Origin of the sequence: Coleofasciculus sp. FACHB-1120 (genome assembly GCF_014698845.1) — a bacterium.
GTDB lineage: Bacteria > Cyanobacteriota > Cyanobacteriia > Cyanobacteriales > FACHB-T130 > FACHB-T130.
Genome location: NZ_JACJTV010000023.1, coordinates 1 through 57,671 on the forward strand (window position 1 = coordinate 1; position 57,671 = coordinate 57,671).

The window sequence follows — 57,671 nt, forward strand, 5'->3', positions numbered from 1 at the left end:
CCGTATTTGATAATTTGAGCAGATTGGCACTTGGGGCAGTTCATTAAGTTGTCTGCAATGATTGAGGTTCTTGGTTGACCAGCCTACCATTACTATGCGGGACTACCTATTTTTGCTGGGTTTACAAATATCGCTGAAGGACTTGGGCAGTTGCTTGTCCAGTTTTTGTCCAGCTAAATTGACTGGCTCTAGCGAGACTAGCTTGACGAAGACGCGATCGCAACCCTGAATCCGTGGCTACTGCTTGCATGGCTTCGGCAATTTCCCCCACGTTGTAGGGATTGACTAAAAGGGCAGCGTCACCCGCGACTTCTGGCAGCGAGGAGAGATTGGAAGTAATTACAGGGGTGCCGCACGCCATTGCTTCTAAAACGGGCAGCCCAAAGCCCTCCCAGAGGCTAGGGAAGACGAGAGCGATCGCTTGATTAATTAGCGTCGGCAATTCCTCGTAAGGAACGTAATCTAAAAATTTTACTTGATTCTTTATACCTAGCTGTTCCGCTTGCGCCATCAACACAGGCGTATAACGTTTATCGCCAGATCCAGCTATCCATAGTTCATTGTCACAACAACTCGGTAAAGTAGCGAAAGCGTCAATCAAGCGAGCAATATTTTTGTAGGGATCGTGACGACCGATGTAGAGGAAATAATTGCGGGTAAGAATATCTAGGAAGCGAAAATGATTCGCGTCATAAGCCAAATGAATTGGCGTAATTCTGTCTTCTGGGATGCCGAAGAAGTCAATAATATCCTGAGCAGTGGCGCTAGAGTTACAGATAATATGCTCAGCTTGCGCTAAAACTTGGGGAATGTAGTAGCGGAAGTAGGGCGTTAGGGGAGAAAAACGTTTGGGAAACCGCAGCGGGATGAGGTCGTGAACCATTACCACCGAACGGCAATCCGTATATAACGGCGCTTCTGGAACTGGGGAAAATATTAAACTAGAATTCAATTTTTTGTAAATTTCGGGCAACCGCCGCTGCGTCCACAGCAGGCGGAAAAAATGTCCTTTTGACCCTTGTGCAGGGGTTAGATTAGGCGAAACTGGGTAGCAGCGATAGTTGGGAAAAGTTTGGGCTGTCAGCAAGGTCGGATTGAGAGACTGGAGATGCGGAAAAAGATTGACGGCATAGGTGCTGATGCCAGTAGGTTTGGAAAAAATGAAGGAAAGATTGACTAGCAGTGGAGACAACAAAGTTAGTATCTCTTTTTTAAATAGAGGAAGACGCCGTAAAGTTTACCCAATGCGACAGACGGTTTTACTACAAGTAGGATGAGCGCATAGAAAACAAGGCGGATAAACCGTAGCGATCGCATAGTTTATCCCATATTATATAAATCAAAATTTTGACTCAAGACAGGAGCCAGTAGTTGAGTTAATAGCAAACGCTTCCAACCTTCTCGTGGAGATAGCTTACCAAGAATTTTTGATTTTAGTTACAATAATAATTAGAAAATAAAAATACTGAAGTTGAAGCTATACCTATGTAAAATATTACTAATAGTATAGGGGCTCTTCTTAGATATTTTTCTAAGTATAATTTGCTGCATATTTATTTAAAAATCGGGTTATTTTTATTTATAGATAAATCCTTTACTTATATAAATTAGATAGTAATTCTTGAGCCGATTCTTGCCAAGAGAAAGGCTTATATTCCGTCTTAAGTCGATTTACTAACTGATTATAATATGCGTCTGAGCTAAGCAGATGTGTTAAGGCTTTATACAGTTCTTGTGGTTGATTAGGATCGAAGTAAATACAGAAGTCTCCCCCTACCTCCGGTAGAGAGCCACCAGTGCTTGCAATTACAGGTTTGTAGTGTTGTAATGCTTCTACAACTGGTAATCCAAATCCTTCATAGAAGGATGCTTGAACTAGGCAGTAGCAGTTTTCATATAGAAGTTGTAGCTGAGAATCAGTAATTGAACCGAATATGTGCATGAACCTTCCATACTTCTTATTTAATTCAATTAGCCTGTCTGTCTCTAGATCCCATCCCCGATTTCCTGCAAAGACTAAATGAACGTTTTCATTTGAGTCTCCTAATAAGTCAAAAGCTGCAACGATAGTTTTAATATTTTTATGAGGAACTAAGCTACCTACTACCAAAATATATTGCTCATTCAAAACAGACTTAAATTCTGTATCCTCACTACCGTTATCATCAGTAACTTGGAATTCTTGAGATTTAATAGAATCGCATCCTAGACGAAAACTTGTTACTACTTGATTAGGATTTGTATTCGGCAATATGCCTTTTTCCTTTGCCTCAAGGTAATCTTTAGCACTTTGTCTGGATATCCCTATAACTCTATCGACTAAGGAAGAATACTGAATAAAAAACTCAGAGAAAGCTTTACAAAAATCCTTCGAGCAAAATTCTGGAAATTTTAGCGGGATTAAATCGTAACATACTAACACAATAGTTACACCGTGATTTTTCAATCTTTTTAAAAAGTTGTAGTACGAATTAGGTAAATCCCAATTTGAATCAACAATTAAGTAAACATCTTCTGGTGAAAGCTTAACTCCTTCAAAGGCATCAGATTCTTTCAATGTAGTAATTGAAGGTTTATAAAACAAATATTTAAAAAACGACGCTTTTCTAATTTTATTATTAGCTTTGTAAACAAACAAGTTAAATTTATTAATTATTTTAGTAATAACTGGGTTACTAACTAGATTGCTTTTACTAGCCTGGGTTTCATTCTCCGGGTATAGAGAAGTGACTTTACTAATAAAGTTTCCATCAAATTTAACTGGAATTGCTTTTATATTAGCGTTAGTCAAACTGAGCTTGGTTAACTCTAATGTAAGCTGGCGAACTACTCGATGGATACCTGTATTCTTGTATGTATGATTAGCTGTATGGGTGCAGTCTATAAAAATTCTCATTTGAATACCAACTTATAAGTAAATAGAATTTTTAAATTTCGGACAAGTTTGTTTAATCTAAATTCTCTGAGATTTTCTGTTTTATTAATTTTTTTTCTTGAACCATGCATTTCTTAGTTTGAACCATGCATTTCTTAACTTCCAGAATTTGCTAGCTTCCATTCCTGCTATTTTACCTTCTAATTCAGCATTTTTTATTTCTATTGCTGTAATCTGGCTTTCCATCGCAGAAATTAAGACCCTCCGTTCCTCAGAAAGTTTTTGAATTACATGAATAAATTCTTGTAATTCTATAATCCCCTCTTGTAATTTTGATATTCTCTTTCTAACCCAATAATCGGTTTGAAATAATGGAATTTGATTTTGAATCTTAAACATTTCACTAAGCGTTGCTTTTATATCGCCAGATAACCCTCCTTGATAATAAGAGAAAATGGTTCTAGGATAGTAAAATACATTTATTTCTTTATGCTCTATAAGCCTAGCAAACCATTCATAATCTGCTGAAATCCTGTAATTTTCGTTAAACAAGCCTAATTTGGTAAACAAACATGCATTAAAAAAAATAGCCCCTTGAAGAAATAAAGCGCCGTATATCATTGCTTCAGGAATATCGTTTGGAAGTGGAGACTTCCAAACGCTTGTCTCTTTATGTAATAGAGGATTAGGTCGGAGATGTGTATCCCCATAAAGAAATTCACAGTTAGGATGTGCTGAGATAAAATCTACTACATCACTAACTACATGGGTATCATATAAATAATCATCTGAATTTAGAAAGTTTATAAAACAACCTGTGGCTAAATGGATTCCTTTATTCATAGCTTCATACAATCCATTATCAGGTTCGCTGATAATTTTTGTAATGCTGCTATCATAACGAGCAATGATTTCTTTAGTTTTATCTTTAGAATTGCCATCAATAACAATATATTCAATATCTTTATAAGTTTGATATATTACACTTTGAATAGTTTTTTCTATCGATTTTTCAGAGTTTTTGCAGACTGTAATAATCGAGATTTTCATAGTATTTCTATTGGATTCATAAGTTATCTAACTCCTAAATTACTTGGTAGCCATCAATTAAGAGTTGAATTTATAGTATGGATTTTGACGAAATAATATTAGAATTTATTCACCTTAATTACTAATCCTCCCCCTATGTAGTTAATTTTAACAGTATATTCTACTCGTCCTTTCAAATCTTCATTTAAAAACTTCTCTACTGCCAGTCTTACTTCGTCTCCTTCCACATCATCAACAAAAATAAATTCTGGTGTAGCTGTAAGAGCCAGCTTTAAATCTGCATACTGGTTTTCAAAATCATGAGCAGCATCAACTACTACAAAATCCGACAAGCTAGGCAGATGATCTAGGGTTCGCAAATTTACCTTGATTAGCTCATATTTATTAAATTCTCGCTCTTGAAATAACTGCTTGGCGACCTCCTGAGGCTGCCAAGGTAAGCCGTTATCGTGGCGTATGTTTTCCCCAAACATATCAAGTCCAATATACGATGCACCAGGAGTAGCGCTTATATAAGCATCAGCACTAGAACCAGCATGAGTTCCTATCTCTAAAATTTTTTTAGGGGATATTGTTTTGGAAACAGCAAAAAAGCAACGATATTTATGCTTAAAAGCTTCTTCTTGTTTTAAGTAATATTCTTGATCGTACTGCGTGAAAACACTATATTTGGAATTGGGCAGCCAATCACAAATAAAATAGTTTTCGTAGAATCTCCTTAGAAAAACTTCCGAGCTTGTAGGGTTTCTTATTAGGGCTAAATCTTTAATTTTCTTGCCTATCTTTTTAATGCTTGAGATCATGATTTAAACTCTGATAATTGGAATTGGGTTAAATAGAGTAGCTCAGCTTGCTAAAATCTTCGTTCTTTTTACAAATTAGGGTGTTCATCATTTTCCGAAAATTATTTTACTTTTTATTGTCTTAATCAAATTTAGCAAAAGATTCCTTGCTTGCTGGGTTCTTTTGCGGCAACGCCTAATACATCAGTTTTCTCAAATTGTACTACACGTTTCAGGTAATCTATCCAACGCTCACCCTGAGCTTTAAGCGTAAACTCTTGTTCTACTATCGCTCTTCCTGCCCTACCGAATTCTTGGCATTTAGCTGGACTTTTCATAAAAAAATCAATTTCATTAAGCAATGCTTGGGCGCTAATCTCATTTGCTAATCGTGCATTGACATCATGCCGTGCTATTTCAGGTATGCCCCCAATATTGAAGGCCACTACAGGTAAGGAGCAGGCTGCGGCTTCGCAGAAAGTTTGACCAAATGCTTCTTCCAAAGAAGTTCCCACAAAAATATCAGCAGCGCTGTAAACTAAGACCATTTTTCGGTAATCTCGCAATAGCCCCGTTCCCTGGACACCTTTAATTTGATGAGATTCAGCACCAAAAACGACAAAATGTGCTTTCTGTTGAAGTTGTGATACTATTTCACAAAAGATATGTCCACCTTTACGATAGTCACTCATATTGACTGCTCCACCCAAAATAACAAAGCAGTCTTGGGGAATCCCTAGTAACTGACGAGCTAATGACTTATCTATTTTTCTAAACAGCTGCTCATCCAATCCATAGTAAACACAATCAGCATAGTGAAGTCCTGTCAGAGCTTGTCGTGCCATCTTGAGAGTCCACTGGCTATTGGCTGCTAAAGGAACTCCCTGAGAACCGCAAAATATTTCTCGACGCAAAACCCATTCATCAAAAATTTTGTCTGGAGCAAGAGACGGGTACTGATCCCAGGTAGGGCAGCTGTCATTACAACCAATTTCGTAGCGATGGCACTCCCCAGGGTAGGCACATCGACCCGTTATTAAATAAAAGTCGTGCAAAAATGCAATTGCTACGCACCCAAGTGATTGTAGTGCGGGAAGTAGCTTAAGCGACCACCCAGCACCGTGAAGGTTACCTAAAATTATCACATCAGGATATCTAAGACTTGCTTCCAGTACAATACTATCGATAATAGATGACTGACTTACACCGTAATGGGAGTGTAGGTAAGGTAAACCACTCATGCCTAGCCAAGAACCAGTTGCTTTAGCTGGGATAAAAGGCACATTTTCTTCTTCAGCACCAGGTGTCCAGCAGAGAGCTGCAACATCATGACCCATTAGAAGAAACGATTGAATTTGACGTAAGAGAGCCAACCCCGCTCCATACTGAAAACCTAAATCATTAATGAATAGTATACGCAAACTCTGACCACTCGAAAGTTTATTTCTAATACTCTGTAGGCTCATCATCAGTTAAATATCCTGCTTTTTTAAAGAAAAATAATTAATCTTGATAAACAGCTCAGTTTGTTCATATTAATATTGGTTGAGGAAGCTCCCTGGTAATTCAATCAATTGACGAACAAACTGAGCTATCACTCCTATTAATATAGCCTTCTGTACAAGGTTCTTCAAGAAGTAATATTCCTCATATGGATAATGCCACACTAGAATCGAATATTTTTCTTACATTCAGTTACAATGATGTAAAATTGAGCGCCTAATTGCACCTTGATTAGCATTTAGGTAGGGTAAGCCAGCCATACCTAGTTAAGAACCAGTTGCTTTAGCTGAGAAAAAAGGCACATTTTCTTCTTCAGCGCCTTTGATCTTTTATCGGAGGTTTGTAGGCGTTTTAAATTTTAATTCAATTGTTTGTTTGAGATATTCTGGATAGCTAAGTTGTTGACGATTCTGTTCGACCTCTGTCGTGTCAATTGCGTAAAGAATATGATAATGATCAGATGGAGCTTTATAGCGTTTGACTTTGTAAGGAGGTATTCCTACCAAATTGAGAAAATCCATTATCAGCCCATCTGTCATCTGAAAGCTGTGATAAATCAGGTTACCACTTTGGCTTTTCCAACCCGAGTGGAGATCCAAACGATGCTCGTTGATGTCTACAGCACCTGTATCAAAAATGACCATTTCTTTGGCTAAGTTAATAACTCGGAGCAATCCGAAAAAGGGAAACAAAAAATGGTTATGTACTTCTGATAAAAAAACAATATCGTGCTGGGGAACAGTCAAGTCTAGTAAAGCATCCGTATTAACGAATGAAACGTTTTTATGTCCCAGTATATCGGCTGACCATACGGCACTTTCATACTGACGCTGAATAATTTCTACTCCGGTTACGTGAGATGCACCCAGCTCAGCAAATCGAAAACTAAAAAATCCATTTGAGCTACCTAGTTCTAGTACCGATTTTCCGACAACATTGGGCAATATATCTTTGATGTAGAACCACTTAGGCCAAGGACGCAAAATAGAAGCTTCCTGACCAGTGAGTCTTTTTCCTAGAGTATTAACACCCCCTTCATCTATGAAAGCCCAATTATGATTAGAAGTAGACGTTATTTTGTGATGTGGATAATCGATTCTTTGAAACCAATGAGGACAAAAAGATTGAATGCGCGTTGCTATTTCTCCTTTTAGAGACTCCTTGGTTTGAGGAGAATCATCTTTTTCCAGGATTTTCCTAAGGGTTACTACAGCCTCTTCTAATTTCTCTTCGGAGAATAGAGGTATTACTGGACTATCTTCAAAAGGTTCCCTTTGGTTACTTGTATTAACTGCTCCAGTACGATGGATGTAATTCCCAAGGTCTAACTCTTCTCTAGTCATATTTTTTTACTTTTGCAAGATTTTGTTTAAATTTAGCATTGAATTCTTTTAGCTCATCTATAAAAGGTAGATTATCACCATATGTTTTCTGCTGCTCGTGGCGTCTAAAAAGTGATAGGGAATCTGGAATGTGAACTATATTAGCTCCATGATAGGCCATTCGCACCCAAAGTTCATAGTCCATGCTGTAAAACAGGCTTTCATCAACTTGGGCCCCGGAGCGTTCCCAAATTTCTCGTGTAAAAAAAACTTCTGGTTGATAGAAAAAGTCTGCTTTTTGCCAAGAACCATCAATGTCTAGTAGTCGCTCAAGAGGCAGAGAAACTACCTTGCCAACTGGCATAACGTTATGATGCGTTTTGAAGGGTCTTTGGTTATTTCCTAGAGTAAGCAGACAGCCTCCAGCTACTAGGTCTGTAGTATAGGTGTCAAAAGCCATAGCTACTCGGAAAAGCGTCCCCGGTAAATATCGATCATCACTATTAAGCCATGCCAAGATATTACCAGTGGCATGACTAAAACCTTTATTAAGAGCATGAGATTGCCCTCGATCGGGTTCGCTTACACAATAAGCTAGTTCACAACGGTATCGCTCTAGAATAGTCGGAGTGTTATCGCTAGATCCACCATCAATCACTATGTATTCAAGGTTGGGATATCCTTGCAAAAGTACAGAGCGCAAGGTTTCTTCCAGATAAGCTCCTTGATTGAGGCTGACTGTAACAACGGATATTTTGGGCCAAGGTTTTCCAGACGGCAAGGTTGAAGGAACTTGAGGGACAGAGTAATTCCACGGCCACTGTAACAGTGGATCATCTGTTGATTTTTGCCAAAATGCATCTAACCAAGTTTGAGGCGGAGTTTTATAAAATAGTAAATCTTTAAGTATCCTCTCTGGAGAATCCCATCCCTGTTTAAGTAAGCGCTCGTTTGAAGTAACACCAAAAAACATAACTTTATTTTTGGGCGACAAACGGCCTTTCAGCAGCAGGAGAGTTTCTTCTGGAATCTTTGTATTTAGCAACAAGCAGTCATAATCACCAAAATTTATTCTGTCTGTTGCAATCATCCACTCACTTAGTTCTATAGGAAGGGTTTCAAAACCATAGGCGAGAAAATTGTTTTGATAACTTTTAGAATTTATACACGTTACCTTCGTATTGGTTTTTGAAAGTAGATTTAGAAAATGTAAATTATCTTTTGATGGATTGATACAAAGAACTTTATTAATTTCCGCTAAGCAGCTAGATAAAAACTCAGATGTCTCTAAATTAACATCTTCTCCAAGACTCCTGGCATTTATAAAAGCTTCAATACTGGGTGAGTCAATCTCAATGTTAGCATTCACTATCTCTTGTCCCTCTTGTCCGGAAGTTTGAACTTCGGAAGAGGGAGGAATACTGATTGAAGCGTTGGAACGAAAAATTGTAGATGGCTTCCAGCGATCGCGGAATAACAGGTTATAAACAGGAACAAATAAGTTATAATTTCGGTAAATAAAATTATATAGACCAGTTTTATTCAAGAATGTTTTAATCAGTTTCCTAATAGCTGCTTTATTAGTTGTTAGAAAAGCAAGTTCTTCTAGTAAGTGGTTGTTAGAAGCTTGCAATCCATGAACTGTATTATGTAAGTGGTTGTTAGAAGCTTGTAGCTGCTCAATTGTATATTTTAAGTAGTTGTTCGACTGATATAGTTCATCGATTAGGCGCGAACGCACCACATTAAGTGAGTGCAGCTGTTCTTTTAGGTGACTAACTAAGTGCTTTTGCTCGGCTAAGGATACTTCTAAAGTAGAGTTTTTATCCTGTAACTCTTGTACAGTAGACTTTTCCTGTGCTAAAGCTACGTCTAAACGTTGTAGCTCCTGACCACGGTACTCTATATCTACTTGAGATTGGTGCCACTGAGATTGAAAATTCCCTAAATCTGTCTGAGTCTGTTCCAGTTGTGATTGAGTCTGTTCCAGTTGTGATTGAGTCTGTTCCAGTTGTGATTGAGTCTGTTCCAGTTGTGATTGAGTCTGCTGCCATTGTTCCTCAATCTGGTGCCGTAAATCAGTTGCTTGGCTAAGCGATTTGTCACGGAACTCAATGATTTTCCAAAGAGCATCGACTTTTTGTTCAACTTCCATATTTTCATAACCTAATAACTTATCTGCTTGCTGGCAGTTTGCATCTAAACTAGCTGCAAGATAGGCTTCACACTCATGGTTGCTTTTCATGACAGTTATCTTCTCCAGTTTATTTCCTCTACTAGAAGTGAGAAGAGTGTTATCTCCCGTGCAATACTCAAATTTACTAAATTCGGTAGTAAAAGAATCATTATAGTTAATACCAAGAGTATCACATATTTGTTTCAGCTCTTTTTCCGGTTCTTGGCAAAAAATTTCGTAGTGAAAGACTGGATACATCGATACTGCTTGTGCATAAGCTAAGTAATAAGTCCCAAATTCTTGAACGGATAAGTTTCGGAACTGTTCAAAGGTGCGTGTTATAGATTCATAAACATCAGCAGAACGACGTGTTAACACTATAGGACGATAGCTAAAACCATAATGTGAGAGATACAGTTCTTGCTCTAAAAATACGCTAGGAACGTATATGTCATTGCTGGCCTTAGCCAAAAAGTTCAAAGTTACCCAATCTCGAATAATTAAATGGCTGCCCTGCTGTTGCACAGATGTTGCTAGCCACTGTATTTTTTCTGCATAGCTTTTCTTAGCAAACCCAGGAAAATCTGTAGGTGACAGCAACTTGAACCAGTCTCGTGCCTGAACTTCAATGGGGACAACTGAGGCATGAGGATTCACTTCTGAGAGAACAATGTTACCTGGTATACAGCCCAAACAACGGTTGATTAAGGTGCCGCCAGAGCGAGCAAAAGCATATATTATGGGGAAAGTTGTAGTTGTTAGCATGAGTTTTGAAAAAATTAATAATTAGATTATGCAAGCCTGTAATTTGTTGTGTTTTTCTCATAGCTCGCTCAGATACTAAAAACCGAAGAAAGGAAAATCCTTTATTTTTGCTACCGTTTATACATCCATTTGGGCAAAATTATTTTAAGAATAAATTTGTAATCAAATTTATTTGGTTTGTATTGTAGAAATTGAAAATAGCATTTTAAAGCCTGCTTTCTACTTCTTCTTTTACCTTGAATGTCTTCTATAGCTTCCTCGGCTGCACGTTTAGCGATGTCAGCTATCCACTCTTCTAATTTTTGTTGAACCTCTCTTCTTTTTTTAACATTAATATCCTTCAAAAGAGGTTTATTTTTGCGATAAACATATTGTACAGATGCTAAATGCTGGGCTGCATCTGAACTAGAAAGCCCCTTATTATGAATGCGTGACTCGCTTAATAGCTCGTTGGAGTAAATTGTTCGATATTGTTTTGATAAACGAATGCGTATATCAAAATCTTCATATAATTTTAGCTTTGGATCGTGAAATCCGATTTTCTTCAAGGCTGCGTATGGTATTAATTCCATACGAAAAAGATTGCGTTTTGGGAATTCCCTAGCAAAAGTCTGGCAAAAAACCTCACCGTGGGGAGGCACCTCTCCTTCCGCCCAAACCCCAAAATGAATGCCATCTACTGTCATATAGTAGTTGTTTGAAAAAGCGATTTGTGCATTTGGATTTTGTTGAAGCAACTTCGCTTCTTTTTCAAGTTTAGTAGGGAGATATCTGTCGTCACCATCGACGTAAGTAACATAGTCTCCCGTTACTGCTTGTAGGGCATCTATCCGAGTCTGCGCTATGCCTTGATTGCAAGTATGATAAATTGGTGTTATTAGCTCAGGATAACGAGAAGCGTAAGCAGCAATCACTTCTTGAGAACCATCACTAGAGCAATCATCAACAATAATAACCTGACTTGGAGGCAAAGTTTGAGCCAAAACACTTTCAATTGCCTCAATTAAATACTTCTTTTGATTATAGGATGTAATATAAACTGATATTTTTAAAGAGTTTTCCTTCAAACTAGGAAAGCTATGTACCCCACTACTATCGAAATACTCTATCCCTTTCCACTCTTCTTTAGTTGTTCGCCAAGTTGGATAAAAGCGATCCATTAAGCTTCCACACCAATAATCAAACGTTGCTCGTTCTTGCCCAGTCCATATAGTCCAGTGATAAGGCTCACGTTTAGCTACATTATGACGTTTAGCTTGTGGAATAACAGGAGTTTTTAAACCCATCCAGTCGATGATTTCGGGCAACTTTAAGTTAATTTCTTCTAAATGTAATATTCTAAAACGCTCAGCAGCGTGTTCATTTAGGTCAGCTTCAATAATCCGATTAACATAGCTCCAATACCAACAGCAACGTCCAAAACGATCCAGTTTGCTCCATTCATCAGGACTCATATCGCCACAGCGATCACCTTCAATTCGACCGTCTATCCAAGCTTGCTCAATTAGTGAGCATTCCTCATAATGGTCGTGATTTTCTGAGTGACCAGTATACCATTGCTTTTGATATGTTGATGCCACTACATCTAATCCATTACGAATTAACCATATATATTGGGCTTCAGGAAATGCTTCTACTAAAACTGGAATAATTAGAGATAAGGTTTGATTCGATTCACAATATATAGAGTTATTAATTGTAGAATTACGAGTCTCCAATAAAATCTTTTTTATTTCTTCGGCCTTGATAACTCCATAACGATAGGCAGATGATTCTCCAATTAACTCTGGAGGTGGTTCATGTAGACATACGCATCCATTAACTATAGACAGAGTTTCAGCAATTGTTGTTGTTCCAGATCTACCTGTACTCACTATAAAAAACATAAGTGCCTCAGTTTATTATTTGAATTAATTTTAAATTGTAATTTGTGCATTTTATCATTATTAATGATTCAATGTTTATTCAAGAAAAGCCTTTATAAAATAAATATTATTAATTTTATTTACTTATTTAATTATTTTTCATAAATTTCCTTTTTTTTGCTAACCAGCTTTGTTAAGTAATTAAAGGTTTGTAATAATTAATCTCACGTTAATAATTTCCTCCAAAAATTTTAAGTTTGGCGTTGATATAGATAATATCCCCTTAGTTTTAAGAATTTTAAAACTTCTTTAGTTGTAAAAATTATATTAACTCTCAAATGCTCAAAAACTTCATTAAATAAAATTGCATCAAAAAAATATCTGGGGAAGGGAGACTTTCTAAGTCTACATCACATTTTTTTATATTTAAATTAAGTTTAGTTATTGCATTTTGAAAGCGATTAGGTAGAATATCTACTCCATAAATGTTGTATTGAAATTTGTTTAATGCGTCAGTTAGTATTAGTGGTATTGATTCGCCCGTGTGCATAAATTTGAAACCAATTGCCAAAATATGCTCATCAGGCTCTATCAGTTTTAACGCTTCATCAATTGCCGTTAAACTTGTTATCAATGGAGCCTCACTTTCTACTTGAATAAGTCTGTTTGTTAGTTGTTTGTCATTCCGCATAGGCACCTGTATTTTTATAAGGTTTAAGCTTTAACTTTAGTGAAAGCAAGTTTTGGTATCATATCAAGCATTTCGTAGCCATTAACAAAAGCTTTTTTATTCTAAGTTTATGATTTGATTTCATCCACAGCTAGTTCCAGAATCTTTATTTTTAAATCAACAATCCCTAAAAATTTTTTCCTGCTAGATGGTAAAACTTCAAAAGTTAAGATTTTTGACTGTTTGTCTATTGGGAAAAAGTGATTATCTGATTGACGCTCTTCTAAAACTGCTGTTAAAAAGTAATTTCCTTCTGCTAATGATACTTTAAATGAAAATATTACAGTTTGCCTAATTATTTTTTCTGATTGATTGGTTTTTGAAAGTCTTAAATATTGACCTCCAATAGGAAGCATTTTGCGATCTTGAACAAATAAGCTAAAGGAAGGATGATTAAGAGAACTTAAAAATTCTATTTGGAATTTAACTTTTATTTCATCTCCCAGTGCAAAAGCGCCATGTAAACAGTCTATATCTATAAACTCTGCTTGTATGATTCTTCCTTCATCTGTACCAAATGCAATCCCTCTATCACCAGCTAACGAATGTTTTTTCTTTACAGGTGAGCTTCCTGAGAGCAATTTTCTTTGCTCATCGCGCATATCTAAAAAATATAATTCTGCCAGATCATCAGGGGAGCCAAACCCTCTCTCTTTCCCATTGACAAGATAAAGCACATCTTCACAAAGCAGCTTAACAGCTCCAATATCGTGAGAAACAAATAGAATTGTAACTCCAGATTGAGTTAAATGCTCTAATCTTTCAAAGCATTTAAACTGAAAAGCAGCATCGCCCACAGCTAACGCTTCATCAATAATTAAAATATCAGGTTCTATATTGACAGACACAGCAAAAGCCAGCCTTACTACCATACCGCTGGAATAAGTTTGAACTGGCTGATCGATAAAGTCACCAATGTCAGCAAAAGCAGCGATTTCATCAAATCGCTGCTCCATTTCCTGGCGGCTCAGCCCCAGAATAGCCCCATTGAGGAATACATTCTCACGACCAGTAAACTCAGGATTAAAGCCACTGCCCAATTCTAGCAATGCGCCAATCCTACCATTTACCTCAATGCTACCTGAGGTTGGAGTCAGGGTGCCTGCAATAATTTGCAATAAGGTACTCTTCCCAGAGCCATTGCGACCAATAATTCCAACAGTTTGACCCTTGAAAACCTCTAAGTTAATGTCTCGCAAAGCCCAAAATTCTTGAGCATAAGTGCGTCCTGGTAATAAAATTTCCTTCAATCGATCTACAGGATGTGGATACCGCTTAAAACACTTTGAAACATTCTTCAAAGAAATAGCAATTTCACTCATGACACAACTGACGCAAACACCACAACTCTTACATTCAACTATAACTAGAGTACATCAGCAAATGCCGGACGTAATTTTCTATACACCCATAAGCCTCCAGAAAACATCACAACAGAAACTACTGTAACGACCATCCATTCTCGCCAGTGCTGCACCTCTCCTACCAGCACCAAATCTCTATATACTTCTGCGATTGCTGCCATAGGATTCAACCAAAACACCCAGCCTCGCCATTGTTCTGGAATTGCTGACGCTGGATAGATAAGGGGTGTCATGTAAAACCAAAGATTCAAGATAACTGTTAGTGTCTGAGGAATATCCCGCAAAAATACTGTCAGACCTGCTGCTAAATAGCCTAACCCTGCCGTCAACAATAACTGCGGTAGCCAAACTAAAGGCAACAGCGCCAATGTAGTGTGTAGAGTTCCAGCCGATACCGCTACCAACACAATCAATGCCATCAAGCCAAGCGAAATTTCAATAAACGTCGATAAAATCGGCACCAGCGGTAATAAAGCTAGCGGAAACACTACCTTCTTGACCAAGTTTGGTTGCCCTATCACTGACCTCGCTGCCTGGGTAAGTCCACTGTTAAACGCAATCCAGGGAAGCAAGCCCGCAAATAGCCATAAACCATAGGTAATATTATTCGTTGGCAAACCTTTCAGACTCAGCTTTACCTGCAAAACAATTGAGAAAACATAGGTGTAAATCAGCAACTGCGACAGCTGATTGACCAAAGGCCACAAATTGCCCAATACCGAACCCTTATATCGTGCTTCCAAATCCCGCCGCACCAGGGTTCTCAATAAATCTAACTTTGCCCACCACAGGTCATTAACCGGCAGCCAATGCCTCACCCTGCCAGCCTTGCGAACAACTGCTTTCATCGACTTCAACAAATCCCACTACACTCCCACAACCAAAACACGAAGCCACTTTTTTCTATGAAGCTGAGTCAAACCTTAGAGTTCCCATTGTCGCTTATTGGCATTTGTTTGGTTTTGTCACAAGTCTAGTCTATTAAGTTAAAGATGATATAGGAAATTTACTGCAATACAAGCAGAAGTTTTACGAGTGACAGTTTATGCCAAGAGTCCAAGAGTCAAGCGTAACAGTCTCAATGTCATCTTGGTGCTAGAGAGCCAAAGTGTCAGAGCAAAAAAATAAGTGTAAAAACCTTCCCTGAGTATTGACCAGAGGAAATCTGAACCCGGAAGAAAGCGATGTCCTAAGAGGACGACCTTCGGTTCGCCACCACTTAAGCAAACCAATCTTCGAGGTTTTGCCCTAAACTGTGGAATGATTTGGAATGGTTCATTGCATCGGAGCAGTAATGGAGATCGGTCAAAAAGTTAAAGTATACCGCCTCAGAGACAGGGTTTCTCCCGCTGTTGCTAATAAACTGGGGAAAGTCGGCAGCATCAAAGGCTACAAAATGACGGATGGTAGTGGCGTTGGCGTCGTCGTGCAATTTGACGACAACTCGACCACTTGGTTTTTTGAAGATGAACTGAAACCCGCACAATAAGAACAGATGGCCCTGATTTTAACGTTTTTGGGCAAAGGCGGCACGGGTCGCACCACAGTCGCGATCGCAGCCGCCAAACAACTGGCAAGCAAGGGAGCGCGAGTGCTACTTGCCGGACAAGATCCCGGTCCCACTCTCGGATTGCTTCTGGGGGCGTCCCCTAGCCCTGATCCCCAGGAACTAGAGCAAAATTTACAGGTAGTACAGTTCCAGTCTGCCGTGCTACTCGAACGCAGCTGGGAAGAAGTCAAAAAACTGGAGGCACAGTATCTCCGGACGCCTCTGCTGAAAAATGTCTACGGTCAGGAGTTGGGCGTTCTGCCAGGGATGGACAGCGCCTTGGCTCTCAACGCCATCCGCGAGTACGAAGCCAGTGGCAAATACGACGTAATTATCTACGACGGCAGCGGCGACCAGACCACCCTGCGGATGCTGGGGATGCCAGAGATCCTCAGCTGGTATATTCGCCGCTTCCGGAAAGTGGTGGAAGATTCCGACCTGTGGAGAACCGTTTCGCCGTTCATTCAACCCATTAGCAGCGCTGTTCTCAACGTGTCATGGAGTGGGGATAACTTTGCCCAACAGCCCACCAATGAGGTGAACAATCTGCTGGAGCGAGGGAGAGCAGCAGTCGCTGACCCTAACCGCGTTGCCGCCTATTTGGTGACGACGAGTGCGCCAACTGCTGTTTCTACTGCCCAGTATTTTTGGGGCAGTGCCCAACAAGTCGGGCTGACCGTAGGAGGCGTCTTGCTCAACCAAGAGTCGGTCACAGAAGCCATTTCGGAAAACTTTACCCCGCTTGCGGTCAGCTCCCTTCCCAGCTCGCCACCAGGTGACTGGCAACCGCTGATAGACGCCCTCCCGGATTTGCGCCAAGTTTCGGGGCTACCCAAACCGATCGAGATTGACATTCCAGGTCGTCAAGTACGTCTATTCTTGCCTGGTTTTGATAAAAAGCAGGTAAAACTCACCCAATACGGGCCTGAAGTTACTATCGAAGCCGGAGATCAGCGGCGCAATATCTCCTTACCCCCCCAGTTAAGCGGTCAACCCGTCAAAGGCGCTAAATTTCAAAATAGTTACTTGGCGATTTCGTTCTAATTGGTCATTGAGAATTGGTAATGGGTAATAGGTCTTGATAATGACCATTACCCGTTACCCATTACCTATTACCTATTACCCATTAGCAAATGACAACCGACAAACAAGAAAAAATCAATAACAACCCATCTGAGCGCAGTGCGAAAACTCGGCAACTGCTAGGCATGAAAGGTGCCGCTCCTGGCGAGACTTCTATCTGGAAAATCCGCTTGCAGCTGATGAAGCCGATTACCTGGATTCCTTTGATTTGGGGTGTTGTCTGCGGTGCGGCTTCTTCCGGTGAATACACTTGGACTCTGGAAAATGTCCTGAAAGCGGCTACTTGTATGCTGCTATCGGGACCTATTTTGGTTGGGTATACCCAAACTTTAAATGATTTTTACGATCGCGATATCGACGCGATTAACGAACCCTACCGTCCGATTCCCTCTGGTGCCATTTCTGTTCCCCAAGTGGTGACGCAAATTTTGCTGCTGTTATTTGCGGGGTTAGGGCTTTCCTACGTTTTAGATAGATGGGCAGGGCATGATTTTCCTACCATCACCTGCATTGCTTTGGGCGGTACGTTCCTCGCCTATATTTACTCTGCGCCACCGCTGAAGCTGAAGAAAAATGGCTGGTTGGGTAATTACGCACTAGGTGCCAGTTACATCGCTCTGCCCTGGTGGACGGGTCACGCGCTGTTTGGGGAGTTAAACCCTACGATTATGCTTCTGACGCTGTTCTACAGTTTGGCGGGGTTGGGAATTGCCGTAGTGAATGACTTCAAGAGTGTTGAAGGCGATCGCCAACTCGGTCTACAATCGCTTCCGGTGATGTTTGGCGTTGGAACGGCTGCATGGATATGCGTACTCATGATCGATATCTTTCAAGCTGGAATTGCCGCGTATTTAATTAGCATCCACCAAAACCTTTATGCGGCAATCTTGATATTACTCATCATCCCTCAAATCACTTTTCAGGATATGTATTTTCTGCGCGATCCCCTGAAAAATGATGTGAAATATCAAGCGAGCGCTCAACCATTCCTAGTTCTAGGAATGCTGGTTGCTGGTTTGGCTTTAGGTCATGCTGTTTATTAGTAAGTTTGCTTGAACAATTCCCTGGCTGGAATTGCCTGGGCTGTGAAGGTTTCCGAGTAATGGCTACTTTTCCTAAATCAATGAGAAATAGGTCAGGTGCCAAGCCAAGTCTAAGTGATCGCCGAAAAAAGGGGGGATTAACAATTCAGGGCGATGAGTTGTGGTCTCTTGTAGACAACCAGGACAACAAGCATTCTTGTCTAGTTAGCCCTGGATGTAGATACTTGTGAAAAGGCTTATTGCTTTGATGAACTTCTTCCCTATCCCTATTCAAGGATCTGGCTGTGGGAGAAATTTACAATTTCCCTCGACTTGGAGTGACAAAAGAGCAATATGCCATTCAGCTACTGAGTTGTTTTTGCTTCCCAGAATTCAAATTTGTAGCCTTTAAAAGCTAGATCAAACTTGTAACCCTGTCTTCTCTCAAGTTCTTCTCGCAAAGTTTCAGAAGCATCGAATAAAAACACCTCACTGAAACCATCAGCAGCTAGAAATGTTTTTGGTTGGCTCACCAACTGTAGCTGTACTTTTGGACTGAGCAGATGGCTGAGAGACAATACACTTCCCGGAATCTTAGTATCGCTAATCACAAGTGGATAGGAAGCTTGGTTAACGATGCGAGCCACTTGAGGATTATAAGTGTCCATAAACTTGTTCCACCATACTTCTGCGGGGAAACTGATCGCACAAGATAAGACTCCGCATGAAAGCACAGTAACCATCAAAAGCTGCCACAGTTTTTGTTGCTGGATGGAATTAAAACTCCAAGTAATTTTACTCGTTAGAAGAAAAGCAACCGCTATCTGTATTCCTAAATAACAGGGAATTAGATATCGTGGTGCTGTAGATAAAAATCCCCCAGTCAGTAAATCTCGTAGCATTAGGGGAATAACCGCCATCCCAGTAAAAGTCAAAATAAATAACCAAACTTTCACAGGAGTATGGCGACAGAGGAAATAAATCGAGTAACCAACCAAGATTAAAGTTAGAGGGATGGAGAAAGGGTCATCATAACCAATTGGATCGAACCAGTTACCACTAGGATCTACATCTAAGAAAATATTGCTGAGATTACGAGTCCACCATTTAACTAAAGTAAATAAGTTGGGTGGCTTTGGAGCTGATGCAACTCTATCAATGATGCGATCGCTACTGAAAACAACCAAAATCCAGGGTACAAAGGTTAAACTAGCCCCTATTGCTGCAAGCAAATAAGCAATAAAAGCTTTATTTTCTCGATGGATTTTAGTTAAAGTGACATAAATGCCATGACCAATTAAAGTCAGCCCAAAAAACAAGTTTGAATAGAGTCCCAACGCCGCTGTTACGGCATAAATTATCCAACTTAGCTTAGTCTTAACCCGGATAGCTCGCAGCAGTGCTGCACTCGATAGCAAGACTGCCACCGTCCACAAACTATACTGCCGCGCTTCCTGCGCGTACAGTACGTGCAAGGGAGAAATAGCGATGATAGCGATCGCTATCCATCCCGTCAGCGACGACTCAAATAATTCTCGGCACAGCCAATAAATGCAAGGGAATGCTAGCAAACTAATTAGGGCACCCAAACTCCTTACCACTGCTACTGAACTGCCAAAGCACTGCACCCAAAATCGCGCCATCACGTAATATAACGGCGGATGCTCTGGGTATTGTGCCAGCACCTGCATGGTATCAATTAAGTCTTTTTCTGAATTGGGGCGCTGATACTTTTGCAAGTCTTCGACACTGATGAGGCGGCCATCAAAAAGTTTTTGTTGTACTTCTGGTTTGGAATAACCAGAAATCCGCATTGAGGTAAAAGCTTCATCGTGTTGATAGACTTTCCGATCTAAATTTGTGAATCGAAAAAATATGCCTAAAACCAGTACGATGATGACTAAAAATCGTAGCCAAGTTGGAGGAAGTTCCCAGGAGCGGGAACTTCGGCTATTTAGTTTAGTATTACTGCTAACCTGACTCCCAGTATTTAGCATATCGCTTTTCCTATATCCTCTTTCAATCCACCAATATCAAGTGCTTAAACTTAGCCTTAAAAGGCTGCATATTCTTTTGATTAGCCTCTGCACGCTTTTCAGAACCACGAGCCATCTAATTTTGTAGATAAAAATTTAAGGTTCCCGTAAAAACACGTAACTTGTGGAAATTGGTTTTTTCTCGTTTTGTAGATATGAGCTAAAAAAGATTAAGTAAAAATACGTAGCTCTTTAGGATTACTTCCGCTATATCCTAAGCAATCCCTAGGGGAAATACTGACCTTCAAGAGAGTCTTTACGAAATCTTTACAGAAAATTCATCATTTCCTGGCAAATAACAAAGATTTGATAAAATGTTCTCTAAGCTACAGACAGGTTAATAATTTGGTCGTTTGATCAAAAATCAATCTTTGATTGAATCTCAGCAATATTACGGGTTCGCGCTGAAAAAATGGAAGTTTAATAGTTTTAACTGAAGAGACTGGTAGTTTTACGGATAGACCAACCTTACAGCAACAGATGCGCCGCTTCGCGTCTACAGAAAGCCTTTAGATTAGCGAATATATTGGGCGTTGCACGTGAAGCGATCGCTTCGCCCTTATCTTCTTCCCACCTCGCTATCAACGCCAGCTAATTTTCATCAAGGATAGCGATCGCTTCGGTGCGATTAATTGATATCAAAACTGAAAATCATGAGTTTTAAACTGGAGAAAACAGGTTTTGTCTGTATAGCTGCGGTTTCAACCGCCAAGTCAATCTTAAGTTGACACTTGATGGGTTCCAGCATTAGACCGAATCGCCGCTGTTTTTCAAAATAGCGCATTGGCAATCCGATTCTGGATGGCACGAATGAATCGGAATTTTAATCATGAACTCCGTCCCCTGCCCAGGTGCTGAAATACACGTCATCTGACCACCATGTTTTTTGACTACAATCTGGTGGCTAATCGACAATCCCAAACCTGTACCTCTACCCTCTGGTTTCGTCGTAAAGAAGGGATCGAATAGGCGATCGCGTACTTCCTCTGGCATACCGGGGCCAGTATCCCCAATCCAAATCGTCACAAACTCATTGTCAGTTACTTCGGTGCGAATCCGAACCGTGCTACGGCAAAAGAAAATCTCCTCAGGCGATCGCTCTTCGTCATACTCCTCCAAAGCATCCATTGCATTCACCAGCAGATTCATAAACACCTGGTTGAGTTGCCCCGCAAAACACTCTACCGGCGGCAGATTGCCATATTCTTTGACCAGTTGAATCCCTGGATGTCTGGCGCTAGCTTTGAACCGACTGTGCAAAATCAGTAGCGTGCTATCTAACCCAGCATGAATATCCACTGGCTTCATTTGGGTTTCATCCACGCGGGAAAAAATTCGCAACGACAAAATAATCTCGCGGATGCGGTCAGCCCCAACTTTCATCGAACTCAGCAATTTGGGCAGGTCTTCAATCAAAAATTCTAAATCTATCGCTTCAGCGTGTTCCTTAATTTCAGGTGGTGGTGCAGGAGTGTACTTCGCATAGAGGCTCAAGAGGTCGAGCAAATCTTGGGTATAGTGATGGGCGTGAGTGAGATTCCCATAGATGAAGTTAACGGGATTGTTAATTTCGTGGGCGACACCCGCTACCAATTGTCCCAAACTGGACATTTTTTCACTATGAACCAGTTGGCTTTGAGTTTCTTGAAGTTGGCGGAAGGCAAGTTCAAGCTGATGTACTTTTTCTCGATAGCGTGCTTCTGATTCCTGTAAGGCTGCTTCAGTAGAGATGCGTTCTTGGATCTCCTGTTGCAGATGCTGATTTGATTGGGTCAACAGCTGATTGGATAGGAAAAGTTCAGCCGTCCTTTCTTCTACCCGCCCTTCTAACTCGGATGTAAGTTCTAAAAGTGCTTTCTCTGCCTTAGTCCGCTCTTGGATCTCTTGTCCCAGATGCACATTTTGTTCCTGCAATCTTTTAGCCAGAGTTCGCAAGCGTAAATGAATTTGAACACGGGATAAGACTTCTTCATGTTGAAGCGGCTTAGTAATGTAATCCACTGCCCCAAGATTTAATCCCCTGATTTTATCTACCGTCTCAGAAAGCGCCGTCATAAAAATCACGGGGATGTCTTTCGTTGATTCCTTAGCTTTCAACTGCTGACAGGTTTCAAATCCATCTATCCCCGGCATGAGTACGTCTAATAAAATGAGGTCGGGTGGGGCATAATCAATCTGAGCAATTGCATCCTCACCATCCTGCGCCACCAATACTTGAAAGCCTGAATTTACCAAAAAATCGAACAACACTCCTAAATTTGTAGGATTATCATCAACGATTAAAATAACCCCATTTTCAATATTTGAAGAGTTCATTAATTTTTTCCTACATTCCTTAAAAATTCGCGGATCTTTTTAACTTGGAAGCCTTTAGCTAATTGACGCAATTCGCCTGAAAAAGGCGCATATTTAATATCCAATTCTTCTAGTTGATCGCTTCGCTCCACAATGCCTTTAAGATCGCCCTTCATTGCTAAATCAAATAAAGCTGAAATTTCCTCTGCTGAGGGAGCCACGAATGAGTGTTGACTGCCTTGGCTCTTAAACTGATAATTTTCTTTTTTGTGGACTGTTTCTAGTTGATTTTCGTCTTCTTCATAAACCCATTCCAGCCCCAAGTGAAGCTGTAATTTTTCTAAAAGCTCTGGTATTCGGACTGGCTTGGGTAGAAAATCATTGCAACCTGCTTCCTTACTTTTGTTCAGGTCGAAATCAAAAACGCTAGCAGAGGTGCCAATCACTATCACCTCTTTCAGTTCGGGCGATTGCCTGATGCGACGAGTCGTTTCAAAGCCATTCATCTCAGGCATCATCAAGTCCATTAAGATGCAATCGGGATTAAACTCAGACGCCTTCTTCAGACAGTCTTGTCCATCTATCGCCTCTACAATTTCAAACCCTAAAGGCAACAGCATCTTGACTAAAATTAAACGATTTTCTCGCTTATCATCTGCTACGATAATTTTCCGCTTATAACCTTTAAATCCGGCAATATTTCTTTGCTTTTGTTTGCTACCTTCAGTGTATTGAAAAACTTCAGGTAAATCTAAATCAAAGAAGAAGACACTGCCTTTTCCTAAAATACTCTGAACTTGAATCTCGCCGCCCATCATCTGGACTAATTGGCGGGTAATTGCCAGTCCTAACCCGGTTCCCTCAGCTTTTCGATGGTTGTCCCCCACCTGCTGGAACGGCAAAAATATCTCTTCTAATTGCTCTGGTGGCATACCAACGCCTGTATCTTCCACATGGAACCGGATTTTGCCTTCGTAATAACCGACTTTAAAAGCTACGCCTCCAGTTTCAGTAAATTTGACGGCATTGCCGAGTAAGTTCAGCAAAGCTTGCCGTAATCGTTTCTCGTCAGCCCTGACACCTGTGGGAAGTTGAGTAATCTGCTCGTAAATCAAAGAAATTCCTTTTTGTTCAGCACGGATGTTACAGATTTCGGCAATACCTTCTAGAAATTCTGGAAAATGAAAATCTGTTGGGTGAAGTTCCATTTTCCTGGCTTCAATTTTGGAAAGGTCTAAAATGTCATTAATCAGGTTTAGCAGATGGTCGCCGCACTGGTGAATAATACCTAAACCATCTTTTTGTAAATCAGTTAAACTTTTGTCTCGCTTGAGGATTTGGGCATAACCTAAAATGCCATTGAGCGGTGTCCGCAATTCATGGCTCATGTTTGCGAGAAAATCACTCTTAGCGCGGTTGGCTGATTGAGCAATTTCCTGGGCTTTTTTCAAATGGACATTCTTTTCTTGTAACTCCAGCGTTCGCTCTTCTACTTTCGCTTCCAGAGTACGACTGTATTCTTCTAATTGTTGGTTGGCAGATTCTAAGTGGGCATAGAGTCGTGCATTTTCTAGAGCGATCGCAGCCTGTCCTGATAACATTCGCAACACTTCTACCCGCTTCGGCGTAAAAGCGCCAGCAATCAGGTTGTTTTCTAGGTACAGGATGGCACTTAGCTTACCTTGAGATAGGATAGGCGCACACAAAATTGATTTTGGTTTGTGTTGAGTAATGTAGGGGTCGGTGTTAAAAATTTCCTCGTGGCTAGCATCGTTTAAAACGACATCTTTCTGAGTTCTGATGACGTAATTAAGTACCGAGATAGGCAATTGTCCAGAAGTTGATACTGGTACAGATTGCAGCACTTGGACTTCATCTGGAGTCCCTGCTGCTTCTATAACAAGTTGGCGCTCTTTTGATAGGATAAGCAAGCCAGTTTCAGCACCTGCGTTTTCTATCAAAATCTTCATTAACTTGTCGAGCAAGTTAGGTAGAACAATTTCTCCAGAAATGGCGACAGATGCTTTCATTACAGTTCCCAAATCTAGCAACCCTGTTCGAGTGCCTGTAGTGGTCGAAGAGGCAATCGTCATCGTATGAACGAAAGGGGTTTCAGTGGCAACAGGCGATCGCATTATTAATTGGGGATATCTTTCCTCCAAATCTTGGATTTTAGCTAAAGCTCCCCATTTCATATAGCCATAGTACGCATCCGTCATGTAAGTCTTAGCAATCTTCTCTCTGCCAAGGGATAGCTGAAACTCAGCCGCCAGTTCATTTGCTAAGGCTTCTTCCTGGATATATTTCTGTTCCGCTGCTTCTTTAATTGCTCGTTCGTAATAATCCATTGCTTGGTCATTTTGTCCCAAAACCCGCGCTTTTTCTGCCTCTACTAAGTCGTACTTATGCTGGAAGTTCGACGGAGCATGGAACGCCCAAGTCTTCATTTTTTCTTGATTCGCTGCCACTTCACTGAGGTATTGTTCTTTCTCCTTTGCTTGGGTTGCTGGATACAGTGCTAGAAGGGCAAGAGAGTGGTAGAAGTTGTAGAAGATATTATGAATTGTTCCCACCCCGAAGTTAGCATTTTGTGATGCTAAAGTTGCACTGGCTACTGTTCCCTCGTAATCTTTAAATGAATAAAGTAGAATTATTTGAGCCACATAATAAAGAAGCCGCAGAGTTCCATTGTTGCCGTGTTTTATAACTGGTAGCATTTCTTCTTCATTAAAAATGTCGCCCGTTAAACGCAATTTATCTGGCGCTTTTCCGAGGAAATTTTTAATTAGCTGGTAATAAATTTTGATAAACCCAATATCGTAATCTTGTTTGCATTTAATAGCCAAAACGAGATACTTTTCATGTTCGCTTTCAAGTTTTTCAAGTTGCTCCCCTTTGAAAAATGCAAAATTGCAATAATTCGCAGCATCATGACAAGCAAACTCTAAATCTCCGACTTCTAAACCACTCTGAATGCCATCACTCAAAGGTTCTAGGTTTTCCCTAATATGCTCTTTCCAGTGGCTGATAAGAGCATACATTATACAAATAATCTTAGATTTTAAGGTGTTGCAGTTAAGTTTTTTCAACAAGGGAATGGCTAGTTTCCCGAATTGATATCCAGAATCTATATCTCCCGTTGCTCCACACAAGAGACAGCCATAAAAAGCATAGGCGTAAGCGGATTCGGGAGAATTTCCATAGTCGATAGACAAAGAGATCATCGTAAAAAGAACTGGCGGCAGCATCGCGGCATTTCCTAGATAAGCCGCTGTTACGATCGCTTTTAATATCCGCATGGCTGCAAGTTTATCGAGATCAACCATTAACGGCAGGTCAGCTAAATCATCAATAATTAGATATTGAGGGGGTTCTTGTTCCAGGCGAATGCCGAACATTTCTAGAACGGTAACTCCGGTATCTATCGCTGATTGCAGATTGCTTTGAGCTATATCAAACTGAATTTTTAACTCATACACCTTGACTTTTTCCAAGAGTGTTTTTGCATATTTGAGGAGAACATCAGAAAGCTGAGTCAACTGCTCAAAGTTACCGATTAAGTATTCAGCTTCTGCTGCTTCCAAGTAGAGGGTAAAGGTCAGGGCATATTGAATTTCCCAGCTATCGGAGGACAAAAGTCCCAAACCCACATTTAAATATTTGACAGCGGACTCATGGGCAGTTGCTGCTTTAGCTCTTTGACCAGCGATAAGATTGAGTTGAGCTAGTTCGTATTTTTCCGGCTCAGAATGGAGTAAGTCAGTCCCGTAATTAAGTTGGTTAACCAGCGCAAAAATATTTTCTTTTTGTTCTTCCGGCGTCGTTCTTTGTAGTAGCAATTGACCAATTGTTAGATGAGTCTGTTTTTTCTGCTCATTAGGAATCAGAGAATAAGCGGCTTGCTGTACGCGGTCATGTAAAAACTTGTAGTCAACCTTAAGGTCAGTTAAGGTAATACTCCCCGCTTCTTCCTGGCTAAATACGAGGGGAATTTTGTATTCATTGTTCAAAGGCAAAATTAAACCTGCCTGAAGTGCCGACCACAATTGGGTGGCAGTAACTAAGGAGGATTCTTCATGGACAACACTCAAAACTTCTAAATTAAAAGTGTTGCCAATACAAGCTGCCAATTTTAATACTTTCTGCGTCTCATCGGACAGTTTCTGGATATTTCTAGCAATCAACTCGACGACATTATAATCGGTGATACCAATCGCTTGAATTTGCTCGATATTCCACTGCCACTCACCTAAGCGCAAGTTATAAACCAGCAAATCTTCCTGGTAAAGTGTTTTGAGGAGTTGAGTTAAGAAGAAAGGATTTCCCTGGGTTTTGCTAAAAAATAACTCCGCTAGCAGTTTTGCTTGAACCGATTCATTTAAAGTATCGGCGATTAATTCTTTAACATTCAGTAGTTGTAAAGGTTGAAGTACAATATCATTTACCGTCGCACCCGCTTCTCTAATTTTATCAATTGTTTGAACTGTCGGATGCGTGGGAAAAACTTCGTTATCTCGATACGCTCCAATTAGCAATAAATACTTGTTATCAGTATCGATAATCAGTAATTCAATTAATTTAAGCGATGCCGAATCCGCCCACTGCAAGTCATCCAGAAAGATAACTAAAGGATGTTTTTTAGTTGTAAATACGCCAATAAATTGTTTAAATACTCGGCTGAAGCGGTTTTGCGATTCAGTTGCTCCAAGTTCCGGAACGGGCGGCTGTTTGCCGATAATCAGTTCGATTTCGGGAATCACGTCTGTAATGACTTGCCCGTTAACGCCTAAAGCAACTAAGAGTTTCTCTTTCCAAAGTTGAATTTCTGCTTCGCCCTCAGTTAGGAGTTGCAGAGTTAAGGATTGGAATGCTTCAATTAGGGAAGCATAAGGAATATTGCGCTTAAACTGATCGAATTTACCCGCAATAAAATATCCCCGTTTCTGGACAATGGGTTTGTGAACTTCATTTACTAGAACAGTTTTACCAATTCCGGAATAACCGGAAACAAGCATCATTTCCCCAGTACCATCGGAGACGCGCTCAAAGGTATTTAACAGGGTAGCAACTTCCGCCTCACGACCATAAAGCTTTTGAGGAATCAGTAATTGACCTGCTTTGTCAGCACTGCCGGGAATAAAGTCGGAAATCGTTCCGGTAGTCTGTAGCTTCATTAGACAGATTTCTAAGTCAAACTTCAAACCATCTGCACTTTGATAGCGGTCTTCAGCATTTTTAGCTAACAATTTCATTACAATCTTGGAAATTGCCTCTGGAATTTCCGTATTTAGTTGATGAGGTGGAAGTGGCATTTTGGCGATATGGCTGTGTACCAATTCCAGAGGCTCAGTAGCATTAAAAGGCAATTCACCTGTGAGCATTTCATAAAAGGTGACACCTAGAGAATAGAAGTCGGTGCGGTAGTCAAGCGACCGATTCATTCTCCCGGTTTGTTCCGGTGACATATAGGCGAGAGTACCTTCGAGTAAGGTGGGGTTGCCAAGGGTTTGGTTTTCTCTTTCTAGACGAGAAGCAATGCTAAAGTCGATGATTTTAACTTGCTTTGTCTCTGGATTAATGATGATATTTTGAGGTTTAATATCTTTATGAATAATCTGGGCTGAATGCAGTTGAGCAAGCGTGGATGCTAGCTGAATGGCTATGTTTAAAAATTCGCTTAAGTCTAAAGAGCAATCGCTAATATAATTTTTTAGCGAGATTGCCCCAAAATCTGACAAGATAAGCGCTAGACCATTCTGATAATTTTCTAAAGCTAAGGGCTTGACAATTCCTTCTATATCTACTAAGTTTTCTAAAATTTTATATTCATGTTTTAACCGAGTTAGCTCTTCTAAGGTGGGATACTCGGCTTTGATCGCTTTAACGATCGTTGAAGTTTCATCCAACTGCCTGGAAGCACGATAAATAACGGTATTGATGCCTTCATGTAGGGCTTCAACGAGTTCGTAACCGGGAAGGGGAAGAATCATTTTTAGAAGAGTATGGGTAACATCAACTGGGAATAAATTTATGGAAATCCCTAATAATAAGGATAATTCGCCACTCGATTTATCGTTCCCAAACTGCCCTACAAATTCTCGAATCCTAAATAAAGCTCAATATTTAGACATAGAAGTTAGCATTTCTCCGCCTTCAGCTTGATGGCGCAAGCGTTTGGATAAGATTAACCACAAAGCTACTCGGACACTGAGGAAACACGAAGTTCTTGATCTTTGTGTCTGAGTGCCTTTGTGGTTTAAAAAAGCAATTTTTTGGCAAAGGGATTTAGAAATGGAGTTTCTGCTTGGTTCTAAGTCCTTACTTTCACGTAGCAGAGTTTACAGCCATAAATACAAATCTCAGTACAAATACTCCAGCCAAAATTCACACGGCTAAACTGATTTCATGTGCTTTACCTTGAAATGTTTTCACCAGTGGATAAGTCATAAATCCAATTGATAAACCTTCGGCAATTGAGTAAGTCAAAGGCATTAGGAGAATGGTCAAAAAAGAGGGAATCGATTCTGCAGGATCTTCCCAACGAATTAGACGGACATTTCCTGCCATCAAGACGCCAACAACGAGCAGTGCGGGTGCTGTGGTAAAGGCGGGAATTGCTGCCAATAAAGGAATAAAAAATATCGACAAAGTAAATAAGGCGGCGATGACAACGGCAGTAAACCCGGTGCGTCCCCCTTCCGAGACGCCAGCAGCTGACTCAATATAGGTCGTGACGGTGGAAGTTCCCAGAATTGCCCCCACGGTGGTTCCTACGGCGTCTGCCATTAGCGCTTCACTCGCGCGGGGCAGTTCCCTATTTTCATCAATGTAACCTGCCTGGGTGCCGACACCGGCGAGAGTGCCGATCGTGTCGAAAAGATCGATGAACAGAAAAACAAAAGTGACGGTGATTAAATTCCAAATGTTAGTTTGGTTAATCTGACTCAATCCCTGGAAAGCTTGACCAAGTAAATCTCCGGGCCACTGAGGAAGTGCGATAATTCCAGAGGGCGGGGATACGATGCGAAGAATCCATCCCAGCAAGGCAGTGGAGAGAATTCCCCATAATAGCGCTCCTTTGACGCGGCGAGCGACAAAAGCAAATGTGATCAGAATTCCCGCAATCGCTACCAGCGTTTGCGGCTGTTGCAAGTTTCCCAAGGCAGTTTTCGTGACTGGGTTCGCCACAATAATCCCCGCACCCCCCGTTTTCAGATCGCCAGCTAAGCCGATATAAGCGATAAATAAACCAATTCCCGCCGCTGTAGCTTGTTTGAGGCATTCAGGAATGGCGCGGATAATTTGGGTGCGAATATTCGATAGCGTCAAGGCAATGAAAATTAGCCCCTCGATTAAGACAGAGCTGAGGCCAACTCGCCAATCGATTTTTAGCGCCAAAACGACAGAAAAGGCAAAAAAGGCATTCAATCCCATTCCTGGTGCGAGGGCAAACGGATAATTTGCTGTTAATCTCATCATCAAAGTCGCGAACTGACAAGTCAGCGCTTCGCTATCGCGCTGGAAATTGCCGTTGCGATCGCCAACTCCCCAAATAAATCCTGCGGTTGTTCCAGAAAAATAGCATTTGACAAAATTCCCGGATTGACTGCCAGAATATATGCCATTGTCATAAACGTGGTCACGCCTGCCAAGACTTCGGTGCGAAAGTTGGTGTGAAATTCCTCAAATTTAAAAAATCGCGCGAACTGACAAGTCAGCGCTTCGCTATTGCACCCTGCCACCTGTTCGGCGGGCGCGAAGATCCGTGACTGGCAACGACTTCACTCTTGCTCAACTTATCCTTATTCATTTTTTTGTTTGACACACGCTCTACTCAGAGTAAAGTTTTATTGAGAAATTTTTGGGATGATGCTACACAGTTTGGAAATGCCTTGAAGCGTTTGAGCAGGTTTTTATGTTCTTGTTAAACAAACGTTCTATCAGCCAACGGTGGTTCTGGATTGGAATGGCTGGCGTATTCTTGGTTTCGTTTGCCCTGCGCTTTTGGGGGCTAGAACGATTTAATACTTTAGTGTTTGATGAAGTTTACTATGCAAAGTTTGCCAACAACTATTTAACCCGGACTCCCTTTTTTGATGGACATCCCCCTTTGAGCAAGTACATCATTGCCGTGGGGATGTGGATAGGCGATCGCTTGCCGTTCGGGAAAGATACGATGAACGGGTTGACGGGTTCTCTGCATTCCCCTTGGAGTTACCGTTGGCTAAATGCCCTGACTGGCTCGTTTATTCCCTTAGTGCTGGGAGGAATCGCCTATCAACTCACTTATCGGCGCAGCTATGCGTTAATCGCTGCTATCTTTGCCGCCGCCGATGGTTTATTCCTGGTGGAGTCGCGCTATGCCCTGAATAACGTTTATCTGGTTATTTTTGGGCTGTTAGGACAGTGGTTTTTCTTATTAGGACTCGCAAATCAAGCGATGCGGCGCTGGTTTTGGTTAGCGCTAGCCGGTATTTTTTTCGGAGCGTCAGTGGCTATCAAGTGGAATGGCTTGTGGTTTCTGTTAGGTGCCTACTTTATGTGGGGTTTTGCCTGGGCGATGCAATGGGTGCAACAGGCAATGGACAAAAGGAGCAAAAAAGCTGGAGAACCTGGCAGTAGAGGAGCTGAGGAGCAGAGGCGATTTTTTCCTCATTCCTCACGCCAGACTCCTAACTCCTTAGTCCTAACCCCTGACTCCTCACTCCTAACGCCTAACCCTTCAGTCTTCAGTCCTCAGTCCTCAGCCCTGACTCTGACACCGTTGCAAAACCTGACGCAGCTGAATTTACTACACGTTTTAGTAAATTTAGCAATCATCCCATTCCTTTTTTACGCCGTTAGCTGGATTCCTCACATTCAACTCAACCCAGAATTTGGATTTTGGGAGGTGCAAAGGCAAATTCTGGCATACCACCAACGAGTGGGTGATGGGCCGACAATTCATCCTTACTGTTCCAGATGGTACACCTGGCTGTTGATGCTGCGCCCGGTGGCGTACTTTTACCAAACGGCTCAAAATACGAGTGCGACGGTACCCCAATTCCCGCCTTTGCCAAGAGGGACAGGCAATGTGATTTACGATGTCCACGCGATGGGGAACCCAGTTCTGTGGATTCTTTCAACGGCGGCAATTTTACTGCTGCTGTTTTTGCTAGCTCAACACTTCTTGACTGGCAAAGGGTGGAAAATTACCCCAAGCGCCTCAACTTGGATTGCCTTGTACTTGGTTCTGAACTGGCTGGCGAATGTGCTGCCTTGGGTACGGGTAACTCGCTGCACGTTTTTGTACCATTACATGGGAGCGTCTGTGTTTGCAGGGTTGGCACTTGCCTGGATTGTCGATAGGTGGCTGCAAAGTCCGGCGCGTCAGTTAAGAGCGATCGCGCTGACGGTAATTTTTGCGATCTTGGCAGCTTTTGTGTTCTGGATGCCAATCTATTTAGGTTTGCCCTTATCCCCCAGACATTATCAAATCTTGATACCGCGCTTCAATGTTCGGTATTTGCCACCTTGGTTGCGCCAGTGGGTGCCCAATTGGATTTAGGAAAGTCTTGAAGGTTGAGGGTTGAGTAATGAGTTTGAAATTTCCCTGTTTCTCTCACCATTAAAAACTCAACCCTCAAAATTCAATTTCTGATGAATAAAGCGCGATAAACGGGTTCGTCGCGAGAAAGAGTAGTGATTTCGCGTTCAGTTGGTACTGGTAGGGGATTCGTGTCTAACCAGTCGTCACCACCCTGTCTTTGGAAAGCTGGGGAAGAAGAGAAGCGATCGCGCATTTCTACTGCGATCGCCTCAACATCTGACTGAACAAAAACCACTCCTCCACTAACCAGGTACTTTGCCAGAACTTCTAGCATTTCTGGCTGCACCACGCGGCGTTTGGCGTGTCGATTTTTAAACCACGGATCGGGAAATTGAATCGTGACGCGCTGCAAGGTGCCGACTGGCAAAGAACTCAAAATAGGATTTAATGAGTTATTGGCATTACAAAATAAGTAGTGAAGATTTTCTAATTGCGCCTGCTGTTTCCATTCATTAGCTTCTTCTACCAACGTTTCTCGAATTTCTAAACCCAGATAATTCCAATCGGGTTCTACAGTCGCCATTTTCAACAAAAACCGCCCCTTAGCACACCCAATATCTAAATGCAGCGGCTTCGTCGGATCGGCATAAATATTCTGCCAGTCAGGAGGATTTACCGGCGTTTGATACTTGGAGGAAAGTGGATTAACGTGTTGGCGAACTCGGACGGGTGACAATATGAAACTCCTTTTTTGGATGTTAGCGATTCAGCAAGTCAATATCATTCAATACAAAGTTTTTACCGCTCCCTAACCCTTTCCTAAAAGGCTACGGTGTATACACAAGTCTTCTTGAACTTGCAAGTCCCATTTTGATCCCCCCAACCCCCCTTGAAAAGAGGGGCGAATTAAGTCAAAGTCCCCCTTAAAAAGGGGAATTTAGGGGGATCAATCAACGTTTTGCTACTTAATAAAAGATATGTGTACACGGTAAAGCAGGGAAGAGGGTTGGGGGTTAGGTTTTGATGCCAACTTGGCGAGCTACTGCTTCGCGTGCGGAAGAGAATGTAGCAAAGGTTATGATCGACGGGGATCGCTATTATTACATTCCCTCGTCCATTTTTGCGTTGGCGCTATGAGTCTCAATTTTCGTTTTGCTGTCATCAGTGACTTACACATCGCACTTCCTAACACGATTACGGATCATCCCAGCCGTTTTCACATGGTAGAAGTCAGTATCCCAGCATTGGAGATTGTACTGAGTCATCTGGAACAACTCAACTTAGATTTTCTGTTGATACCGGGAGACTTAACGCAGGACGGGGAACCAGAAAATCATGCTTGGCTGCAAAAACGTCTCTTGAAGCTACCTTTCCCAGTCTACGTGGTGCCGGGGAATCATGATGTACCCAGTTTACTACCCACTGATAGCACCATTGGACTCCAAGAGTTTCCCCACTATTACCAACAGTTTGGCTACGAGAATCTAGAGCAACTGTATTACACGAGTCAAATTCTACCCGGAGTGCGCTTAATTGGGCTGAATTCCAATAATTTTAGCGATCGCGGAAAACAGATAGGGCGTTTGGATGATACTCAGTTGGCATGGCTGCAACAACATCTGAAAGAGATTGATGATGAGTTAGTGATGGTGATGGTGCATCACAATATCGTCGAGCATCTACCCGGACAATCCAGCCACCAGTTAGGGCGTCGGTATATGCTGGAGAATGCGCCAGTGCTGCTGCAAATACTCCGCGAGGCGGGGGTAAATCTAATTTTTACAGGGCATTTGCATATTCAGGATATTGCTCGCGATCGCGGTGTTTATGACATCACCACAGGTTCTCTGGTTAGCTATCCTCATCCCTACCGGATTTTGAACTTCCGCACCGATAACCAAGGCAAAAAATCCTTGCAGATTGAGTCGCATCGGGTGGAATCTGTCCCCCATTTCCCAACGCTGCCACAATTCTCACGAGATTGGATGGGCGATCGCTCGCTTCCCTTCATGCTCAAGTTGCTGACTGAGCCACCCTTAAATATCCCGATGACAGAGGCAGAGGGACTCGCCCCCAATTTACGCTATTTCTGGGCAGATGTTGCCAAGGGGGATGCTTTATTTGATTTCTCCCACTTCCCCCCAGTCGCCAAGCATTATTTCGAGTCATTTGGCGCGATCGCTCCCGATGGCACCCCCGCCCTCATCGACAATTCCACAACTTTATCTCTTTAACCTAATTCACCAGCTATTTAATCTACCTTTAGTAGGATGCTGTTCAAACTTTACCTTCAGTAGAGTTTGACTAAAGTGGTATAACATTGATTAAGCTTTTTTCAGTCTAGATATAAGTCTCTAAATCCACGCTCTACATCGTGACCTTAACAGTAGACCAACGAAACTGGATAGAAGAAAGTCGTCATAGCCATCGCGGAAGTGCCATGTTGTTTGCGCCGATGGTGGAATTCAACGTGATGGCTGAGATTGGAGATACCCCACCATAGTTGAGTCACAGCGATTTAGAGGCGATGCTAAACAAGAAGGCGATCGCATTGGAAAATTACTGAATCGATTTTCCTGATTTTCCTAAAACTTATGCAGGTGCAACTGATAACTCTGCCTGCTCATAGTAACTATCTCTAAAGCTAAATTTCTTAGGATTTTAAGCTTCTTTGACTTGCAGAAATTAGAGAGTAATTCTGGTAAAAGATTGTTGTATCTATCACCATCACTCTTGGCATGACTGTGATTAGTAGAACTCCAGCTTTGCTAGTATCTTTCCTTCAATTACTAACGCAGGTTAATGACTTGAAATCAAAAACAAGGTTCTTCTGATTAACCCGCACTAATTTGGCTCAAAAGATAGTTGCTCTCATAAATCATCAAGGATTAATTTTAGTAAAAAAGATGATTTTGGAGTGCATTTGCCGTGAGTATCGACATATCTTCTAAAAATTTTCACCGCGAATCCTCAATACAGAATCCTCAAGTACCGTCACGTCGGTCGCGAGTAAAAGAAGCTGTATTAATGAACCTAATCGGCGGGATTCGGCGACCTCTAGGCCCCTTGTTGCGGAGATTACTATACCCCATTATTTTGGATCAAGTAGGCAAATCTCTATACATTCAAGCTGGGGTTGAACTTGTCGGTGCTAGTTGTATTGAAATTGGAAATAATGTCAAACTTCTTCGAGACGTTCGCCTCAATGCTTGCGGAAAAAATAGTAAAATTTCTCTGAAAGATTTAGTCTGTCTCGATCGCGGCGTTGATATTAACGTGACGGAACACGGGAACTGCCAAATTGAGATTGGTGAACGGACACATATTTCTCCCTATACCTGTTTAGGTGGTCCCGGTAATATCAAAATTGGCAAGTTCTGTTTAATTGCATCACACGTGGGAATTTATGCTAACAATCATAACTTTGCCGATCCTACAGTTTATATATGGAAGCAAGGAGTCACTTGCAAAGGAATTACCATCGAAGATGACTGCTGGCTAGGTACTGGAGTGAAAGTGCTGGATGGGGTCACGATTGGTCGCGGAAGTATCATCGGTGCAGGTGCAGTTGTTACAAAAGATATTCCCCCTTGCTCAATTGCAGTAGGAGTTCCTGCTAAAGTCATTTCTCAGCGAAATTCTATTAGCAATCCCTCAGCAAAGGAAGTGGGTGTTCAAGTTACAGACTCCTAAACTTTTAATCAGGTCGAAAGCAGTATTGAGCCAGCAATACTGCTTTCACTCAAACAGACCATTCCGGCTAAAAATCATTCGATATCTGGTTTAAAAAAGTCAGCTTTGGGGGAAATCGTAATGAGTATCGAAAATAAACTCTATTCTTCACAGTGGAATCGCCGAAAAGAATCTTTATTGATTACATTACTGGGCTGGGTTCCCTTATCGCTGGGTTTAGCCCTGCGAAACCATTTGTACGGCAATATTTTAAGGCGAATAGGCACCTCTGTTTTGATTCAACCGGGGGTAGAATTTATCCGGGCCTGTTGTATTGAAATTGGAGATCAAACCAAAATTTTTCGAGGGACTCTCTTACAAAGTTATGACCAGGATAGTCAAATTAGTATTGAAGATCGGGTATCTATAGGACAGAACGTTTATCTATATGCTGGGGGGAAAAATAGTACAATCTTTTTAAGAAATAAAGTACGTCTCGATCGAGGCGTTGATATCAAAGTTTTGGACGATGGCTGTATTGACCTTGGAGAAAATACTTATGTTGGTCCGTATAGTTGCCTATCTGGGCAGAAAATAAAAATCGGAAAGGATTGTTTAATTGCATCGCACGTCAGCATTTACGCTAGCAATCATAACTTTGAAGAGACTACACGCCCCATAATCAGCCAAGGCTACAATTGCAAGGGAATTACCATCGAAGATGACTGTTGGTTGGGTAGTAAAGTAACCGTAGTGGATGGAGTCACGATTGGTACGGGCAGTGTTATCGGTGCAGGTGCAGTTGTAACCAAAGATATTCCCCCTTATTCGGTTGCAGTAGGCGTGCCTGCGAAGGTTGTTTCGAGGCGAAATGAGATTCCTGTTAATTCGGAAAAAGTTGGAGTTCAGGCAATTAACAGACTCCCCTAGAATCTAGGACAAATTTGCTTGGATGGTATCGTAGATGATTAGGGAACTGGTAATCGATTAGAAGAGTGATAAGTGTTAAGTTTTGAGTTAGGGTAAAATTCTTTAATTTCAAAGTATAAAACTATACCCTTGAACAAAGCAAAGGGTCAAAACTTAAACCTTTTTCCGAATTTCCAATTATTTGAGAAACATCATTATTAAGCTTGGCGACAGATACCAAACACTGAGGTGTAGCCATGTAGAAAAGTGCTACCTGCAACAGGACCGATTTCACCATTACAGAAGAAACCAGCCACTGGGATGTCTTTTAGATAGCGACGGAATAGCTCGGAGTCAAAGTTGGGCTGCCCATAAAGCCCTTCTCCTCGCCCCAAACAGGAGAACAGCAAGGCACCGGCAGGTGGAGAATCACTAGGTGCCTGTTTTTGATAACGCTGGAGGAGGAGTTCCAAGTCTTCTGCGGAGGTGAGGGCGTCTCGGAGGTGGAATTGGATGCGCTGACCAGGACGAACGCGATCGCCAATTGCGATCGCCCCCACTCTAGGATCTACGCCCAGCAAATTACGGATCAAAAAATCTCCCGGCTCCAGGTTTAACTTAAATTCATCCCGCACCAAGCCCACAAATAGCGAATGCTGTGCCAATTGTCGGTCTGTCTCGCTCAAATTCTCAATTAAATCCTGCAACACTTCCAGCGGCGTCCCAGATTTCCCGCCACAGTCATTCACATCGGCGCTATCCTCCTGGGGAGTCAGTTCCAGAAGAATATTCCGTTCTCCTTTGGCGATCCGATAAGGCTTCCCAATCGGGCGACAGCCCTGTGCCACAATTGTTTCCAGTACGATATTGCCACTTAAAGCGACCCCCACCGTTCCTTCACGGTAGAGTTGGTAGTTACAAAACAAACCCGTGTTACTACCCATACTGCCAGCGCTAGCCAGACCCCCCACTTTCACTGACCCTGGATAAGCAAAATCCAGTCCTTGCAGTAAGTCATTAACCTTGGAAGAGAAAGGATCGGCTAACAAGATGAACTGAGGTTCATCAGCAGGTGATACGCCAATCAGGTCTACCCAATTATCCGGTGAGCTATCCAGGTCGGGCAAAGTATCGCTAGAAATCTCAAAAGAGTGAACATTCACTCCAGGAAGATGAACCAAGCTGAGGCTTAATGCTGGTTCTCGTTCGACTTCTTCCACTTCGTCCTGCGAATTCATGCCAATGATGCCGCCGCCACCACAGCCAATCAGCGCCTTAACATTGAGTCGTTCTTGCAACAATGGCATCAGCCGCGAATATTCACTCGCATAGGCAGACGAGATGAACACCAGCCCCAAGTCAGCCGGTGCCTGTAACGCCAGGGTCGTGCGTTCAACCACTTCCGCGACTGCCGCTTCCAAAGACGGACGGGTTGATAAGGCGTTCGTCCACTTGATCTGGTTAACCATAGGGATTACACAAAAATGCGCTTTTGTAAGCCAATGCCCTTGGGTGGATTGGCAGGGTATCAAAGCATTATCATTACCCTAACACTCGCAAGGCACAGGTTGTAGAGTCCCATCACTTCAACACTAGAGGAGGAGTTAGCGAGTGGCAGTAGCGCCTTAACATTAGTTAATATGGTGAAGATAACCATAGATTAGCCGGTTAAGTGTATACTGGCAGCTCGGTGAGTCAGAAACGACCAAATCTTAAAAGATAAAGATCGATCCTGTTCAGGTGCTGTCTCTTGCTGATATGACAAAGAAAGAATGACTGAAAACTTAGCGTCAGCGAGCAGAACACCTGATTGGAGATTGCCGATAACGGTCGAAATTCACCAGGTTTCCTGAATAAAACAAGAAACGGGGACGGTAATTATGAGCAACATCCAAGACCAAATTGAACAAGAGCGCGACCAAGCCCGGGCTGTCTGCGATACCAAGGGCGCAGGCTCCGGTGAGTGTGCGGCGGCCTGGGATGCCGTTGAAGAATTGCAAGCAGAAGCATCCCATCAGCGGGACACCAAGCCGAAGAATTCTCTAGAGCGGTATTGTGACGCTAACCCAGGAGCAGATGAGTGCCGGGTCTACGAAGAATAAACTTAATTCGGTGCTAAATGTCACCAGTCCGAGTTGGTGTTCTCCGCACAAATTCACCGGATGATTTCCGGCATTTACAAGCAACAAGAACCTGATTGAAGTCGTTCGAGTTGCTTTTTTTTGGATTTGTGTAGCTATTTATACCAAGTATTTGGTTTGGATGCAATGGATGCAATGGATGCAATGGATGCGATCGCACTGAAACGGCTTTCCGCAACAAATAAAAAAGAAGCTGTTTTTGATCGGGAAAGGAAAGATAAGGAAAAACAGAGAAAAAACCTTCCCTTGAAAGCCCCATCCCTTGCGTGTAGGAAGCTGTTGCAGACAATCAGCTCTAATGTAGATTAATTGAGTAGCAGTCGCACCTAGACAGTTAAAATGAGTGGGTAAAAATTCCCCTTTCTGCCATACACAGCCAATGGACAATAACAACCTCTGGTTCCGACCGTTAGTTTGGATGGACTACCGGCTAGCGCTACTATTTACTGTTATCATTCCCCTGATTTTGCTGATCTGGGCTTTTATCCAGAAAGCTGATGCAATGGTGCGCTTGTTAATCATCTACTGGCGGGTTTCTAGTCTGCTGGCAATTACAATTTACCTGATGATTGCTGGATGGCCGATTTCCTATGTGTCTTCTTTTTTTGCTCGCCTCTTGATTCCCATATCCCTCTGGTTTTGGGTGGATATCAACGATGAAATTGACGATCAACCCCTGCGTCCTCTCAAGTTAGCGCTAACAGCGTGGCGTTGGGCTGTCAGTGTTTATCTAACATTGGGCGCTTTAGCTTTCCTTCCTTTCTTGTCTTGTGCATTTTCCCCAGGAGCGGTTCAGAAACCATTTTGTAACGTTTGGTTAGAAGCACCTAGGATGTACAAACAGTATTTCCATCCCAGTTATACACCTCAATTTTTAGGCTTTTTGGCGATGGTGGGATTGGTGATTTACGTACTTTACTTGAGCTATTTTGTCCTAATCCGGTTGGGCAAGGAAGGACGCTCGGCTATGGAGCAGTAAAATAATTAAAAATTAAAAATTAAAAAAGCATTCAGTTTTTTTTAATTTTTAATTTGTATTTTTAATTGCTTCTCCTTAACACCTTACACTTTGCACCGATATGAGTAATACTGTTGGGCAGCGTCTAGAAGGATACACCGCCAAACGCCCCCATGAAGTCCTGGTTGTCACGGCTGAAATTGCTGGTGAAGAAGACAAAATTGCCATTTTTAAAGGATATTCTAGTTCTTTGATGCGCCCAACAGCATTCGATCCGGATGTGCCGGTGCTACCAGATGGGGCATCGATTATCTCTATTGATAGAGTCCTTTCCCCTTACAATCCAGAAGCCCCTCGTTATATAGAGCAAGGATTGACTTGGGAGAAAATCCAACCGTTGTTGTTAGAGGTAGGAGTTTAGGTGAGCCATAGCAATGGAATCCTATTTGAGTTGTAAAATTCTCCGATCCTCTTCCTCTCTTACTTGGCGACCTCTGCGTCTAAAGCGCTAACCCGCATAGCTGCTTTAAACCAGTTCGTTAATCGAGATAATGTTCGCGAATCATTTAAGACTACTAAAGTTAGTTGAGCTTTGCGAAGGTTAGGGAAGTGGCCAAGAAATAAACCTTACCTGTTTCAGGCAAGCCAAATCTAATATTTGGATATTGTTAAATTAAGGATTTTTAGGGACAAACTATTCTTGAATACATTACTGAAATCTCAACCTAGCCCCCTGAGATTTCTAGCTAAAATTCAAGAAATTAATCTAGGCTCAATCGCTAATAGTTTGCAAAATGTATTATTCTCAATCGAGATGAGAGCTGACCGTATCTGTCAAATTTTACTGTTTTTATGGAATTGCTCCCGATTAAAAGAAGCGGCTTAGTTGAGTATTATCCAGCGCAACTCAACCAGGTATTTATAAATATTTTGAGCAGTGGGATTGACGCGTTGTGAGAGCAAAACCAGCAATCCAGCCCACAGATTTTGATTCAGACGGAAATAGAAACAGAAAATACTTGGTTTGTATGAGTGCGGATTAGAGATGACGACCTCGGTATTCCCCAGAGATTCAAAACAAACTGTTCGATCCTTTTTTCACGACTAAGCTTGCGGGAAAAGGCACTTGGTTAGGACTGGCAATTTGCGCCCAAATTATGGAAAAGCATCAAGGCAAAATCGAGGTGAATTCGCAGCTAGGACTGGGAACCGAGTTTACACTCGTCTTGCCTAGCAAACATCCGAAGGCGATCGCACTCAGTAGCCACCTTGAGCTAGAGCAAGCCAACGGCAGACCCTAAGAGAGGTTTGGGTTATTCCGGAAGGTGCTATCCTCCACTGTAAGTGTGTTGTGTGTTGGAGTGATTTAAAAATATGGTTTCATCCCCAAGCCGTCCTCAGCTCTCCAGTCCTGTGACTGAGGTAGAGCAAACAGGCATCCGGATTGGTATTAATCCTGCTTCCAGTTTCCTCTCTTTGCCAACAACTCCCCTGTTTGGCACCGATGGCATTCGCGGAAAAGCTGGAGAATTACTGAGTGCCTCCCTAGCCTTGCAAGTGGGTTTTTGGGCAGGTCAAGTGCTGCGGGCATCGGCAACCACCTCAGGGCCGGTGATTTTAGGGCAGGATTCTAGAAATTCCAGCGATATGTTGGCAATGGCACTTGCTGCTGGTTTAACGTCAGCGGGTCTAGAAGTGTGGAATCTAGGGCTATGCCCGACTCCCTGCGTGGCTCATCTCACCAGCGCCTCCCAAGCCGTGGGCGGGGTGATGATCTCTGCCAGCCACAATCCCCCAGAAGATAACGGAATCAAGTTTTTTGGTGCGGATGGTACGAAGTTACCCCCCACGTTGCAGCAGGACATTGAAGCGGCTTTAAGAGGAAGGGCGAATTTCGCCACGTTGAATGGTAGCTGGGGACAGCATTATCATCGACCGGAGTTAGTGACAAATTATCTGGACTTGCTGAAGCGATCACTTGCACCAGGGATCGGCCTAAAAGGTTTACGAGTCGTGCTGGATCTTGCTTGGGGCGCAGCAGTTCATTTAGCACCAGCGGTGTTTCAAGAGATGGGAGCAGAAGTTATCTGCTTGCACGATCGTCCCGATGGCGATCGCATCAATGTAAATTGCGGTTCCACTCACCTCGATTCCCTCCAGTCAGCCGTCAAAGAACACGGTGCAGATTTAGGCTTTGCTTTTGATGGAGATGCCGACCGAGTGATGGCTGTCGATGCCCAAGGTCGCGTCGTTGATGGCGACTATATCCTCTATTTCTGGGGCAACACCCTGCGACAAGCTGGGCAGTTGCCTGGGGATTTGATCGTGGCGACAGTCATGGCGAATTTGGGCTTTGAACGCGCCTGGAAACAGCTAGGCGGTTCTTTTGTGCGGACAGCCGTTGGCGATCAGTACGTACAAGCGGAAATGCTGCGGACTGGAGGAAAGCTGGGCGGAGAGCAATCGGGACATATTCTCTGTCACCATTACAGTCTTACTGGAGATGGCTTGCTGACTGCTTTACATATAGCGGCGCTGGTGAATCGCACTGGGCAATCCCTCTCAGAACTGATTGATGCAAGCTTTGAGACTTATCCACAGCTGCTGCGGAATGTGCGGGTAGAAGATCGCGAGAAAAGACGGCATTGGCAAGAGTGCGATGCCGTGACGAATGCGATCGCTCAAGCGGAAGCGGCAATGGGAGACCAGGGAAGAATTTTAGTTCGCGCCTCTGGCACCGAACCTGTCATCCGAGTTATGGTGGAAGCCGCCAGTGCCCACCTAACAAATTACTGGACAGAACAGCTGGTTCTCGCAGTCGAGCAACATTTGGCGTGATTTTGATTTGAGATGCGTGGACGCGTGGATGCGATCGCCAATCCACGCATCTCAAATCAGGTGTGCCAAAATCGATGGGTACCGGCAGCTCAAGCGCCCCCATGCCGAAATCAAAGCTAAAATCCAAAAAGTCCAAAAATTCAAAACAGCAGTCTCAAACGCCAACCCTAAGTCTTAAGGAGCAGTTACTTCAAAAGCGTAAGGCACAGCAGGCGCGAAAAGAATTCATTCAATTTGTCTTTGCCAGCGTGGGGATTGCCGCCGTCCTTGCTATCTTCCTATTTCTCTCCGCTGGACCAAAAGTAGCCTTAGCTTCTCTAGCTATTCCGGCTCTGGGGTTGTCCTATAAATATCCGCGCAAAGCCCTATGGGCGTTCCTCCTTTACCTACCGATTAATGGCACCGTCACCTATTGGATTGGCGGCGGAAATGTCCTCTTCCAGCTGGCTAAAGATGGAATTTATATTCCCGCACTGCTTGCCCTGATAAAGGAGTGCCAACAGAAAAAGCTGCCCATCCTAATTTCCAAAGATATCAAGCCGAGCTTGTACATTCTGTTGGTTTTTTCAGGACTGACGCTGCTTTTTGTTAACGGCTTCCTACAGTTTTCTGGCGGTAGGTCAGGACAACCCTTTTTGCAGGGAATTTTAGGTCTAAAAGTTTTTCTAGGGTACGTTCCCCTGGCTTTTTGTGCCTACTACCTGATCCGGACAAAAAAGGAATTGCTTTTCCTAACGCGAATGCATCTGGCTCTCGCCATCATCTGCTGTATTCTTGGCTTTATTCAGTACTGGATGCTAACCAGCGGTAGATGTGTTGGCACCAGAGGACTGGTCGCTGATGCCTTGTTTAAAGCAACCCTGGATGCCAAGTGCTTTGTCGGTGGCGCTTTAGTTTACAGTCCAGAAGTCGGGATGATTCGTTTGCCAGGTACGTTTGTATCTCCCTGGCACTGGGCATGGTTCCTGATTGCCAATGCCTTTTTTACCTTTGCGACTGCCTTTTGCGACCCTTCATTTCTCTGGCGGATTGGCGGTTTGTTAGGGATGGCACTCGTCTTCGCCAATGCGGTGATCTCTGGTCAAAGAATTGCCCTGTCGCTAGTTCCCGTCGTCTTCGTACTGCTGCTCCTGCTTACAGGTCAAGTAGCGAACCTCAAACGGTTTATTCCTGTTGGAGTCGGGCTAGGTGTAGTGTTGAGCATCGCCGCCGCCGCCAACCCAGCTTTAATTCAGGAGCGGATCGATAGTTTTGTCAGCCGCTGGAATGCTTCACCTCCCCAAGCATTTATCATGGACCAATTCAATTGGGCAATGAAGAAACAGCGGGGATTTTTGGGACGGGGTTTGGGAACCGCTACCAATTCCACCCGAATTTTTGGTGATGCAGCGCTGGTTGAAACTTACTACCCGAAGATTCTCTATGAAATTGGTCCAGTTGGCACACTGGCGTTCCTAGTGTTCGTGACTTGTTTGACAGCGATTACTTTCAAGATTTACCGCTCGGTAAAAGATAAGAGTTTACGCAGTTTTGGTGCCAGTTTTTGGGTTTTGATTCTAGTGTTGAGTTACAACACTTACTGGTACCCGCTGGATACAGATGTGGCGATTTACTACTGGTTTTGTGCCGGTGTTATTTTTAGATTGCCGGAAATAGACAAGCAGGAACAAGAGAAACGATTAGCAGAGGAAGAAAATGAGGCTCAAACCACGAGGAAAGGACGCCGCAAATCAGCGAACGGAAATGAGGCTCAAACTAAGGAGAAAGGACGCCGCAAATCATCTGGAAGGCGTACTGTCGGCAAAACAAGCCCGGTACCTGCCACATAATTAAGGCAGCGATCGCTCAGTACTCAATTGCATTTCGGAGCAGTAAACCGTGAAGCCTTTGATTTCGGTAATTATCCCCACTTATGGACGTGAAGAACCTTTGCGGGACACGCTCAAAGATGTCTTGCAGCAGGACTACCCAGCCTTTGAAGTTCTGGTGGTCGATCAAACCGCTACGCACCAGCCAGAAACTCAAGCGTATCTTGAGGAATTGGCAAACAGCGGTAAAATTCGCTGGTTTCGCTTAGATTGGGCAAGTTTACCCGGTGCCCGAAATTATGCGGTACGGCGGGCAGTTGGGGAAATTGTGTTGTTTATCGATGATGATGTCCTGCTAAAGCCTGGATATTTAGAGGCTCATGCTCGCAATTATTTAGATCGCCCGGAAGTAGGTGCAGTGGCGGGGCGAGTATTCGACCGGATGAAGTTGGAAGATTCCGGCAATAAGTTGACGATTGAGGATTTGCCCCCAGAAGCGATGGATCCTGGAATTGCCTGGTACCACATAGACTTAGTGCATACCGTGAAGCCGCAGCGCGTTCTGACTGCCAGAGGCTGCAATATGTCTTTCCGGCGAGAAATTTTTACGAAGCACGGACTGCATTTTGATGAGCGGTTTCGAGGGAGTGCGGTGCGCGAAGAGTCGGATTTTTGTCTGAGGTTGCGGCAGACGGGGTATCAGATTTGGTATGACCCCGATGCCGATTTAGTTCACCTGGGAGAAGAAACTGGCGGCTGTCACGATATTAGTACGCGATCGCTCAAATACCAGTTAACCTTTTATCACAACCACTTCCTGCTGGGGCTAAAAAACCTTACCCCAAGCCAATGTCTGCGATTCTTTGCGAAGCTGTTTGACTGCCACGTACTGGGGCATCCTCCCTGCAATAAAAGCGGCTCCCCCTTGAAAATTTTGACTCGCTTTGTCTCCTACACTTTAGGCTTTCTCAACGCACTGGGTACAGTAATCCAATCCAGTTGGGAAGACGGGCAAATTTACACTCGTCAAGATGGTATTTAAACCAAAAGAACGCAAAGTAAACGCAAAGGAAAATTTTCTCTGCGAACCTCCTTTGCGTTAAAAAAAGATTTTCGCTATTAGGAGTTGCGCGATGAGGATTTTGGTCGCCAGTCACACTTATATTGTTGACCTCAACTGCGAGAAACTAAGGGCGTTAGCTCAACTGGAACCCGGAATTGAAGTAACTGTCGTTGTACCTCGCCGGTGGCAGCCTGGGGGTGTCCAAAATAAGACGATTGAAACTCAGCTACGTCAAGAAGGCTCTTTTCAAATCGTGCCGATTTCTAATTTCAGCCAGAACAACCAAGGAATGCTGACCTTTGGGGCTGATTTAATTTCATTGTTGCGCCAGTTTCGACCCCAAATTATTCAAGTAGAACAGGGTTCAAAAGCTTTAGGGTATGCTCAGCTGATTACGCTCAATCGAGTGTTGGGGTTAAAGGCGAAAAATGTGTTTTTTACCTGGTGGAACTTGCCCTACGAGCTAAAATTTCCGGTTTCTTTGCTAGAAGCTTATAATCTCCGACATACTCACGGACTGATTGCCGGAAATCAAGATGGTGTGGATATCTTGCAGCAGCGCGGCTACCACGGCCTTAGCAAGGTGATGCCGCAGCTGGGTGTAGATGACAGACTGTTCTCGCCAACACCCCAGCCAGAATTGGCAGCAAAACTGGGGATTCAACCGGATGAGTTTGTGGTCGGGTTTGTGGGGCGGTTTGTGGAGGAAAAAGGGCTGCTGACGCTGATGGAAGCGTTGAAAGGCTTACAATCACGCCCCTGGAAATTGCTTTTACTCGGTCGCGGCCCATTGCAGTCAGTACTACTAGAACAAGCCGCTGAGGCGGGGATTAAAGATAGATTGATTTTGGTGGAAAGCGTTCCCCATGACGCAGTCCCCTGTTATATCAACTTGATGAATACCCTAGTGTTACCTTCGGAAACGACTTATAAGTTTAAAACTTTGACAGCCGCTGGTTGGAAGGAACAGTTTGGTCATGTGCTGATTGAAGCGATGGCTTGCCAAGTGCCTGTAATTGGTTCTGATTCCGGGGAAATTCCGCACGTCATTGGAGATGCGGGGTTAATCTTTCCAGAGAAAGATGCAGCAGCTTTGCAAAATTGCCTAGGGCAATTGATGGAACAACCAGATTTAGCCCAGAAGTTGGGTAAGCTGGGTTATGAACGAGCGATCGCGCAATATACAAATATTGCATTAGCCAAGCAGCAATTAGATTTCTATCAACAGTTAGTCAAGAGTCAGTAGTCCTTAGAAACTGACAACTAACACCTGACAAACAAAATGAAAATTTTACAAATTGTCCCTTCGATTTCTTTAGTTTATGGGGGTCCCAGTCAGATGGTTTTGGGGCTATCAGAAGCACTGGCGTCTGAAGGGGTAGAGGTGACGGTACTAACAACAAATAGCAACGGAGATGTCGGTCAGCCGCCCTTGGATGTGCCTCTCGACCGTCCGGTGGAACAAAACGGTTATCAGGTGCGTTACTTTCCCTGTTCTCCGTTCCGGCGCTATAAGTTTTCTCTGGATTTGTTGCGCTGGTTAGCAGGACACGCCGCTGAATTTGATTTAGCTCATATCCATGCTTTATTTTCGCCTGTAACCACAGCGGCGGCGACTGTGGCGCGATCGCACCATTTACCCTATTTAATGCGTCCTCTGGGGACGCTAGACCCCGCAGATTTACGCAAGAAGAAGCAGTTGAAGCAAATTTATGCGGCACTGCTAGAACGTCCCAATTTAGCAGGTGCGGCAGGAATTCACTTCACCAGCCCCCAAGAAGCCAAGATTTCCGAACGCTTCGGAACTTCAACGCCGGACGTGGTAATTCCCTTGGGCGTCAAGCAGCCAACGATGCTCCCGAAAGGTCAAGCTAGAAGAGAATTAGGCATTCCGGAGACTCAGCCTTTGCTGCTGTTTATGTCTCGGATAGACCCGAAAAAGGGGCTAAATCTACTGATCCCAGCCTTGGAAAAACTTTTAGAAGAGGGCGCTGATTTCCATTTTGTGCTGGCGGGTGGGAACCCCCAAGATCCAACCTATGAGAACAAAATTCGCGAACAATTGCAAACGTCACCTTTACGCGATCGCACCACTATAACTGGATTTGTAACGGGTGAGTCGAAAACTGCTTTGCTACAAGATGCCGATTTATTTGTCCTACCTTCTTACTACGAAAACTTTGGCATTGCTGTAGCAGAGGCAATGTGTAATGGAACCCCAGTGGTAATTTCGGACCAAGTTTATATCTGGGAGGAAATTCAGCAAGCAGAAGCTGGCTGGGTTTGCGCTTGCGACGTGGATACTTTAACTGAACAATTACGTGAGGCACTGGCTGATGCTTCGGAACGACAGCGGCGGGGAATCAATGCCCAAGAGTACGCTTTGAAAAATTACAGTTGGAAAGCGATCGCTAAAGCAACTATCAAAGCTTACGAGAATATTATTAATAAATTAAGTAAGTAAGTAATAAACAAGTAGGGAGTTAGGACGATTTCTCGCGAGACAAACTTGGAAATCTCCCAGTCGCTGAAAGTGTTTCCCCTTCCTTGATGAGAACCGGGGATTTTGCAGTCCATCGCACTCAGGAATGTCTTTAGCAGGGGATTTTCAGTTGCCTAGAGTGACAATAGGGAGCTAACCTTTAAACTCTAAATTAGTCCCTCCCCCGATCAATCCTAGAACCAATTATGACCCTAACCTCCTCGATTAACAACACGACTCGGCTGCAACTTGCCCCTTTAGAAATCCCAACTCGTCTGCTGCTGGGTCCAGGTCCATCCAATGCCCATCCCGCCGTCCTTCAGGCGATGAATACCCCTCCGGTGGGGCACCTCGATCCAGCATTTTTAACCCTGATGGACGAAATCCAGATGTTGCTGCGCTATGTTTGGCAGACAGAAAACTCTCTCACTATTGCAGTCAGCGGTACGGGAACGGCAGCAATGGAAGCAACCCTTGCCAACGCCACCGAACCCGGTGATGTGGTTCTGGTGGGCGTTAACGGGTACTTCGGCAACCGTCTCGTGGATATGGCAGGACGATATGGTGCGGATGTGCGAACGATTACCAAACCTTGGGGGCAGGTGTTCCCCATAGACGAACTCCGAACTGCCTTAGAAACTCATCGCCCCGCGATTCTGGCTTTAGTCCATGCCGAGACATCCACGGGGGCACGCCAACCGTTAGAAGGAGTTGGCGACCTCTGTCGTGAATTTGACTGTCTGCTATTGGTGGATAGTGTTACCAGTCTGGGGGGCGTGCCCTTGTTTCTGGATGAGTGGAAGGTTGACTTAGCTTATAGCTGTAGCCAGAAAGGGTTAGGTTGTCCTCCCGGTGCTTCGCCGTTTACGATGGGTTCCCGTGCAGTAGAGAAATTGCAACAACGTGGCACGAAGGTGGCTAACTGGTATTTAGATATGACCTTGTTGAGTAAGTATTGGGGCAAGGAACGCACCTATCACCACACTGCCCCGATTAACTTGTACTATGCTCTGCGGGAAGCGTTGCGTTTGATTGCAGAAGAAGGAATCGAAAATAGCTGGACGCGCCATCAAAAGAACGTCGAGTATCTCTGGGAAGGGTTAGAAAACTTAGGACTCGATCTGCACGTTAAACGAGAGTTTCGCCTGCCAACCCTGACAACGGTTTGCATTCCAGAAGGTGTGGATGGCAAAGCGATCGCGCGTCAGCTGCTCAACGAACACAATATCGAAATTGGGGGCGGACTGGGCGAACTCGCGGGTAAAGTCTGGCGTGTCGGTCTTATGGGATTCAACAGTCGTCCAGAGACTGTGGATCGCCTCTTGGACGCATTGAAACAGGTCTTACCTCATTAGTTGAGAATTGAGGGTGCTAAGAGAAACGCACCCTCCAAAAAGGCGATCGCGCGATCGCCTTTTGTCCCAGTTCTGTCTGTCGTGATTCATCAATTTAGTGCCCAGCCTCTAATCAGGCTGTGGCAGCATTTTTATCCCATTTCACTTTACATCTGCAACAGCTCCGTCTATTGCCTCCAATTCCTCAAGGGTTGGTCGAATCAGATTAGCATCAAAAAGTGAATTAATATTAGAAAGTGGAAAGTGTTGTAGTTATGTATATTTCTGGCTAAATGATGATGCCAGTTCATATCTCTTTATTAACCACATCTGTAATCCAATTTTGTTTTTTTTGGCAATATATATCACGCCCATCTCTTCGCTAGTTTCTGGGTAATTATTGTGAGATAGGATGCCAGAAAGAAGGAGAAAAAAGAAAGATGTCACAGCAGCAACTTCAATGGCAAATCCATTCAACGGTTGAACCACCGGCGGCATTTATTGAAGAAGTCAGACTCCACGCCCCAGGATTACCCGGACATTATGCCGCACAGATGTTGTGGCAACGGGGGATTCGCGATATTGAGCAATTATCGGGGTTTTTAAATCCTCAGTTGTATCATCCGGCAAGTCCGTTTGAATTTGGGCAGGAAATGCAATGGGCTGTAGAAAGATTAATCAAAGCCCGTAACGCTGGGGAAAAAGTTGCCATTTGGGGAGATTTTGACGCTGATGGGATTACTGCAACATCGGTTCTCTGGGATGGACTGGGACAGTTTTTTACCCAGCAGCAGCTAGTTTATTACATTCCTAATCGTTTAACCGAGTCTCATGGACTCAATGAACGGGGAATTGACGCCCTTGCCCAAGAGGGAACGAAGCTAATTGTAACTTGCGACACTGGCAGCACAAATCTGAAGGAAATTGAATATGCTCATCAGCTAGAGATTGATGTAATTGTCACAGATCACCACACCTTGCCAGAGGAACGTCCAGCGTTGACAGCTATCATCAACCCCCGCTATTTATCCAATGAACATCCGATGTTTCACCTTTCCGGTGTGGCAGTTGCCTATAAGTTAGTAGAAGCACTTTATGAAACTTTGCCGGATGTTCCTCAACAGCCATTAGAAGATTTATTGGATTTAGTAGCAATTGGTTTAATTGCTGATTTAGTGCAGTTAAGCGGTGATTGTCGCTACCTGGCACAGCGAGGAATTTCAGTGCTGCAACAACAAACCAAAAAGCGAAATCGTCCTGGGGTTGCGCGTCTATTAGAATTGTGTCAGAAAAGTGGCGATCGCCCAACGGACATTTCTTTCGGTCTTGGCCCTAGAATTAATGCGGTTAGCCGCATTCAAGGCGATGCTTCTTTCTGTGTGGAGTTACTCACCAGCCGCGATGAAAAGCGCTGTCAGCAGTTGGCATTAGAAACAGAATTAGCCAATGCCCGTCGTAAATCGTTGCAAAAAGATGTCGCCACTGAAGTTAATAAAAAATTAAGCCAGTTGGACTTATCAACTACCAGCGTTATTGTTCTTTGTGATACTCAATGGCCTGTCGGGGTTTTGGGTTTAGTCGCGGGGCAAGTGGCGCAGGAAACGGGGCGTCCTACGATTTTGTTAAGTACAGAGGGCGACTTGAGTGAAAACGCTTTAGCACGCGGTTCCGCCCGTTCTGTGAATCAAGTCGATCTTTACCAGTTGGTGAAAGCGCAAGAACACCTCTTACATCGATTTGGCGGTCATCCCTTTGCGGCTGGGTTGAGTCTCCTAGTTGATAAAATTCCCCTGTTTACAGAAGCTGTTAACCAGCAATTGCGAGCTTCTGTAGGTACCCCAGATGGGACACCTTTAGCGCCGATTGTGCAGGCAGATTTGGTGTGTACGGTCAGTGAATTAGGAAGAGATTTATTTTGGGAGCTGAAACTATTAGAACCCTGCGGAATGGGCAATCCCGCACCAAAACTGCTCATTCAAAATTGCTGGTTTGAGAATAGTTGGAATAGCAATACTCAGGACTTAAAAGGCGCAAAAGTTCAATATATCAAAACTACTTTTAAAATTCGGGATGACTCTTGCGAAACTGGATTTTCAGGAATCTGGTGGGGACATTATAAGGAAGAACTACCCCAAGGTAGATGCGATGCAATTGTCGAGCTTGATTTTAATAGCTACGAAAATCCCAATAAAGGGATCAGACCTCACTATGAAGTGCGGATAATTGCCGTGCGTTCTTTAGAACAGCCGCAGCCGTTAGGCACTCCGAACCAGATAGACTGGATTTTAGACTGTCGTGAGGAGTCCGCACTTGCTACTGCTGCGCTATCAGTGTTGCCAGTTCGAGAGTGCCCCAGTAGCTGGGATGAGTTGCAAGTGTGGTTCAGGCGGGCGATTCAGGCAAATCAAACCCTCGCGATCGCTTATCCTCCCCCAGAACCTGTTCCCCCCAGCCAAATCTGGCTGCAGCTGTTAGGAATTGCCAAATACCTCAGTCGCACGGGTCAAGAGGCGACGTATACTCAACTGCACCAGAAGTTGGGGATTAGCGATCGCACTTTGCAACTCGGATTAGAAGCAATCTCTCATCTCGGCTTCCATGTCAAACAACTCGACTGGATAATTCAAGTCACTTGGCATCCCCAGGAAAATGCCCCTCATTTTGATTTAGAGAATGGACAATTGCCGAAAGCAGAGGAAGCCATCGAACAATTTATTGCAGCCGTTCAAGAAGAAAAATTTCGCCAAAGGTACTTTTATGAAATTCCTTTGTCTACCATTCAAGCGATGGCTTCTCAAACTACTATTTATTAAAAAATGAGTGGGCGATCGCATTTGTTAGCGGCGTGAGTGCAGGGCGCGATCGCTTCATGGAATCCTTTGATTCCAGAAATTGATTGAATGATGATGTCATGCAAGCCTCAATCGCACTGCCAAATCTTGATAGTATGATCCCGGCTGCCACTCACTAAAGTCTGCCCATCGGGACTAATTGCGATCGCATTCACATCTTTTGAATGCCCCTCAAGAGTATGTAAGACTTCTCCACTCGCCAAGTGCCACAGCTTAATCGTGGCATCTGCACTGCCACTTACGAGCGTTTGCCGATTCGGGCTGAAAGCAACCGCCCTCACCCAGTCTGAATGTCCCTCCAGGGTGCTGAGTAGTTGACAGCTATTGAGATCCCACAATTTAATCGTGTTATCGCTACTGCCACTAGCGAGGATTCTCCCATTGGGGCTGAAGGCGATCGCATTGACATCTCTGGAATGCCCCACTAAAGTCTCCAACACTTGACCGCTACCCAGATCCCACAACGTAATACTGTTGTCACTACTTCCACTGGCGAGGATGTGTCCATTCGGGCTAATTGCAACGGAATTCACCCCGCGTGAATTCCGAAAGGTGTGTAATAGTTCGCCGCTATCCAGGTGCCAAATCTTGATAGTTTGGTCATCGCTACCGCTAGCGATCGCTTGTCCATCCGGGCTAATCGCGACAGATATAGAGATAACCGAGTCTAAATGCCCCGCAATTGTACAATTCACAGTACCCGCAGGCAAGCTCCACAATTTCAGGGTGTTGTCTACACTTCCACTTGCCAGGAGTTGACCGTTTGGGCTAAAAGCCACGGTTAAAACCGGCTTAGAATGCTCAAGGAGAGAATTCAGCAATTTGCCAGTTTTCAGATCCCACAACTTGATCGTGCGATCGAAACCCCCACTAGCGAGAATTTGAGCATCTGGGCTAATTGCAACTGACCCAATCGAGCTTAGATGATCCGTGAGTGTGCTTACCGCTTTCCAGGTCTGAGTTCGTAGCCTTGGTGAAGAGAGGAGAATGGTCGGTCTAGCGGTTGCTGATGAAAATTGTCTCAGTGGCGGTGGGAGTGGCAGTTGTTGTTGTGGCGCGATCGCTGCTAGATTCTTCTGGGGATTCAAATCTTCCAGTACCTCAGCCACTGATTGATATCGCTTTTTAGTGCCATTTTCGATTAGTTTGTCCAGAATCCGACCGAGTTCCTCGCTAACTGGATTATTGACCAAATAATGCCGCCACACCCAAGCATCCTCAGCGGTATCAAATAAATCAAAAGGAGAAACTTGAGTTAGTAAATAGATGCACGTCACCCCCAAACTGTACAAATCGCTGGCAAAAACGGATTTTCCCCTAATTTGTTCGGGGGCAATATATTCAGGAGTACCAATCGTGGTTCCAGTTTTCAGCAGCGCTGTTCCCGTCACATATTTCGCCGCCCCAAAGTCAACCAGAACTATCTGTCCATCAGTTCGACGAATGATGTTAGCAGGTTTGATATCCCGATGAATGACGTTGTGTAAGTGGATAAACTTCAGGACAGGCAGCAAACTGTGAAATAACTCCCAAATCTGGGTTTCTTTAAATGCACCTTCTAAGACCAGTGCTTGAGCTAAATTTTGCCCCTGGATAAACTGTTGGACTAAATATTGCTGGTTATCTTGGCTAAAATGTGCCAACAGTTCGGGAATCTGTGGATGTTTGCCTAATTCATCCAACCGCACTGCTTCTTGTTTAAATAATTCTGCTGCTTTTTGGGCGTTGTTGGTGCCTAATGCTTGGGGAGCAAACTGCTTGATTACGCAACGCGGCTTCGAGGGTTTGTCTTCATCTACTGCCAAGAAGGTTTTGCCAAAGCCACCTTGACCAATGAGCTTGATAGCTCGGTAGCGCTCTCTTAGCAATAATTTCGAGCCACAACCTTGGCAAAATTTACTCCCATTTGGATTGCTGGTGGCTGTCAGGCAATCGGGATTCAGACAATAGCTCATACGGGCAACGAATCAGCTGAGTGAGTCTATCGTAACCGTGTCAGCAGCCGAATCATCGCACTATAAGTGACCCAGCGATCGCTACTGAATATTTCCCTGGTGTTCGCACTTAAAACCCCTTTGACGCCAATCTTTGATATCTACATCCTTCAGGGGAATTAATTTTGAGCATTTAGGTTCATATACCTGACTCACCGTCGCCCACAACAAGCTACGAAATACGTCCAATCCTGTCTTGAAAGAGGATTCTCGATTGCCAGGAATGCCTTGTTCCGGAACAATTTCTGGCTCTACCCAAATGCCATGAACGCCTATGAGAATCTGTGCCAGCCACTTAGCTCGCGGTAGATGGGTGCCGGAAGTGATTAATTTGACTTTTTTTACTCCCCACTCGCGTAAAATCGGCACACCATAGTAGAAGTTGCCAAAGGTGGAGTCTGCACACTTTTCTAACCAAACTTGCTCTATCGGAGCATTTTCCCGTTGAAAAATTAGCAAAATGCAAGGTTCGGCAGAACCTTGAGAAATTAATATACGGGTTTTCGGGTATTCTTTTGCTAGCTGAGCTACGTATATTTCCCTACCAATACTACCGCCTAAAACAAAATAGGCATCCACTTTCCCGGACGCTGCCGAGCGCAGAGTTAGCATAATAGTTAATAACCATGTCCCCAAGATGACGCTAAAGATAGCGATTCCCGGTAGCAGAAGTCGTCGCCATCGTCTGAAACTACCCGGACTAGCTGAGTTGATGCGATCGCGCACAGTAAAACTACCTCTGCGTTTTCCGGGCATTTTGAGACTTTGAGTAGGGTATTGAACCGATGCTTAACACTACTTTAGCTAGCCAACCAATTTTGTTGTTCTTTTACTGTGGTGGCGATTACACTTAGGTATACAAAAATTTTTAGGAGAGTCTAGTTAAATTTAGACTGTTATCCTTGTTACAGAGACGAATAAGGAGGACACTGGGCGAACTGGCACAAAATTCATGCAGCCTGGTTAATTAACCTGAGTATCTTGGAAATAGTTCGTTTCAGGCGTCACGCGGTATCTACACATTAAACCCCACCCGTTCGAGCCATCGTTCATGAATCCATCCCCAAAAAACTTTTCCTTGCTCCATGTTGCCTTCTTTGGTGGAGCGATCGCCACGACAGCAGCTTTGTCTTTCTTTGGCTCCTCCGTTCGCGCTGCCCTACAGGAAAGCCCAAAATCAGTTGTCGATGAGGCATGGCAAATTGTCAACCGCGAGTATGTTGATGGCACCTTTAATCAGGTGGATTGGCAAGCAAAGCGGCAACAGATGTTGAAGAAAAACTATAATTCCCGCGAAGATGCCTACAAAGCAATTCGGGAAGCACTGGAAACCTTGGGCGATCCCTACACTCGCTTTTTAGACCCCAAACAGTTTCAAGCACTCACCAGTCAAACCTCCGGCGAACTCTCTGGCGTCGGTTTGCGCTTGGAACTCAACGAAAAGACTCAGGCTCTTACCGTTGTAGAACCCATTGAGAATTCCCCAGCCGTGAAAGCGGGACTCCAGACTGGGGACAAGATTTTGAAAATTAATGGCAAAGCCACGAAAGGGATGAGTGTGGAGGCTGCCGCTAACCTGATCCGGGGTGAGGTGGGAACGAAAGTTACCCTGAATCTCTCACGAGAAGGAAAAGGCGACTTTGATGTGACCTTGACCAGAGCGCAGATTGAAATAGCCGCTGTCCGCCAGTCGGTCAAGCAGGAAGGCAAGTTGCGCGTTGGCTATATCCGTCTGAATGAGTTTAGCGCTCACTCCGCAGAGCAGATGCGCCGCGCCATCCAATCTTTGAATAACGACAAAGTAGATGCTTTTGTGTTGGATTTGCGGGGAAATCCGGGTGGGTTATTGCACGCGAGTGTGGAAATTGCCCGGATGTGGATGGATAAAGGTGCGATTGTCCGTACCGTAGACCGCAAGGGAGACAATGAGGCATTTACGACAAATGGCACGGCGCTGACTCAGTTACCCTTGGCGGTGCTGGTAGATGGCAACTCGGCAAGCGCCAGCGAGATTCTCTCAGGTGCGTTGAAGGATAATCGTCGAGCCACCATTATTGGCTCTCAAACCTTTGGCAAAGCCTTAGTGCAGTCGGTACATTCTCTCTCCGATGGTTCGGGTTTAGCAGTCACGATTGCCCACTACTACACGCCCAACAATACGGATATCAGCCACAAGGGGGTTACTCCTGACATCAAGATTGACCTGAACGACGACCAGCGAAAGCGTCTGGGGACGAATCCATCGCTAGTGGGAACCCAGCAAGATCCCCAATATGCTCGTGCGATCGCGGCTTTGGAAAACACCCGCTTTGCCCAACCCAATAAACCTCAACGGAGCCGACCGATTAGCGTCCGGTAAGTGCGGAGGAAGTAAGGACTGAGGAGTGAGGAGTGGAGGGCTAGACCTTACTCCTCACTTTTCTGTAGCTGGCTAACTAAGTGAACGAGTTCTGGCAAAATTAGCTGTTGGATGGCAAGTTTAACGGCATTGGTAGAACCGGGGATAGAAAATACCAATTTGGTTTGATAGACACCGGCAACGGCGCGAGATGCGATCGCCCGCGAGCCAATTTCTTGATAACTGAGAAACCGAAACAATTCGCCAAATCCAGGCAAAATTTTTGAGAGCAAGCTTTCTAGAGCGTCATAGGTGGTATCTCTCGGCGCAATGCCAGTGCCTCCATTGAAGATCAAAGCATCTAGATCCGGGCGTTGAGCGAGTGCTTGCAACTGCGCCCGAATTTGCTCCGGTTCATCTTTGAGAATGGCGTACTCTGAGACTGCGTGACCGGCATCTCGGAGTAACTGTTTAATCAATTGACCGCTTTTGTCGGTTTCGGGCGATCGCGTATCGCTAACGGTGATAACAGCGCAAGTCACTGTCATCCTCTCTGGGTCTGGGTGAGGCAGATTGGTCATGGGTAAGCTATTCCCTTAACGGTTTTAAGTTTTTAAAAACGGGCTTTTCTGGGATATCTTACTGCCACACGGATATCCGGCTTAACCCATTCCTCCGAATCTTGACTCCTGACTTTACTTAAGACTCGGTAGGGGCGCTGGCATTCAACACTATTCGGTTAAGGCAATATTTAGTGGAAATTGCCCGTCTATAGAGACGCATTAGCGAAATGGTGCATTCGCGCGGCGGCACGTTAGTGCAGTGCAGCACCATTTCGCGTCTCTACTGGAGGTTATTCGTCGGCAATATTAGCGTATCCGAAGCGGATTGCATGGGCATTGCCTGTGCCCGTAGCACTTAGCGCTTTATTTAGGACTGGCTAAGTTCCAAACCATGATCTTTTGCATACCGTTGCATGAAGCGCATGAAGCGATCCCATTCTTCAGGAGACTTCATCAGGTAAGTCGCTTGGAGGTCTTTTGCTTGACCGTTGACAAATACGCCCTTGACTTCTCTGGTCAACAGTTCTCCTTCCTCGTCAACCATGTACATCCCAGTGATTTCTCCTGAGGTTTCGGTATTAAAGGCATTGGGGCTTTCAAAATAAAACGTAGCGGTGCCATGAGCGCCACTCTTAGAGCGGGTTAGCTTTACATCCGGGATGACTTCTTCGTTGATACCTCTGGAAAATTGAATTTGAGCCATAATTCTGCCACCAAGTTTTTATGATAGATAACTTAACATTTTCTCATTATTTAGAGCGGACTGCTTCAGC

General features: G+C 43.6%; 42 protein-coding genes and 1 pseudogene. 22 read left to right on the forward strand and 21 right to left on the reverse strand.

The window, feature by feature from the left end; translation table 11 throughout:
• Positions 1-121 precede the first annotated feature (121 nt).
• From H6H02_RS18650 to H6H02_RS18700, 11 genes are all read right to left on the reverse strand, one after another.
• Positions 122-1,195, reverse strand: a complete 1,074-nt coding sequence (locus H6H02_RS18650; protein ID WP_190820476.1) for a glycosyltransferase family 1 protein — start codon at positions 1,193-1,195, stop codon at positions 122-124.
• 399 nt (positions 1,196-1,594) lie between these two features.
• Positions 1,595-2,896, reverse strand: coding sequence for a glycosyltransferase family 1 protein (locus H6H02_RS18655; protein WP_190820478.1), 1,302 nt, complete (start codon positions 2,894-2,896; stop codon positions 1,595-1,597).
• 84 nt (positions 2,897-2,980) lie between these two features.
• Entirely contained in the window at positions 2,981-3,925 is a 945-nt protein-coding gene (locus H6H02_RS18660; RefSeq protein WP_190820480.1) for a glycosyltransferase family 2 protein, read from the reverse strand.
• A 98-nt stretch (positions 3,926-4,023) separates the two neighbouring features.
• A complete protein-coding gene (locus tag H6H02_RS18665) occupies positions 4,024-4,728 on the reverse strand; it encodes a hypothetical protein (RefSeq protein ID WP_190820482.1) in 705 nt (234 codons plus the stop codon).
• 131 nt (positions 4,729-4,859) lie between these two features.
• Complete coding sequence (locus H6H02_RS18670; protein ID WP_190820484.1) at positions 4,860-6,176, reverse strand: glycosyltransferase; 1,317 nt, start codon at positions 6,174-6,176, stop codon at positions 4,860-4,862.
• A 363-nt stretch (positions 6,177-6,539) separates the two neighbouring features.
• Positions 6,540-7,553 carry a class I SAM-dependent methyltransferase gene (locus H6H02_RS18675; RefSeq protein ID WP_190820486.1) on the reverse strand — a complete coding sequence of 338 codons (1,014 nt, stop codon included), beginning with the start codon at positions 7,551-7,553 and terminating at the stop codon, positions 6,540-6,542.
• Positions 7,546-10,473, reverse strand: coding sequence for a glycosyltransferase family 2 protein (locus tag H6H02_RS18680; RefSeq protein WP_190820487.1), 2,928 nt, complete (start codon positions 10,471-10,473; stop codon positions 7,546-7,548). The genes H6H02_RS18675 and H6H02_RS18680 overlap by 8 nt, the downstream gene beginning before the upstream one ends.
• A 110-nt stretch (positions 10,474-10,583) precedes the next feature.
• Positions 10,584-12,359, reverse strand: coding sequence for a glycosyltransferase (locus tag H6H02_RS18685; protein ID WP_190820489.1), 1,776 nt, complete (start codon positions 12,357-12,359; stop codon positions 10,584-10,586).
• A gap of 313 nt (positions 12,360-12,672) precedes the next feature.
• Complete coding sequence (locus tag H6H02_RS18690) at positions 12,673-13,029, reverse strand: hypothetical protein (RefSeq protein ID WP_190820491.1); 357 nt, start codon at positions 13,027-13,029, stop codon at positions 12,673-12,675.
• 107 nt (positions 13,030-13,136) lie between these two features.
• Entirely contained in the window at positions 13,137-14,390 is a 1,254-nt protein-coding gene (locus tag H6H02_RS18695; RefSeq protein ID WP_190820493.1) for an ABC transporter ATP-binding protein, read from the reverse strand.
• A 44-nt stretch (positions 14,391-14,434) separates the two neighbouring features.
• On the reverse strand, positions 14,435-15,280 hold the full coding sequence (locus H6H02_RS18700) for an ABC transporter permease (protein ID WP_190820495.1): 846 nt from the start codon (positions 15,278-15,280) through the stop codon (positions 14,435-14,437).
• Between the two features lie 446 nt (positions 15,281-15,726).
• Between H6H02_RS18700 and H6H02_RS18705 the strand changes: the two genes are divergently transcribed.
• The 3 genes from H6H02_RS18705 (at position 15,727) to chlG (ending at position 18,107) form a co-directional block, all read left to right on the forward strand.
• Positions 15,727-15,921 carry a DUF2862 domain-containing protein gene (locus tag H6H02_RS18705; RefSeq protein WP_190820594.1) on the forward strand — a complete coding sequence of 65 codons (195 nt, stop codon included), beginning with the start codon at positions 15,727-15,729 and terminating at the stop codon, positions 15,919-15,921.
• 6 nt (positions 15,922-15,927) lie between these two features.
• On the forward strand, positions 15,928-17,025 hold the full coding sequence (locus H6H02_RS18710; protein ID WP_190820497.1) for an ArsA family ATPase: 1,098 nt from the start codon (positions 15,928-15,930) through the stop codon (positions 17,023-17,025).
• 89 nt (positions 17,026-17,114) lie between these two features.
• On the forward strand, positions 17,115-18,107 hold the full coding sequence (gene chlG, locus H6H02_RS18715) for a chlorophyll synthase ChlG (protein ID WP_190820499.1): 993 nt from the start codon (positions 17,115-17,117) through the stop codon (positions 18,105-18,107).
• Between the two features lie 344 nt (positions 18,108-18,451).
• On the opposite strand, the gene H6H02_RS18720 is transcribed toward chlG, so the two are convergent.
• From H6H02_RS18720 to H6H02_RS18735, 4 genes and pseudogenes are all read right to left on the reverse strand, one after another.
• The gene (locus H6H02_RS18720; protein ID WP_190820501.1) at positions 18,452-20,083 is read right to left on the reverse strand and encodes a glycosyltransferase family 39 protein; all 1,632 of its coding nucleotides are present in this window, start codon (positions 20,081-20,083) and stop codon (positions 18,452-18,454) included.
• Between the two features lie 786 nt (positions 20,084-20,869).
• Positions 20,870-22,438, reverse strand: a complete 1,569-nt coding sequence (locus H6H02_RS18725) for a response regulator (RefSeq protein WP_190820503.1) — start codon at positions 22,436-22,438, stop codon at positions 20,870-20,872.
• On the reverse strand, positions 22,438-28,407 hold the full coding sequence (locus H6H02_RS18730) for a hybrid sensor histidine kinase/response regulator (RefSeq protein ID WP_190820505.1): 5,970 nt from the start codon (positions 28,405-28,407) through the stop codon (positions 22,438-22,440). Before H6H02_RS18730 ends, H6H02_RS18725 begins: the two co-directional genes overlap by 1 nt.
• Before the next feature lie 394 nt (positions 28,408-28,801).
• A pseudogene (locus H6H02_RS18735) lies at positions 28,802-30,135 on the reverse strand (NCS2 family permease).
• A gap of 197 nt (positions 30,136-30,332) precedes the next feature.
• Here H6H02_RS18735 and H6H02_RS18740 point away from each other — a divergent pair.
• Positions 30,333-31,964: a phospholipid carrier-dependent glycosyltransferase gene (locus tag H6H02_RS18740; protein WP_190820511.1), complete on the forward strand. Its 1,632-nt coding sequence runs from the start codon at positions 30,333-30,335 to the stop codon at positions 31,962-31,964.
• Positions 31,965-32,046: 82 nt separating this feature from the next.
• On the opposite strand, the gene trmB is transcribed toward H6H02_RS18740, so the two are convergent.
• On the reverse strand, positions 32,047-32,682 hold the full coding sequence (gene trmB / locus H6H02_RS18745) for a tRNA (guanosine(46)-N7)-methyltransferase TrmB (protein ID WP_190820513.1): 636 nt from the start codon (positions 32,680-32,682) through the stop codon (positions 32,047-32,049).
• A 397-nt stretch (positions 32,683-33,079) separates the two neighbouring features.
• Here trmB and H6H02_RS18750 point away from each other — a divergent pair, with 397 nt between their 5' ends.
• The 4 genes from H6H02_RS18750 to H6H02_RS27725 all read left to right on the forward strand — a co-directional run bounded on the left by H6H02_RS18750 (position 33,080) and on the right by H6H02_RS27725 (position 36,548).
• Complete coding sequence (locus H6H02_RS18750) at positions 33,080-34,180, forward strand: metallophosphoesterase (RefSeq protein ID WP_190820515.1); 1,101 nt, start codon at positions 33,080-33,082, stop codon at positions 34,178-34,180.
• A 140-nt stretch (positions 34,181-34,320) separates the two neighbouring features.
• Positions 34,321-34,449, forward strand: a complete 129-nt coding sequence (locus H6H02_RS27715) for a hypothetical protein (protein WP_277922575.1) — start codon at positions 34,321-34,323, stop codon at positions 34,447-34,449.
• A gap of 524 nt (positions 34,450-34,973) precedes the next feature.
• Positions 34,974-35,639 (forward strand): acyltransferase, encoded by a 666-nt coding sequence (locus H6H02_RS27720; protein ID WP_190820596.1) that lies wholly within the window; start codon positions 34,974-34,976, stop codon positions 35,637-35,639.
• Positions 35,640-35,759: 120 nt separating this feature from the next.
• A complete protein-coding gene (locus tag H6H02_RS27725; protein WP_190820517.1) occupies positions 35,760-36,548 on the forward strand; it encodes an acyltransferase in 789 nt (262 codons plus the stop codon).
• 197 nt (positions 36,549-36,745) lie between these two features.
• Here the strand turns inward: H6H02_RS27725 and H6H02_RS18765 are convergent, their stop codons facing one another.
• On the reverse strand, positions 36,746-37,996 hold the full coding sequence (locus H6H02_RS18765; protein WP_190820519.1) for an FIST N-terminal domain-containing protein: 1,251 nt from the start codon (positions 37,994-37,996) through the stop codon (positions 36,746-36,748).
• A 411-nt stretch (positions 37,997-38,407) separates the two neighbouring features.
• Between H6H02_RS18765 and H6H02_RS18770 the strand changes: the two genes are divergently transcribed.
• The 12 genes from H6H02_RS18770 to recJ all read left to right on the forward strand — a co-directional run bounded on the left by H6H02_RS18770 (position 38,408) and on the right by recJ (position 51,964).
• Complete coding sequence (locus tag H6H02_RS18770; protein ID WP_190820521.1) at positions 38,408-38,629, forward strand: Calvin cycle protein CP12; 222 nt, start codon at positions 38,408-38,410, stop codon at positions 38,627-38,629.
• Positions 38,630-38,794: 165 nt separating this feature from the next.
• Positions 38,795-38,977, forward strand: a complete 183-nt coding sequence (locus H6H02_RS18775) for a hypothetical protein (RefSeq protein WP_190820523.1) — start codon at positions 38,795-38,797, stop codon at positions 38,975-38,977.
• Positions 38,978-39,047: 70 nt separating this feature from the next.
• Positions 39,048-39,647 carry a DUF3177 family protein gene (locus H6H02_RS18780; protein ID WP_190820525.1) on the forward strand — a complete coding sequence of 200 codons (600 nt, stop codon included), beginning with the start codon at positions 39,048-39,050 and terminating at the stop codon, positions 39,645-39,647.
• Positions 39,648-39,747: 100 nt separating this feature from the next.
• Positions 39,748-40,047: a hypothetical protein gene (locus H6H02_RS18785; RefSeq protein ID WP_190820527.1), complete on the forward strand. Its 300-nt coding sequence runs from the start codon at positions 39,748-39,750 to the stop codon at positions 40,045-40,047.
• Between the two features lie 661 nt (positions 40,048-40,708).
• Positions 40,709-40,927, forward strand: a complete 219-nt coding sequence (locus H6H02_RS18790; RefSeq protein WP_199329340.1) for an ATP-binding protein — start codon at positions 40,709-40,711, stop codon at positions 40,925-40,927.
• A gap of 73 nt (positions 40,928-41,000) precedes the next feature.
• Positions 41,001-42,464, forward strand: a complete 1,464-nt coding sequence (glmM, locus tag H6H02_RS18795) for a phosphoglucosamine mutase (protein WP_190820529.1) — start codon at positions 41,001-41,003, stop codon at positions 42,462-42,464.
• Between the two features lie 101 nt (positions 42,465-42,565).
• Entirely contained in the window at positions 42,566-44,293 is a 1,728-nt protein-coding gene (gene hpsL / locus H6H02_RS18800; RefSeq protein WP_190820531.1) for a hormogonium polysaccharide biosynthesis protein HpsL, read from the forward strand.
• A 49-nt stretch (positions 44,294-44,342) separates the two neighbouring features.
• Positions 44,343-45,314 (forward strand): hormogonium polysaccharide biosynthesis glycosyltransferase HpsN, encoded by a 972-nt coding sequence (gene hpsN / locus H6H02_RS18805; RefSeq protein WP_347342631.1) that lies wholly within the window; start codon positions 44,343-44,345, stop codon positions 45,312-45,314.
• Between the two features lie 91 nt (positions 45,315-45,405).
• Complete coding sequence (hpsO, locus tag H6H02_RS18810) at positions 45,406-46,581, forward strand: hormogonium polysaccharide biosynthesis glycosyltransferase HpsO (RefSeq protein WP_190820533.1); 1,176 nt, start codon at positions 45,406-45,408, stop codon at positions 46,579-46,581.
• Between the two features lie 36 nt (positions 46,582-46,617).
• A complete protein-coding gene (gene hpsP, locus H6H02_RS18815) occupies positions 46,618-47,799 on the forward strand; it encodes a hormogonium polysaccharide biosynthesis glycosyltransferase HpsP (RefSeq protein ID WP_190820535.1) in 1,182 nt (393 codons plus the stop codon).
• Between the two features lie 224 nt (positions 47,800-48,023).
• Entirely contained in the window at positions 48,024-49,172 is a 1,149-nt protein-coding gene (locus tag H6H02_RS18820) for an alanine--glyoxylate aminotransferase family protein (RefSeq protein WP_190820537.1), read from the forward strand.
• 419 nt (positions 49,173-49,591) lie between these two features.
• On the forward strand, positions 49,592-51,964 hold the full coding sequence (gene recJ / locus H6H02_RS18825) for a single-stranded-DNA-specific exonuclease RecJ (RefSeq protein ID WP_190820539.1): 2,373 nt from the start codon (positions 49,592-49,594) through the stop codon (positions 51,962-51,964).
• Positions 51,965-52,071: 107 nt separating this feature from the next.
• On the opposite strand, the gene H6H02_RS18830 is transcribed toward recJ, so the two are convergent.
• Both H6H02_RS18830 and H6H02_RS18835 read right to left on the reverse strand, forming a co-directional pair.
• Complete coding sequence (locus H6H02_RS18830) at positions 52,072-53,958, reverse strand: serine/threonine-protein kinase (RefSeq protein WP_190820541.1); 1,887 nt, start codon at positions 53,956-53,958, stop codon at positions 52,072-52,074.
• 81 nt (positions 53,959-54,039) lie between these two features.
• On the reverse strand, positions 54,040-54,753 hold the full coding sequence (locus H6H02_RS18835) for a YdcF family protein (RefSeq protein WP_190820543.1): 714 nt from the start codon (positions 54,751-54,753) through the stop codon (positions 54,040-54,042).
• 295 nt (positions 54,754-55,048) lie between these two features.
• On the opposite strand from H6H02_RS18835, the gene ctpB reads away from it, so the two are divergent.
• Positions 55,049-56,356, forward strand: coding sequence for a carboxyl-terminal processing protease CtpB (gene ctpB, locus H6H02_RS18840; RefSeq protein ID WP_190820544.1), 1,308 nt, complete (start codon positions 55,049-55,051; stop codon positions 56,354-56,356).
• A gap of 47 nt (positions 56,357-56,403) precedes the next feature.
• Here ctpB and H6H02_RS18845 read toward each other — a convergent pair whose 3' ends face one another.
• On the reverse strand, positions 56,404-56,916 hold the full coding sequence (locus tag H6H02_RS18845; RefSeq protein WP_190820546.1) for a MogA/MoaB family molybdenum cofactor biosynthesis protein: 513 nt from the start codon (positions 56,914-56,916) through the stop codon (positions 56,404-56,406).
• Positions 56,917-57,125: 209 nt separating this feature from the next.
• On the opposite strand from H6H02_RS18845, the gene H6H02_RS27730 reads away from it, so the two are divergent.
• Complete coding sequence (locus H6H02_RS27730; protein ID WP_277922576.1) at positions 57,126-57,257, forward strand: hypothetical protein; 132 nt, start codon at positions 57,126-57,128, stop codon at positions 57,255-57,257.
• 8 nt (positions 57,258-57,265) lie between these two features.
• Here the strand turns inward: H6H02_RS27730 and psb28 are convergent, their stop codons facing one another.
• Positions 57,266-57,601, reverse strand: a complete 336-nt coding sequence (gene psb28 / locus H6H02_RS18850; protein ID WP_190414836.1) for a photosystem II reaction center protein Psb28 — start codon at positions 57,599-57,601, stop codon at positions 57,266-57,268.
• Between the last annotated feature and the right edge of the window lie 70 nt (positions 57,602-57,671).

Coding starts and splice junctions, on each gene's coding strand:
- recJ (WP_190820539.1), top strand. CDS start 49,592: ATGTCACAGCAGCAACTTCAATGGCAAATCCATTCAACGGTTGAACCA.
- H6H02_RS18700 (WP_190820495.1), bottom strand. CDS start 15,280: ATGAAAGCAGTTGTTCGCAAGGCTGGCAGGGTGAGGCATTGGCTGCCG.
- H6H02_RS18660 (WP_190820480.1), bottom strand. CDS start 3,925: ATGAAAATCTCGATTATTACAGTCTGCAAAAACTCTGAAAAATCGATA.
- hpsO (WP_190820533.1), top strand. CDS start 45,406: ATGAGGATTTTGGTCGCCAGTCACACTTATATTGTTGACCTCAACTGC.
- hpsL (WP_190820531.1), top strand. CDS start 42,566: ATGCCGAAATCAAAGCTAAAATCCAAAAAGTCCAAAAATTCAAAACAG.
- hpsP (WP_190820535.1), top strand. CDS start 46,618: ATGAAAATTTTACAAATTGTCCCTTCGATTTCTTTAGTTTATGGGGGT.
- H6H02_RS27725 (WP_190820517.1), top strand. CDS start 35,760: ATGAGTATCGAAAATAAACTCTATTCTTCACAGTGGAATCGCCGAAAA.
- H6H02_RS18665 (WP_190820482.1), bottom strand. CDS start 4,728: ATGATCTCAAGCATTAAAAAGATAGGCAAGAAAATTAAAGATTTAGCC.
- H6H02_RS18845 (WP_190820546.1), bottom strand. CDS start 56,916: ATGACCAATCTGCCTCACCCAGACCCAGAGAGGATGACAGTGACTTGC.
- glmM (WP_190820529.1), top strand. CDS start 41,001: ATGGTTTCATCCCCAAGCCGTCCTCAGCTCTCCAGTCCTGTGACTGAG.
- H6H02_RS27730 (WP_277922576.1), top strand. CDS start 57,126: ATGGTGCATTCGCGCGGCGGCACGTTAGTGCAGTGCAGCACCATTTCG.
- H6H02_RS18725 (WP_190820503.1), bottom strand. CDS start 22,438: ATGAACTCTTCAAATATTGAAAATGGGGTTATTTTAATCGTTGATGAT.
- H6H02_RS18740 (WP_190820511.1), top strand. CDS start 30,333: ATGTTCTTGTTAAACAAACGTTCTATCAGCCAACGGTGGTTCTGGATT.
- H6H02_RS18655 (WP_190820478.1), bottom strand. CDS start 2,896: ATGAGAATTTTTATAGACTGCACCCATACAGCTAATCATACATACAAG.
- H6H02_RS18770 (WP_190820521.1), top strand. CDS start 38,408: ATGAGCAACATCCAAGACCAAATTGAACAAGAGCGCGACCAAGCCCGG.
- psb28 (WP_190414836.1), bottom strand. CDS start 57,601: ATGGCTCAAATTCAATTTTCCAGAGGTATCAACGAAGAAGTCATCCCG.
- H6H02_RS18685 (WP_190820489.1), bottom strand. CDS start 12,359: ATGTTTTTTATAGTGAGTACAGGTAGATCTGGAACAACAACAATTGCT.
- H6H02_RS27720 (WP_190820596.1), top strand. CDS start 34,974: ATGAACCTAATCGGCGGGATTCGGCGACCTCTAGGCCCCTTGTTGCGG.
- H6H02_RS18730 (WP_190820505.1), bottom strand. CDS start 28,407: ATGATTCTTCCCCTTCCCGGTTACGAACTCGTTGAAGCCCTACATGAA.
- H6H02_RS18690 (WP_190820491.1), bottom strand. CDS start 13,029: ATGCGGAATGACAAACAACTAACAAACAGACTTATTCAAGTAGAAAGT.
- H6H02_RS18835 (WP_190820543.1), bottom strand. CDS start 54,753: ATGCCCGGAAAACGCAGAGGTAGTTTTACTGTGCGCGATCGCATCAAC.
- H6H02_RS18680 (WP_190820487.1), bottom strand. CDS start 10,473: ATGCTAACAACTACAACTTTCCCCATAATATATGCTTTTGCTCGCTCT.
- H6H02_RS18750 (WP_190820515.1), top strand. CDS start 33,080: ATGAGTCTCAATTTTCGTTTTGCTGTCATCAGTGACTTACACATCGCA.
- H6H02_RS18720 (WP_190820501.1), bottom strand. CDS start 20,083: ATGCTAAATACTGGGAGTCAGGTTAGCAGTAATACTAAACTAAATAGC.
- H6H02_RS18695 (WP_190820493.1), bottom strand. CDS start 14,390: ATGAGTGAAATTGCTATTTCTTTGAAGAATGTTTCAAAGTGTTTTAAG.
- ctpB (WP_190820544.1), top strand. CDS start 55,049: ATGAATCCATCCCCAAAAAACTTTTCCTTGCTCCATGTTGCCTTCTTT.
- H6H02_RS18780 (WP_190820525.1), top strand. CDS start 39,048: ATGGACAATAACAACCTCTGGTTCCGACCGTTAGTTTGGATGGACTAC.
- chlG (WP_190820499.1), top strand. CDS start 17,115: ATGACAACCGACAAACAAGAAAAAATCAATAACAACCCATCTGAGCGC.
- H6H02_RS18675 (WP_190820486.1), bottom strand. CDS start 7,553: ATGACTAGAGAAGAGTTAGACCTTGGGAATTACATCCATCGTACTGGA.
- H6H02_RS18830 (WP_190820541.1), bottom strand. CDS start 53,958: ATGAGCTATTGTCTGAATCCCGATTGCCTGACAGCCACCAGCAATCCA.
- H6H02_RS18765 (WP_190820519.1), bottom strand. CDS start 37,996: ATGGTTAACCAGATCAAGTGGACGAACGCCTTATCAACCCGTCCGTCT.
- H6H02_RS18775 (WP_190820523.1), top strand. CDS start 38,795: ATGGATGCAATGGATGCAATGGATGCGATCGCACTGAAACGGCTTTCC.
- H6H02_RS18710 (WP_190820497.1), top strand. CDS start 15,928: ATGGCCCTGATTTTAACGTTTTTGGGCAAAGGCGGCACGGGTCGCACC.
- H6H02_RS18670 (WP_190820484.1), bottom strand. CDS start 6,176: ATGATGAGCCTACAGAGTATTAGAAATAAACTTTCGAGTGGTCAGAGT.
- H6H02_RS18705 (WP_190820594.1), top strand. CDS start 15,727: ATGGAGATCGGTCAAAAAGTTAAAGTATACCGCCTCAGAGACAGGGTT.
- H6H02_RS18785 (WP_190820527.1), top strand. CDS start 39,748: ATGAGTAATACTGTTGGGCAGCGTCTAGAAGGATACACCGCCAAACGC.
- H6H02_RS18820 (WP_190820537.1), top strand. CDS start 48,024: ATGACCCTAACCTCCTCGATTAACAACACGACTCGGCTGCAACTTGCC.